At 63.2% G+C, this 41778-nt stretch carries 37 protein-coding genes and 1 pseudogene; 21 read left to right on the top strand and 17 right to left on the bottom strand.

What is annotated here, in order from left to right:
• Positions 1-96: 96 nt before the first annotated feature.
• Positions 97-492: pseudogene (locus NKI59_RS30645) on the bottom strand (DUF2200 family protein).
• Positions 493-1104: 612 nt separating this feature from the next.
• Between NKI59_RS30645 and NKI59_RS30640 the strand changes: the two are divergent.
• The 4 genes from NKI59_RS30640 to NKI59_RS30625 all read left to right on the top strand — a co-directional run bounded on the left by NKI59_RS30640 (position 1105) and on the right by NKI59_RS30625 (position 9724).
• Positions 1105-3711, top strand: coding sequence for a S8 family serine peptidase (locus NKI59_RS30640; RefSeq protein WP_352708368.1), 2607 nt, complete (start codon positions 1105-1107; stop codon positions 3709-3711).
• 149 nt (positions 3712-3860) lie between these two features.
• Complete coding sequence (locus NKI59_RS30635) at positions 3861-4493, top strand: nuclear transport factor 2 family protein (RefSeq protein WP_352708366.1); 633 nt, start codon at positions 3861-3863, stop codon at positions 4491-4493.
• A gap of 8 nt (positions 4494-4501) precedes the next feature.
• Positions 4502-6328: a hypothetical protein gene (locus NKI59_RS30630; RefSeq protein WP_352708364.1), complete on the top strand. Its 1827-nt coding sequence runs from the start codon at positions 4502-4504 to the stop codon at positions 6326-6328.
• Between the two features lie 144 nt (positions 6329-6472).
• On the top strand, positions 6473-9724 hold the full coding sequence (locus NKI59_RS30625) for an adenylate/guanylate cyclase domain-containing protein (RefSeq protein WP_352708363.1): 3252 nt from the start codon (positions 6473-6475) through the stop codon (positions 9722-9724).
• Here the strand turns inward: NKI59_RS30625 and NKI59_RS30620 are convergent.
• The 3 genes from NKI59_RS30620 to NKI59_RS30610 all read right to left on the bottom strand — a co-directional run bounded on the left by NKI59_RS30620 (position 9719) and on the right by NKI59_RS30610 (position 11597).
• Positions 9719-10078: an ATP-binding protein gene (locus tag NKI59_RS30620; protein ID WP_502901127.1), complete on the bottom strand. Its 360-nt coding sequence runs from the start codon at positions 10076-10078 to the stop codon at positions 9719-9721. The two genes, NKI59_RS30625 and NKI59_RS30620, sit on opposite strands and share 6 nt — an antisense overlap.
• Positions 10079-10105: 27 nt before the next feature.
• Entirely contained in the window at positions 10106-11035 is a 930-nt protein-coding gene (locus NKI59_RS30615) for a DnaJ C-terminal domain-containing protein (RefSeq protein ID WP_352456870.1), read from the bottom strand.
• 100 nt (positions 11036-11135) lie between these two features.
• Positions 11136-11597, bottom strand: coding sequence for an RT0821/Lpp0805 family surface protein (locus tag NKI59_RS30610; RefSeq protein ID WP_352708361.1), 462 nt, complete (start codon positions 11595-11597; stop codon positions 11136-11138).
• A gap of 39 nt (positions 11598-11636) precedes the next feature.
• Between NKI59_RS30610 and pdxH the strand changes: the two genes are divergently transcribed.
• Positions 11637-12254 carry a pyridoxamine 5'-phosphate oxidase gene (gene pdxH, locus NKI59_RS30605; RefSeq protein ID WP_352708360.1) on the top strand — a complete coding sequence of 206 codons (618 nt, stop codon included), beginning with the start codon at positions 11637-11639 and terminating at the stop codon, positions 12252-12254.
• Positions 12255-12471: 217 nt separating this feature from the next.
• Positions 12472-12747 (top strand): hypothetical protein, encoded by a 276-nt coding sequence (locus tag NKI59_RS30600; protein WP_023674100.1) that lies wholly within the window; start codon positions 12472-12474, stop codon positions 12745-12747.
• Positions 12748-12819: 72 nt separating this feature from the next.
• Here NKI59_RS30600 and NKI59_RS30595 read toward each other — a convergent pair whose 3' ends face one another.
• The gene (locus tag NKI59_RS30595; RefSeq protein ID WP_352708358.1) at positions 12820-13572 is read right to left on the bottom strand and encodes a crotonase/enoyl-CoA hydratase family protein; all 753 of its coding nucleotides are present in this window, start codon (positions 13570-13572) and stop codon (positions 12820-12822) included.
• A gap of 53 nt (positions 13573-13625) precedes the next feature.
• Positions 13626-15389: an acyl-CoA dehydrogenase family protein gene (locus NKI59_RS30590; RefSeq protein WP_352708357.1), complete on the bottom strand. Its 1764-nt coding sequence runs from the start codon at positions 15387-15389 to the stop codon at positions 13626-13628.
• 158 nt (positions 15390-15547) lie between these two features.
• Between NKI59_RS30590 and NKI59_RS30585 the strand changes: the two genes are divergently transcribed.
• From NKI59_RS30585 to NKI59_RS30575, 3 genes are all read left to right on the top strand, one after another.
• Complete coding sequence (locus tag NKI59_RS30585; RefSeq protein WP_352708355.1) at positions 15548-15928, top strand: type II toxin-antitoxin system TacA family antitoxin; 381 nt, start codon at positions 15548-15550, stop codon at positions 15926-15928.
• Entirely contained in the window at positions 15925-16428 is a 504-nt protein-coding gene (locus NKI59_RS30580) for a GNAT family N-acetyltransferase (protein ID WP_352708354.1), read from the top strand. The genes NKI59_RS30585 and NKI59_RS30580 overlap by 4 nt, the downstream gene beginning before the upstream one ends.
• 138 nt (positions 16429-16566) lie before the next feature.
• Positions 16567-17724 (top strand): glycoside hydrolase family 25 protein, encoded by a 1158-nt coding sequence (locus NKI59_RS30575; protein WP_502901126.1) that lies wholly within the window; start codon positions 16567-16569, stop codon positions 17722-17724.
• A 21-nt stretch (positions 17725-17745) separates the two neighbouring features.
• Here the strand turns inward: NKI59_RS30575 and purD are convergent, their stop codons facing one another.
• The gene (gene purD, locus NKI59_RS30570) at positions 17746-19023 is read right to left on the bottom strand and encodes a phosphoribosylamine--glycine ligase (protein ID WP_352708352.1); all 1278 of its coding nucleotides are present in this window, start codon (positions 19021-19023) and stop codon (positions 17746-17748) included.
• A 157-nt stretch (positions 19024-19180) separates the two neighbouring features.
• Between purD and ubiA the strand changes: the two genes are divergently transcribed.
• The gene (gene ubiA / locus NKI59_RS30565) at positions 19181-20164 is read left to right on the top strand and encodes a 4-hydroxybenzoate octaprenyltransferase (protein ID WP_352708350.1); all 984 of its coding nucleotides are present in this window, start codon (positions 19181-19183) and stop codon (positions 20162-20164) included.
• A 257-nt stretch (positions 20165-20421) separates the two neighbouring features.
• Here the strand turns inward: ubiA and NKI59_RS30560 are convergent, their stop codons facing one another.
• From NKI59_RS30560 to NKI59_RS30550, 3 genes are all read right to left on the bottom strand, one after another.
• Positions 20422-20988 (bottom strand): DUF6101 family protein, encoded by a 567-nt coding sequence (locus NKI59_RS30560; protein WP_352708349.1) that lies wholly within the window; start codon positions 20986-20988, stop codon positions 20422-20424.
• Positions 20989-21173: 185 nt separating this feature from the next.
• Positions 21174-22604 carry an FAD-binding oxidoreductase gene (locus NKI59_RS30555; RefSeq protein ID WP_352708347.1) on the bottom strand — a complete coding sequence of 477 codons (1431 nt, stop codon included), beginning with the start codon at positions 22602-22604 and terminating at the stop codon, positions 21174-21176.
• A gap of 18 nt (positions 22605-22622) precedes the next feature.
• A complete protein-coding gene (locus NKI59_RS30550) occupies positions 22623-23603 on the bottom strand; it encodes an L-threonylcarbamoyladenylate synthase (RefSeq protein ID WP_352708346.1) in 981 nt (326 codons plus the stop codon).
• 159 nt (positions 23604-23762) lie between these two features.
• On the opposite strand from NKI59_RS30550, the gene NKI59_RS30545 reads away from it, so the two are divergent.
• On the top strand, positions 23763-24194 hold the full coding sequence (locus tag NKI59_RS30545; RefSeq protein ID WP_352708344.1) for a hypothetical protein: 432 nt from the start codon (positions 23763-23765) through the stop codon (positions 24192-24194).
• Positions 24195-24249: 55 nt separating this feature from the next.
• Here NKI59_RS30545 and NKI59_RS30540 read toward each other — a convergent pair whose 3' ends face one another.
• Positions 24250-27000 carry a glycine--tRNA ligase subunit beta gene (locus NKI59_RS30540; protein ID WP_352708343.1) on the bottom strand — a complete coding sequence of 917 codons (2751 nt, stop codon included), beginning with the start codon at positions 26998-27000 and terminating at the stop codon, positions 24250-24252.
• Between the two features lie 239 nt (positions 27001-27239).
• Between NKI59_RS30540 and NKI59_RS30535 the strand changes: the two genes are divergently transcribed.
• Positions 27240-27413, top strand: a complete 174-nt coding sequence (locus tag NKI59_RS30535; RefSeq protein WP_352708341.1) for a hypothetical protein — start codon at positions 27240-27242, stop codon at positions 27411-27413.
• On the opposite strand, the gene NKI59_RS30530 is transcribed toward NKI59_RS30535, so the two are convergent.
• The 3 genes from NKI59_RS30530 to NKI59_RS30520 form a co-directional block, all read right to left on the bottom strand.
• Positions 27410-28444, bottom strand: a complete 1035-nt coding sequence (locus NKI59_RS30530; protein ID WP_352708373.1) for a glycine--tRNA ligase subunit alpha — start codon at positions 28442-28444, stop codon at positions 27410-27412. The two genes, NKI59_RS30535 and NKI59_RS30530, sit on opposite strands and share 4 nt — an antisense overlap.
• 267 nt (positions 28445-28711) lie before the next feature.
• Positions 28712-30487 carry a tetratricopeptide repeat protein gene (locus NKI59_RS30525; RefSeq protein ID WP_352708372.1) on the bottom strand — a complete coding sequence of 592 codons (1776 nt, stop codon included), beginning with the start codon at positions 30485-30487 and terminating at the stop codon, positions 28712-28714.
• Positions 30488-30682: 195 nt separating this feature from the next.
• Positions 30683-31288, bottom strand: a complete 606-nt coding sequence (locus NKI59_RS30520; protein WP_352708339.1) for a TetR/AcrR family transcriptional regulator — start codon at positions 31286-31288, stop codon at positions 30683-30685.
• Positions 31289-31392: 104 nt separating this feature from the next.
• On the opposite strand from NKI59_RS30520, the gene NKI59_RS30515 reads away from it, so the two are divergent.
• On the top strand, positions 31393-32826 hold the full coding sequence (locus NKI59_RS30515) for an MFS transporter (RefSeq protein ID WP_352708337.1): 1434 nt from the start codon (positions 31393-31395) through the stop codon (positions 32824-32826).
• 33 nt (positions 32827-32859) lie between these two features.
• On the opposite strand, the gene NKI59_RS30510 is transcribed toward NKI59_RS30515, so the two are convergent.
• Positions 32860-33876, bottom strand: a complete 1017-nt coding sequence (locus NKI59_RS30510) for a polyprenyl synthetase family protein (RefSeq protein WP_292663011.1) — start codon at positions 33874-33876, stop codon at positions 32860-32862.
• Between the two features lie 160 nt (positions 33877-34036).
• Between NKI59_RS30510 and NKI59_RS30505 the strand changes: the two genes are divergently transcribed.
• The 6 genes from NKI59_RS30505 to moaB all read left to right on the top strand — a co-directional run bounded on the left by NKI59_RS30505 (position 34037) and on the right by moaB (position 37731).
• Positions 34037-34261 (top strand): putative signal transducing protein, encoded by a 225-nt coding sequence (locus NKI59_RS30505; protein WP_023674082.1) that lies wholly within the window; start codon positions 34037-34039, stop codon positions 34259-34261.
• Positions 34261-35061: a tRNA1(Val) (adenine(37)-N6)-methyltransferase gene (locus NKI59_RS30500; protein WP_352708336.1), complete on the top strand. Its 801-nt coding sequence runs from the start codon at positions 34261-34263 to the stop codon at positions 35059-35061. The genes NKI59_RS30505 and NKI59_RS30500 overlap by 1 nt, the downstream gene beginning before the upstream one ends.
• 87 nt (positions 35062-35148) lie before the next feature.
• A complete protein-coding gene (locus NKI59_RS30495; protein ID WP_352708334.1) occupies positions 35149-36006 on the top strand; it encodes a S49 family peptidase in 858 nt (285 codons plus the stop codon).
• Positions 36007-36087: 81 nt separating this feature from the next.
• Positions 36088-36273, top strand: coding sequence for a membrane protein (locus NKI59_RS30490; RefSeq protein WP_023674078.1), 186 nt, complete (start codon positions 36088-36090; stop codon positions 36271-36273).
• A 26-nt stretch (positions 36274-36299) separates the two neighbouring features.
• Positions 36300-37202 carry a 4-(cytidine 5'-diphospho)-2-C-methyl-D-erythritol kinase gene (locus tag NKI59_RS30485; protein ID WP_352708371.1) on the top strand — a complete coding sequence of 301 codons (903 nt, stop codon included), beginning with the start codon at positions 36300-36302 and terminating at the stop codon, positions 37200-37202.
• On the top strand, positions 37189-37731 hold the full coding sequence (moaB, locus tag NKI59_RS30480) for a molybdenum cofactor biosynthesis protein B (RefSeq protein ID WP_352489568.1): 543 nt from the start codon (positions 37189-37191) through the stop codon (positions 37729-37731). Before NKI59_RS30485 ends, moaB begins: the two co-directional genes overlap by 14 nt.
• 33 nt (positions 37732-37764) lie before the next feature.
• On the opposite strand, the gene NKI59_RS30475 is transcribed toward moaB, so the two are convergent.
• Positions 37765-38739: a phytanoyl-CoA dioxygenase family protein gene (locus NKI59_RS30475; RefSeq protein WP_352449928.1), complete on the bottom strand. Its 975-nt coding sequence runs from the start codon at positions 38737-38739 to the stop codon at positions 37765-37767.
• A 187-nt stretch (positions 38740-38926) separates the two neighbouring features.
• Positions 38927-39430: a glycosyltransferase gene (locus tag NKI59_RS30470; RefSeq protein ID WP_352708333.1), complete on the bottom strand. Its 504-nt coding sequence runs from the start codon at positions 39428-39430 to the stop codon at positions 38927-38929.
• A 150-nt stretch (positions 39431-39580) separates the two neighbouring features.
• Here NKI59_RS30470 and NKI59_RS30465 point away from each other — a divergent pair, with 150 nt between their 5' ends.
• Positions 39581-40735, top strand: a complete 1155-nt coding sequence (locus NKI59_RS30465) for a PA0069 family radical SAM protein (RefSeq protein ID WP_352708369.1) — start codon at positions 39581-39583, stop codon at positions 40733-40735.
• 165 nt (positions 40736-40900) lie between these two features.
• Positions 40901-41596, top strand: coding sequence for a ribonuclease HII (rnhB, locus tag NKI59_RS30460; protein WP_352708332.1), 696 nt, complete (start codon positions 40901-40903; stop codon positions 41594-41596).
• Positions 41597-41778 lie beyond the last annotated feature (182 nt).

Here is a 41778-nt window from a genome sequence, read left to right as displayed (position 1 = left end):
ACCGAAATCTCCACCCCGCGGGTTCCTTCCCTGGAGGCTTCCGGACGCCGGCCTCGAGCCACGCCATCTCAGTAGACGGCCGGCATCCGAAACCCATCACAGAAGCGGTCGCGCGATGTATGCCTCGCACCAGCGCGGACAATTGGCCCGGCTACCGGCGCAAGATTTTTCAATCGCTTTTCCCTTGGCGAGTTCGTCTACGAGTTTGTCGAAATAGCGGATTTCGCGCGTCGTGCTTTCCTCGATATCCTGCACACGCACGCCACAGATCACGCCGGTGATCATCTGCGGCTGCGCGAAGAAATCCTCGAAGTTGGTTTTCTTCGCCAATTTCTTCTCCAGCGTCTCCTGGCTGTGGCAGGTTAACCAGCGGATGATCTCATCGACCTCAGCCTTCCTGCGCCCCTTCTTCTCCTCTTCTCCGCCTTGGGCACATTAATGTGGATAGACGCTCCCCGCGCTCACCGAATAGATGCGATGGTTGTTGTTCATGCGTCCTCCCTACGTCGCGCGGCTTCTCGGCTCATATCGCATTGCCACCGCACCTGAGGAGGAGAACTCCAGGCGGTCCACCAGCTTCACTTCGAGAGGCCGCCGGGTAGCGTCTTCCCACGTTGTAGCTTGCTAGGGTCGCATATACCTAGGATTCGAGTGGGGCATAAGTCGCTGCTCAGATTGCGGGCAAGTCATTGCGCCTGCTAAATGGGCATCGGCCTAATAAAAGAGCACAAGCCAGGTCGGGCCAGGGTCGTGCCGGCTAGAGGTTTGGGCTGGCCGGCGCGACCTGTTGAAGTATGGGAACTCATATTTTGCAGGATCGAGGATCACCAGTTGGCGATCCGCCGCGGCGCGGCTTCGTGTAGCCTACATCGGCATTGCGCCCCCACTTGCCAGATGTTTCACGGGTTATCGAAATATTGAGAAGCGAAATTAGTGGGTAGAAGTTTTGCAACTTAGGACAGCTATACTTGGGCAGAACAGTGAGCTATTTTGACTCGGTTTGCTGGGCGTCGAAGATCCAGACCCTGTTAACTATCGCAAGTTTCGTCCGAGGTTGGGAGGCTGCTTTGCGCAACCTTTCGCCCGGCGCGCGGAGGGAAAACCATGCGAATCCTCGCTATTTTTGGAGCGATTGCCGTCCTGCTTGCCTGCGGCGCTGCGCGGGCTCAGCAACCGACAGATTTCCTGGACTTACAAGGCGAGAAGGTTCCGCTGACGCTTAGTCTCGACAGGCTGGGCATCCTCGTCAAGGACGGGACGACAGCGGATCAAATCAAGGATTTCGCGGGTCGCCGCGGGTACAAGATCGCGCAAGCGCTGCCGGGCGGCGTGTATCTCCTCGACATTGGCCGCAAGACCGACCGATCCGAACTGGCCCAGCTTCCCCTTGGCATAAAACGTGAAAACGATCCGGTGGTCGCGCAATCGGGATTTGTGGTGACGGGGCCAGGGCTCGACTATCCGCTAATCGTCACGGACGAGATCATCATCCAGTTTAAACCCGGAGTATCGGTCGAGCGGATCAACACGTTGGTCGCCCAGCAGGCGGCCTCGATTGCGAAGGCCAGCGACTATTACCCGAACCAGTTCATCGTGCGGGTGGAGGAGGCCTCGAAGGGCGATGCCTTGCAGCTTAGTTCGCGCTTCCAGTCGATGGCTGATCTCGTCGACTTTGCGCATCCGAACTTCATCATGATTCTCGAGCCCCAACAAATGATCCCGAGCGATCCCCTGTTCGGCGATCAGTGGCATCACCAAAACACGGGGCAAGAGAGCGGTACGCACGATGCTGACATCGACGCCCCGCAGGCATGGGCCATCGAGCGCGGCTCGGCCGCGACGACAATCGCCATCATAGATCTCGGGTTCGACGTGATGCATCCCGATCTGCAGCCCAATCTCGTCAACGGCTGGGATTTTGTTGACAACGACAACGACCCTTCTGACCTGACCCAGCAGGGCAGGCACGGGACTTCGGCCGCCGGGGTAGCGGCAGCAAGGGGTAACAACTCGATCGGTGTCAGTGGCAGCTGCCCGGAATGCAGTCTGATGCTTATCCGCATCCCGCCTAGTACTGCGGCGATTGGCGACGCGATCGGCTATGCGGCGAGTAGCGGGGCCGCCATCATATCGAACAGCTGGGCTGCTACCCCTATTCCGGCAATCGTCAATGCGCTGAACAGCGCCGCAACAACGGGCCGTGGTGGACTTGGCAGCGTTGTTCTAATTGCCATGCGCAACAGCACAGGCAACGACTGCGGCCCTACGCGCCTTCCGTCCCTGGGTAGCCTCATTGCCATCGGCCGTTCGACCAACCTCGATCTCGTCGACGATAGTCCCTCGTTCGGCGATTGCATGGATCTCATGGCCCCGACCGCGTGGACGACGACCATTTCTTCCGGCAAAGGCACCTTGTGGATCACGACGACCGATATGCTGGGGCCTGCTGGGTACAACAGCATGCTCCCCGACCCCGATTGCGCGGAAGATCCTTCCGCGCTCGACTATACGCATTGCTTCATCGGCAGCTCGTCATCGACACCGTTGACGGCCGGAGTAGCTGGACTGGTCCTAACAGCGAGTCCTGCGCTCACTCGTCTACAGGTTCAGCGGTTGCTACAGGACACGGCGGACAAGATTGACGACGCGGCTGGCGCCTATGCTCCCGGCAACGGCTACAGCGCTCCCGTGTCCGGCGATCCGACACACGCCTGGGGGCGCGTCAACGCATTCGAAGCCGTGCGCTTGGTCGCTGTTGCACCAAACGGTCGTGCCGGGGTGGACATCTTCCTGCGCGACAACCGGCTCGATTGGGGCAACACCGAGCAACCAAGCAACACGCTCTTCGGTGCAGGAAGCGGCACCATCGGTCATTGGGAGAGCATGGATATCAAGGTCGACGCTCCTCCGTATCAGCCGGCGCCGGCTGCGGCGACGTTCGAGGTGTTCTCCGATGAGACCCCGAGTGCGGTCAACGGCGACATTAACAGGGTCTATGTTCGCGTGCGCAATCGCGGCCCGCAGACAGCGACGACTACGACGGTCAAGCTGCACTGGGCGCAGTTCGGCACGGCGCTCCCGCCACTGCCAAACGACTTCTGGTCGCTGTTTCCTGTAGACTCGGCGGATACCTCGCAATGGCATCCTCTCAGTTGCGCCGCCACAAATGCTTCGACCTGTGTGGTATCGAACCTTAGTTATTCGGGTGCCTCGGTCGCCATGACGAGTGGCGACGCCGCCCGGATCGCGCAGTTCGACTTTCCGGCGCCCCCTGTTCACCAGGCGCTCTCAAATCATTTCTGCCTACTGGCGATGGTGGATTCGCCGCAGGATCCGATCTCACAGGCTTCGAAGGCGAGCTTCTTCGTTGATGGGATAACGCCGAGCGACAATAACGTGACGCATCGTAACTATGCGAACCTGCGCACGATCCACTCTCTCGTCGAGCGATTTCTCGTGAGGAACCCTTTCGACAGGCCAATACAGACTGAACTTCGCTTGACGGCACCTGCCGGTTGGAAGGTCTCGAGTGAGCCGTATCCTGTTGGAAAGCCGTTCCAGATGAAGCCGCTGGAGGAGGTCCGTGCTGCGTTGACTATCGACAAGGCAACAGCCGGCGATGGCATTGTGACTTTGTCCCAGGAGGAGCTGACAGGCGAGAAGGCTATTCTCATTGGCGGCTTGAGCCTGCGGTTCCAGGCGGAGAAGTGAATTTTGTCCATGCGCCGATAATGCGAAGATCGAATCTACCACAGGTTGACTCGGTCGGCGACTTTCAACCATGTACTTTTCTGTCTGGCGTTATGCTTGGTTAGGTCTAGACTGGGTTGTCGGCAACTTATTGAGCTGAGGGGATCACCATGAACGACCGCAAGGGATTCTTCGTCCGCCGGTCGCGGGCGGTGGTGAGTTTTGCCGTTGGGATCATTCTGACATGTGCCGGCTCGGCGTGGGCTGCGGACTGCACCATAAAGCAACCGGAGCCCGGATTGGACGCGCCGGCGGAGAGTCAATGGGGCGGCGCGACCGTAGCTGCCGATGATCGGCAAAAGATTGACGACCTGTTCAGCCGCTACGCATGGGCCCTCGACCAGCGCGATGCCGACAGGTTCGAGAATTTGTTCACGGGCGCCGGAAGCTATGAGGTTTGCACCGGCGAGGGTAACATTCAGATATACATCGCACCCAAAGCGGTAATCAAAATGAAACTCCAGCAGCAGTTCGACGAGACGAAGGAGGTATTCCAGCCTCGACATGTTGTCGTCAACACTCTTCTGCGCAGCAGGAAAGATCACGACAAGACATTCTTGGATTCAAAGAGTACCATGGCGGTCACCGTCCAACGAGCAGAGGGAGATCGCGTGTTGCCCGAACCGGACTACACCGCGGACGTGCGGGCCACGCTCGACAAGGACAAGGATACGGGCGTCTGGAGGTTTGCAACGGTCACGGTCTACGCGGACACGCCGGAGTTCGAGCCCATGGGGCGGTGAGTTGGTGCGTGCGCGGATCGCTTGTCGCTCGCCTGGTTCTCGTTACAACGGTCGTGATCGTCAGTCCGGCGAGCAGTTTTGACGGTTCGGGCGGGTCTGAGTCGCTCTCGGGCGCTGGCCTTGCCGCCATCATGTTGCGGTGGAACGGTGACATATTCTGGCCGCCGGCTTCCGAAAACAACGAGCCTGTAACACGGTTCGGCGATGAGGCTCGCGCGGTTTTCGGCCCAATTCCTGACGCGGATTGCGGCAACGCGAATGCGAGGGTTCTTCCGCTCGAGGTCGACGGCAACATGGTTGACCTCGTGCCCAATCCCGCCAAGCCCGGTCATCCCCTCGAATTCCAGCACAGGGACTTTGCGGGCAATGTGGTAAAATGGACGGGCCGCATCGAGAAATGCGACAAGCCTTCGCTGGCCGGGACTGTTGCATACTGTGGCTTAAACTCGCGTCTACACCGCGTTGTCCGCGGGAATGTGGAATGGCTGTTCTTGTGTCGGAAGTCGAACAGCAGCCTCGAGGTAGCGAGCGATCCCTACTGGCGGCGCTCCGATCCGCGCTTCGCGCTCCTAGGAACGATCGGCTTTAACAAAAGCACCGGCGAAATCGTGTTCTTCGACGGGAGAAAGGATCGGGCAGAGTTTGACTGGTCAAAACCTTTCGTTCCACCTGGCGGCCGCTCCTACACCGACGCCGCTGCGCGCGCCGAGGCCGCAGCCCTGTATGATACGACGTTCCAGATTCGATGCCATGCGTGCCACGATAACAAGAGCCCCTACGTGGTCGATCCTCACGCAGGGCAGTCCAGGGTAGGCTATCTCCTGGGCGAGAGCGACGACCGGGCGCTCGCCTTTAGCCTTGGCGACTATTTGCCCGAAAGGCCCCGTCTTGAAGGCACATCTTTCCGCATAATCGGATCCGGATACACTGACAGATACCAGGGCGACATCGCGCGCGCCATGACGGTGCGAGACCCGACTGGGAATTGCACGAACTGCCATACGCTGACAACCCAGATGACTGGCCGGCGTCTAGCGGCAGATGCCGTTGGGCGCGAGCCGTTCATATCCAACCCGCGCTGGGGGCAAGTCTTGGTGCTGAGGGACGAGAAGCTCACGCTCAGGCGGATTGACAGGCACAGGACGGATTGGGCGCGCCGCACCGGTGGCGGCAAAATCCACCCATGGATGATACCCGGCAGCGGAAACGATTTGTCCGCAACCACCCCGGAAATAGGTGGCTCAGATTGGCGCAGGTTGAGCACGTGCCTATGGGGAGCGGGCGGTGCTGAGTGCGGCTACAAGCCCCTCTACACGCCTTGTCCAGCCCCTGAGTCTCAAGAGGATGGGTCCCTGCTCTCTGGCGCGACGGTCGAGGTTCTTCCGCAGCAAACCGAGGCAAACGGCGGTCGTATTCTCCGACTCCGCTGGAAGTATCTCAACAACTATGGCGGCGTTCCCGAACGCGACGACATCCGATTCAACATCGCGGTCCGCCAACGGGCGCTCACAACGGCTGCGGTGCCTTCGTTGGTTAACGACTATCCGAGCCTCGATGAGACCCAGGACACAGAAGCGACCGCTTTCGACACCCCCATCGGCATCTCTGGTTCGGTCATGCTCATCCGCAACACGTCATATTCGGGTCATATACGGTGGACTGAACCCGCCCCATCTACCTCGCCCAGGTTCTTCGAGCTACTTTTGCCCGCCGCCTGCAATCAGCGGCACCTCATCCGTATCGTCCCGAAGCGGTTCTGTTTCGATAGAAGCAACATAGCGTATAGCTCAAAACACCACCTCCTCTACGCGGACATCCGTTGCCGTCGAGAGTAGTGTCGTGGTTGGACCACCCCTCACCTGCAAGCGGCGGTCGGTTGACAGACGATCTAAGCAGTTACATCGTTTCCAGGTTTATTGTTCGACTGTCAGAGCGACTCGATAGGGCCCAAGCATACGCTTCACGTTGGAGTTCATCCGATGGACGATGTAGCGAGATGGCTCCGCAGCTTGGGGCTTCAGCAATATGCTGAGACCTTTGACGCGAACAAGATCGACTTCGATAGCCTGTGCCTTCTGTCGGATCAGGACTTGCAGCAGATGCAGGTCCCGTTGGGACCACGTAGGAAATTGTTGGCCGCCATTAGGGCGTTGACAGAGCCCGACAGGCCCATCGTCCAGTCCCAAGGGCATACCGAGCGGCGACACGTTACAGTCCTGTTTTGTGATCTTGTCGCATCAACTGAGTATTCGGTTCGGCTGGATCCCGAAGATTTTCTCGACTTGACGAACAGGTACATCGAACGCTGCGGCAGCGTCGTTCGGGATCATAGCGGCACAGTGGTGAGCGTCACCGGCGATGCCTTTCTAGCATTGTTCGGATATCCGACAGCAGACGAAGACGATGCTGACCGCGCCCTTAGGGCGGCCTTGGACGTTGTTAGGATAGCACCGAATATCGAGGTACCCGACGGGCTGCCGGTGCGGGTGCGTATTGGAATTGCAACTGGGCTCGTAGTCGCCGGCGGAGTGGACAGCGGCCGAATTTCTGCTTCCGGCCCCATTCCCAATCTCGCTCAGAGGTTGCAGACAGCAGCTGCGCCGCAAACGATCCTCATCGACCAACGCACATACGATGCGACCGCAGGGGCGTTTGAGTTTACCGACGTAGGGCTACATACTCTGAAAGGCTTCGCCGAACCGGTCCAAGCCTGGCGCGTGGAACAGTCTCGCTTTCTCGAGAGTCGGTTTGCCAAGAGGACGAGGCTGTTCAAGCTAGTCGGTCGCCTTCCGCAGTTGCACAGCATCGTCGAGCTTTGGGACGGCGTGATTCAAGGGCAGGGTCGAATTGTTGTCCTGTCCGGAGAGCCGGGCATCGGAAAATCACGGCTGGCATTCGAGGTTCGCCAGCAGATTCCACAATGCATGCATTTGGCCATTCAGTGCTCCGCGAATTTTAGCAACAGCGCCTTGTTCCCTTTTCTCACTCTGCTCAAACGCAATTCCGGCATTCGCACCGAAGATCCCTCTCGCATCAAGTTAGACAAGCTCGAAGCAATTCTTGCGCCGAGCGAAGCGCCTAAGGCCATATCGCTATCCATCTTTGCCAGACTCCTTGCGATCGACCAAACGGAGTATCCACCCACCGAGTTGAGTTCTTTACGCCAACAGGAAATTTGCAGACGTGTCCTGTTGGACTGGCTGCATCATCTGTGCGCGATCAATCCCGTCCTCATCTTGTTCGAGGATGTGCAGTGGATCGACCCATCGTCTCGCGACGTCCTGGATGCCTTCATCGAGGAGGCGCCGGCACATCGGATGCTCATGCTGATCACCAGCCGCACCAGCGTATCGATACCCGAGGCCAGCACCGAACATGTGCTCGAAATCCCGCTTGCGCGCCTGTCTCGTCGCGAGGCCGAAAAGCTGGCGGATAACGCGGCTGCCGGGGCAGATCTGTCCGGCGAGCTTCGCGAGCACGTTCTGAACAGGGGTGAAGGCGTGCCCTTGTTTATCGAGGAACTCACCCGTGCTGCGGTTGAGACTGGGCTGCCGGCTGAACATTGGGAGCAAGAGGCGCGGAAGCCCGTCGCCGGCGTTCCCAGGCTGCTGCGATCGTCTCTCGTGTCCCGTCTGGACAAGTTGGGATCGGCCAAGGCGATCGCCCAGATCGCCTCCGTCATCGGCCGCGAATTCGACCTGAAGCTCTTGTCCCACCTTTGTGGTCTTTCCTCGTCGGCGCTCGAAGCAGCGATGGAGAGCTTAGCTAATTCCGGGCTGGTGGCGCCGCAGCTTTCGCATGACCGATTGCGCTACGCGTTCACTCACTCCTTGCTGCAGGAGGCGGCCCGCAGCACGCTGTTGCGAGAGCGTCGGCAGGAGCTGCACGGACTGGTTGCGCACGCCATCGAAACTCTCGAGCCGAAGACTGCTGCGGAACATCCCGAACTACTAGCCCAGCACTTTGCCGAGGCAGGCATGTTCGGACGCGCGGCCGACTGCTGGCTCGCCGCCGGCCTGAACGTCGCCAAGACCTGGGCGAAGGTCGAAGCAGCGAACATGTTTGCCATGGGACTGGCCTGTCTTGAACGACTACCGCCATCCCGGGACCGCAGTGAAAAGGCTGAGCGGCTTGAGCTGGAGCGTGGGGATGTCCTGTATGCCACGTTCGGATACGTAACGCCTGAGGGAAGTGCAGCGTACCGGAATGCAATGCGTCTTGGCCAGGAACTCGGCGATGCGGAGGCCCTGATCCGGGCGCTCGACGGTCTGTTCGGCACCGCTTTCAACTCCGCGCGCTTTCTCGATGCCGAATGGGCGAGTGATAGGTTGATCGACATAGGCCGGAAGAGCGGAAGCGTAAAGGCGCTCGTTCTGGGGCTACAGTTCAAGGGTATGAGCCTGTTTTGCGGCGGCTCATTCCGGCGTGCTCGCAACTACCTCGAACGGTCGCTGGAATACGAGGCAAAGGCCGACCTAGTGGGCAGCGATTTCCCAAGCATGGCGATGCTCTATCTGTCGTGGACGTTTCACATGCTCGGCTACCCTCAGCGTGCGCGCGATCTATGCGGCAGGGCCGAGGTCATCACTCGCCAGCAATCCGCCTATCGCCGAGCCGCTTGTCTCGGCAATGGGTGTGTCTTGCTCGCGCTCCAGGGCGACCTACACAAGATTGGGGAATTCACTGCCGAACTGCTGCCTCTGGCACAAGCCAACGGTCTGAATCTCTGGCTGAATATGGCGTCCTTTTTCTTTGGTTGGGTGATGGTCAATTCGAGCCGTGACCTGTCCGGCTTAGGGCGGATGCAGAAGGTGTGCGATGACCTTGGAGAGCAAGAGATCGACAAGTCGTGCTACCTTGCGCTGCTTTCCGAATCATACCTTCAGGCAAATCAGCTCGAAATGGCGGCGGCGACCGTGGAGCAAGGGCTGGAGCACGTGAGGACGACAGGTGAAAGATACCTCGCGGCCGAACTCATCCGGCTTCGCGGGGACGTCGAGTTGCGCCTCAAGAACGACCCAGAGCATGCAGAGGCGCTCTTTCGCGAGGCCATAGCGTTATCCCGCAAGCAGGGTGCGCAAACCTGGGAAATTAAGGCTACCCGAAGCCTGAAGGCCTTGTTGGCTTCACTAGGACGCCAGCGGGAAGTCGAGGACGAGTTGGCCCCGATACTTGCAAGGTTCGAGCGGAGCTCGAGGGCTCGGAGGTCTTCGTATCCCGGGCTGTCATGACAACCCGCAAACGGCCGCCGTGACGAACTGGACGCTATGGTTCTGCCGGATCGCCTCGCGCCGGAGAGCCATCGCCCGATGTGTCTTGCCCGTACCCGGAGGTCCAAGCAACAGGACCGTGCCGCCATGAGCAATCCAGCGGCAGGTCGCCAGCTCCCGGATTTGGCGCTGATCCAGCGACGGCTGCGCGTCGAAGTCGAAGCCGTCGAGTTCGTGCACAAACGGGAACTGCGCGATCTTGCCTGCCATGGAGATGCGCCGCTCGTCGCGCCTCCAGTTCGGCGACAACGCTCCTGGCCCAATCAAGACGTTCGGTGTATAGCAGAGGCGTCCGCAACCCCGCTTTTCACACACGGTATCAAGCGCCGGCCTTTTCGACCGTCAGCCCTTTCGCCGCCGCATCAGCGCCTCGAGCTCGGCGTCGCCGCCTTCCGGCAGCATCAGCCGCACGTGTGCGTAGAGGTCGCCGTGACCGCCGGCCTTTTCCGGTAGGCCCCTGCCCTTCAGCCGCAGAACCTTGTCCGAGCTCGACCAAGGGGGGACGTTGACCGCAATCCTGCCGGTCGGGGTTTCGACCGCCACCTTGGCGCCATGCACCGCATCGGCCAGTTCCACCGGCAGGTCGACATGCAGGTCGCGGCCCTCGACGCGGTAGCGCGGGTGCCGGCGGAAACGGATTTTAACCAGCGCATCGCCCGGCTGCCCCGGTCCTTGCTCACCCTGGCCTTTCAACCGGATGGTCTGACCGTCCTCGACATAGGCCGGCAACTTGACCGCCATCTTGCGGCCGTCGGGGAACATCGCCGTCACCTTCTCCGCGGTGGCGGCTTCCTCGATGGTGACGTCCAGCGTCACGTTGAGATCGGCGGCGGTCGGGGCCTGACGGCGGCCGCCGGTGCCGGCGCCGCGCTGCTGGGTGAAAGCATCGCCGAAGATCTGGCTGAAGATGTCGCTGTTGCCGTCGAACGGATCGCCGCCGGGACGGCCCGTGCGGAATTCGAAATGCGCGCCGCCCGGCCCTTGCTGCCGGCGGAAACCGGCGAAAGGATCGGCGCCGCCAGCCGCGCCTTCGAAACCTTGGAAACGCTGTTTGCCATCGGCGTCGATCTCGCCGCGATCGAATGCCGCCCGGTTCTTCTCGTCGCCGACGATCTCGTAAGCCTGGTTGGCGGCGGCAAAACGGTCCTTCGCCTTGGGATCATCCGGATTCTGGTCCGGATGATACTTCTTGGCGAGCTTCCGGTATGCGGATTTTATGTCCTTGGCCGATGCGTTCTTGGCAACGCCCAGCACCTCATAGGGGTCGCGCATGCTTACTGCCCTGGAGAAGGAGTGAGTCCATAATCGCCTCCTATATGCGCTCGCATAGGAAGGAATTCCAGTGGCTTACCACCATGTCGCCGGCGGAAAATCAGAGCGCCTTGAAGTCCTGTATGCGCCAGATGCTGCCGCCGGCCAGGCATATTTCGCCTTTGAACAGCGCGACGCCGTCGAAGCTTTCGCGCGATGCGGTGAAGCGACGACATGTCTCGCCGTTAGCCCTGAATTCCGCCAGCTCGGTGATGGAGCCGCGCGAGCCGGTGTCGGCATTCGCCCAGCGAACGGCCTGCCCAGCCAGTTGCTCCACGTCGGCGGAGGACACGGCATTGCGGATCGTGGCCTGGTCGGAGGCGCGGTCCTGATCGAGCGGCGTGACTGAGGCCGGCGTGCTCGAGGTCAGTATCGAGCGGTCGACCTCCGCCTGCTCCAGGCTGAAGCCGCCGCCGCCACACGCGGCAAGCGGCAGGACGATTATCACGATCATGGCTTTGGCGCTGGCCGAAGCAATAACGCTCCATTGCCCACTGTCAAAAGCTTGCGCGATACGCGACAATCGGCAATCTCCCCAGCCGGCGACAAATTTGGGAAAACTATGAGCGAAACCGGGTTAACAAGCGGTGACTTTACCGAGGTGGCGGAGCCGTTCCGGCTCTTTGCCGCGTGGCTCGACGACGCGACGAAGAGCGAGATCAACGACCCCAACAGCGTGGCGCTGGCGACCGTTGATGCCGAAGGCATGCCGAATGTGCGTATGGTGCTGCTTAAGGGCTTCGACGAGGGCGGCTTTGTCTTCTACACGAACTTCGAGAGCGCCAAGGGCCGTGAGATTCTTGGCAGCATGAAAGCGGCGATGTGCTTCCACTGGAAATCGCTGCGCCGGCAGGTGCGAGCGCGCGGCCAGGTGGAGATCGTCACCGACGCCGAAGCCGACGCCTATTACGCGACGCGTCCGCGCGGCAGCCGCATCGGCGCCTGGGCATCCAAACAGTCGCGGCCGCTGGAGAGCCGCTTCGCGCTGGAAAAGGCGGTCGCCGAATACACGGCGCGCCATGCGATCGGCGACATCCCGCGGCCAAAACACTGGTCGGGCTTCCGCATCGTGCCGCAGACCATCGAGTTCTGGCACGACCGTCCGTTCCGGCTGCACGACCGTGTGGTGTTTTCGCGCAACGCCGAGGGCGGTTGGGACAAGGTGAGGCTTTATCCGTAGGGCACGACGGTGGAGCACCGGCGCCCATTTTTTCAGCCCTTCTTCCTGGTCATGAAGGCGGCCAAGGCCGGGCCGCTTCTGCCGGATTTCCAATTCCCACTATCACGATCTCGTGTGCGTGAAACGTTCCAGCTTGCCGGAGCGAACCAGGAAAGGGCTCAACGCGCCGCCGGCGCAAATTCAGGAGGAAGCAATGCATTCACTCAGGTTGGTCACGATGGCCGGTCTTGCCTGCCTTTTCGCTTCGCAAGCCTTTGCGGAGGACGCGATGGGGACAATGACGGTGATGAAGGGTGGGGAGGTCATGGCGATCATGCCCGATGGGCATATGGGCACCATGATGCCCGACGCGAAGATGAGCGCCGAAATGATGAAAATGGCGAAACCGATCAAGCATTGCATGATGTTGATGACCGACGCCAAAGGCAAGACATTCATGATCGACACGTCTTCGGCAAAGGCCCAGGCCGAATGTAAAAAAATGGCGATGTGACAAAGAGATCATAGCAAGAAAACCCGCCGGTTGCTGCCGGCGGGTCCACGATGCGAGACAAGGCCAGAAGGTCTAGGCCTTTTTCCTGGTCATGAAGGCCGTCAAGGCTGCGCGGGCCTCGTCGGATTTGAGCCGCTCGCGGAAATGCTGGCTTTCCTGGCCGATGCGCTCGACAAGGGCGTCGCGCGAGCCGCGCATCAGGTCGCGCGCGATCTTCAGCGCTTGCGGCGGCTTGGCGGCGATCTGGCCCGCCGCCGCCAATACCGATGTTTCGAGTTCCCTCTCCTCGACCACCTCGTAGATCAGCCCGGCGACCTTCGCCCTCTCGGCCGAAAGGCCCTCGCCGAGGCCAAGCAGCGCGAAGGCGCCTTGCCGGCCGAGGATCTGCGGTGCGAGCAGGCTCGATCCTGCCTCCGGCACAAGGCCGAGATCGACGAAGGGCGTTCGGAATATTGTGGGCGGCGTGGCGAAGGTCAGGTCGCAATGCAGGTTGAGCGTGGTGCCGATACCGACCGCAATGCCGTCGACGCCGGAAACCATCGGCTTTTCCACCCTGGCCAGCGCCATCAGGAAATCCCAGACCTCGGTACCGCCTTCGCCGCCCGAGGCGACGATCATGAAATCGCCAAGGTCGTTGCCGGACGAGAAGGCACCGGGCACGCCGAAAAAGACATGGACGCGGATCGCCGGATCGGCGTCGCCGCCGGCAAGAGCCGCCGACATGGTCGCGTACATGGCGCGGGTCAGGGCGTTCTTCTTGTCCGGACGGTTGATGCGGATGATCTGGATGGCGCCCTGGCGTTCGACGAGGATGTGGTCTGTCACGGATTGGTCCTTTGTGAATCTCGGGCCTTGGTGAATTTCGGGCGTTGCGAACGTCAGGCTGAAATCAGCGCCTTGCCGGCAACGGCAAGGCTGTCCGCGCCGCCGACGACGCGCTCCTTCAGCGCGCCCACTTCGCCAAGCAGGTTCTCGGCGAAGAACCGGCAAAGCGCGATGCGGTTTTGGTCGGCAAGCGCGCCGCGCGCCAGATAGGCGCCGCCTGCGGCAAGCGAGATCAGCCTGAGATAGGGTGTGGCGCCGGCCAGCACCTCGTCCGATCGGCCTTCGGCTTGCAGGTCTTGCAGGAATCGGCTCGCCTGTGACACGTCATCGAGCGCCTGGTCGAGGCGATCGGCGGTGCGGCCGAAGCCTTCAAGGTTCGACGCTCGCACCGCATCGGCGACGGCCTTGAGTTCGGCGATGTAGCCATGCACATGCCGGCCGCCGCCGAGCGGCAGCTTGCGTGTCACCAGATCGATCGCCTGGATGCCATTGGTGCCTTCGTAAATGGGCGCGATGCGCGCGTCGCGATAAAGTGCTGCGGCGCCTGTCTCCTCGATGAACCCCATGCCGCCATGCACCTGCAGCCCAAGCGAGGCGACCTCGACGCCAACATCGGTCGAAAAGGCCTTGGCCAGCGGCGTCAACAGATTGGCGCGCTCCTGCCAGTGCTTTGCATCTTCGCTCTGTGACGCGAGATCGATGGCGTGGGCGCAGGAATAGCAGATGGCACGGGCAATCTGGGTCAGCGCCTTCATGGTCAGAAGACTGCGCTGGATGTCGGGGTGATGCACGATCGGCGCCATGCCGGCACCGCGATGGCTCGCCGCTTTGCCTTGCCGGCGGTCGTTTGCATAGGCGAGCGCCTTCTGCGTCGCCGCCTCGGCGACCGCGACGCCCTGCATGCCGACGGCAAGGCGCGCATTGTTCATCATGGTGAACATGCAGGCGAGGCCCTTGTTCTCCTCGCCGACCAGCCAGCCGATCGCGCCGGGCCTGCTGCCTTCGAAGCCATCGCCATAAATCATCGTGCAGGTCGGCGAAGCGTGGATGCCCAGTTTGTGCTCCAGCCCGGAGCAGAAGACGTCGTTGCGCCTGCCCAGCGCGCCATCGTCGCCGACGAGGAATTTCGGCACCAGGAACAAAGACAGGCCGCGCGTGCCGGCCGGCGCGTCCGGCTGCCGCGCCAGCACCAGATGGATGATGTTGTCGGTGAAATCGTGCTCGCCATAGGTGATGAATATCTTTTGCCCGAAGATGCGGTAGGTGCCGTCGCCGGCCGGTTCGGCGCGGGTTCGCAAGGCATTCAGGTCCGAGCCTGCCTGCGGCTCGGTCAGGTTCATGGTGCCCATCCATTCGCCGGAGACCAGTTTTTCCAAATATTTGACCTTGAGTGCCTGCGAGCCATGGTTGTCGAGTGCTTCGACCGCGGCCATGGTCAGCGTCGGGGCGATGCCGAACGCCATCGAGGCGGAGTTCCACATTTCGAGCGCGGCGACGCCGAGCATGGCCGGCAGCGCCTGGCCGCCATACGCTTCCGGCGCGGACAGCGCATTCCAGCCGCCGCCGATCCAGCGGCGATAAAGTTCCTTCCAGCCGGGCGGGGTAGTGACGGCAGCGCCGTCGAGCACCGCGCCGTGCTGGTCGCCGACCGTGTAGAGCGGAGCCACCTCCTCGCTGGCGAAGCGGCCGGCCTCGGCCAGAATGGCGTCGACGAGGTCCTCACCGAGTTCGCCAAAGGTGCCGGCATCGAGCGCCGGCTTCAAGCCGGCGACATGCTTCAGGGTGAAGGCGATCTCCTCGACCGGTGCCCGATACATGGCGTTCGCTCCTCCTCAGCCCGGCTCTCCCCAGTCTGGCCCTCCCCAGTCTGGCAGGTCTACTTAAGACCTGTGCCGATGCAAAATCATCTGCTTTCGGAGTTCCCTGTCCATCTTCTTTTTACGTAAACGTCAAACTTGTCACGCGAATTTTGCAATTGCTGGCTCGTATGCAAAATTACTTAGAGCCGGACGACGCACTTGATTTGTACGGCTATTTCCCGTACAAGGCAGCATCAGGGGTGACGATAATGCCAAACCAACAGACCCGCACCGCCCGTCTCGAAGCCCGTATTTCGCCGGATATGCTGGACGTGGTGAAACGTGCCGCCGAAATCCAGGGCCGCAGCGTCAGCGACTTCGTGGTCGCCGCCGCTCAAGAGGCGGCGCAGCGTACAATCGAGAACACCACCATCATGCGTATTTCCGTCGAGGATCAGCGCGCCATGATGGAGGCGATTCTCAATCCGCCCGAGCCCAATGAAGCACTGCGCAAGGCCGCCGACGCCCACAAACGGCTTGTCGTCGAATCCCGGTGAATTTCACCATCATCATCGAACCGCTCGGCGGATCGCATGATCGCAAGGCGTTCAGCTGCGGGGTGTCGGCGCTCGACCGCTATATACGGGAGCAAGCCAGCCAGGATGTCAAACGCCGAGTCGGCAATTGCTTCGTTGCCGTGGATCGCGATGTCGGCGCGATCGCCGGATATTACACTTTGGCGGCGTCGAGCATACCGATCGCGTCCTTGCCTGACGAACAGACAAAACATCTGCCACGCTACCCGGTTCTGCCCGCGATATTGGTCGGCAGGCTGGCCGTCGATGCCCGATACCAGCGGCGGCGGGTCGGGTCGGCGCTGATCGTGGATGCGCTACGACGTAGCGTCAGCGCTGCCCCAGCAGCCTTCGCGTTGATTGTCGATGCCAAGGATGACCAGGCGGTCGCGTATTATCGCAGGCATGGCTTCACCTCGTTTCAGAGCCGCCCCCTATCACTGTTCCTGCCCATGGCAACAGCGTTGAAGCTATTTGGCTGACAATCGCAACCATCGCTTTGCTCTTGAGGAGCACCAAGGGTCGTTTCGCCAGCGCTCCAACTCGCCCACTCGGCACCCGAAGCATTTCCTTAACCATGGCGGTTCAGGATTTGGCTTTGGCCAGCAAGGATCTGCTGTTTGAAAACGCCGGCGCGCCCCCTTGTCCGCTCAGCGCTTCTCCTTGTCGCGGCCGCGATGACCCTGGCGCTGACGCCGGCAAAGGCCTCGGATTTCTCCGAACCTTGGAAGGATGCCGACCGGGCGCTGGTCGTCGACGCCTACGAATACAATTCCATCGACTGGACCCGGCTAGCCGCCGACAAGCGTCTTGTCGGCTTCATCAACAAGGCATCCGACGGAATGCCGCCACCATATTTCTGTTTCGGCGACGAGACCGAGACGCGGCTGTGCAAGACGCTTTGGAAACGCCATGCGGTGACGCGCGAGCTGTTCCAGACGCGCAAGGTCGTGGCCAAGGCGCTTGGTTTGAAATGGGGCGCCTATCACCTCGCCCGCCCCGGCAACCCGGTCGGCCAGGCCAATCATTTCATCGATTTCGCCGAACCCGGGCCGGACGACCTGCTTGCCCTCGACATCGAGGACGACGACCCGACGCAGTGGATGTCGCTGGACGACGCCGAAGAATTCGTCCGCCAGGTGCATCGGCGGCTCGGCCGCTTTCCGGTGCTCTACACCAACGGCACGACCGCCCGGCATATCGCCGACAACAGATACAAATACCAGCTGCTATCGCGGCTGCCGCTGTGGTATGCGCGCTACAAGCCAGACATCGGCGTGCATTTTCCGATGGGCAACTGGCAGGGTTATGCGCTCTGGCAGTTTTCGGCGCGAGCAAATTGCGGCCGGTTCCGCTGCCCTTACAGGGTCGCGGGCACACCCAACGATATCGACGTCAGCGTCGCGCCGATGAACGCCACGGAATTGCGCGCGCAGTGGCCGTTCGGCGGCCTGATCGACGTGCAGCCGGATTACCTCGCCTCGATACCTGTGCCGCTCTCACGCGAGGCGGGGCTCGCCGGCGGCACCGTCACTTACGCCAGCGTGACGCCAGCAAGCTTCGAGGAGATGGTCGCGGTATTCAGGGAGCGCCTGGCCAGGTTCAGCAGCGGCTTCCAAATGCCTGCGGCGAAAGCGGCGCCGGGCCTTCCACGCGGGATTGCCGAATATGTCGCCTGGACGCGAAACGAAAAGCGTGCGGCATCGGTGCCAGGATTTGTCTCCACCGCCGATGCGGTCAGCAGCGTCTCGACCGAATTCGACCACGGCTTGCGCTGAGGCCGAAGGCCGCCCGAAGCATCAGTTCGCCTGCTCGCGCGCCACCGCCAGCCAGCCAATGTCGCGGCGGCAAAAGCCCTGCGGCCAGTCGATCCGGTCGAGCGCGGCGTAGGCCTTCTTCTGCGCCTCGCCGACGGTGCGGCCGGTCGCCGTGATGTTGAGCACGCGACCGCCATTGGCGACGAGTGCGCCGCCGTTGATGGCGGTGCCGGCGTGAAATATCTCGACGCCCTCACCTGCCGCCGCCTCGACGCCGCGAATGACCGAGCCCTTTTCCGGCGCGCCGGGATAGCCCCTGGCTGCCATCACCACGGTGAGCGCCGCCTCGTCGCGCCAGCGCACCGAAGTATGCGCCAGCTGGCCGTCGGCGGCTGCGTTGAGCAGGACCAGGAGATCGTCCTTCAGCCGCATCATCAGCACCTGGCATTCCGGGTCGCCGAAACGGGTGTTGTATTCGATCAGCTTCGGCCCGCTGTCAGTGATCATCAGCCCGGCAAACAGCACGCCGGAAAACGGGGCGCCTGTTTCAGCCATGCCGCGCATGGTCGGCTCGACGATCTCGCGCATGGTTCGGTCGATCATTTCCGGCGTCATCACCGGCGCCGGCGAATAGGCGCCCATGCCGCCGGTGTTCGGGCCGGTGTCGCCGTCACTGAGGCGCTTATGGTCCTGCGCGGTACCGAAGGGCAGCGCGGTGGTGCCGTCGCACAGGCAGAAGAAGCTTGCTTCTTCGCCGACGAGAAACTCCTCGACCACCACTTCCGCGCCGGCCTGGCCGAAGGAGCCGTCAAAACAGGCGTCGAGCGCGGCCAGCGCCTCGTCAAGCGTCATGGCGACGGTGACGCCCTTGCCGGCAGCGAGGCCGTCGGCCTTGATGACGATCGGCGCACCCGTCTTCTCGACATAGGCCCTGGCCGAAACCAGATCGTCGAAGCGGCCATAGGCGGCGGTCGGGATGCCGTATTTGGCGCAGAGGTCTTTGGTGAAACCCTTTGATCCTTCCAGCCGTGCCGCCGCCTTTGACGGGCCGAAGACGCGGATGCCCTCGGCGCGCAGGTCGTCGGCAATGCCGGCGACCAGCGGCCCTTCCGGCCCGACCACGACGAGGCCTATTTCATTCTCGCGGCAAAACCGGGCCACCACCGTGTGATCCGCAATATCGAGCCGCACCAACTCGGCTTCTCGGCAGATGCCCGGATTGCCGGGCGCCGCGTAGAGTTTGGTCAGCAGCGGCGACGCCGCGATCTTCCAGGCAAGCGCATGCTCTCGTCCGCCGGAGCCGATCAGCAAAACACGCATGCCCAGATTCCTTGCCATTTCACGACCAGGACTGCGCTATTGCGCCGCGCGCGACGGGTCAAGACATTTGGCTGCCCAAGCGCCGATTGCGCGTGGCGAGCGTGCGGGGGGCTGCTTGACGCTTGACGGCATTCGCCTCTGCTGCCACTTCAGCAAAATGGAAACCGTTCAGTCGAAAGCGGCCCAGGGCCGCGTCGCCGATGCGCCGAGCGGCCACTGGGTCTATCGTGCGCTGCCGCGGCGGTTGTGGCCCTATGCGCAGCTTGCCCGGTGGGACCGGCCGATCGGCTGGCAATTGCTGCTGTGGCCATGCTGGTGGTCGGCTGCGCTTGCCGCGAGCGCCTATCCGCGTCCGACGGATCCGCTGCTCACGCTGCTGCCGTCGCCGTGGTACCTGCTGCTGTTTTTTGTCGGTGCGTTCGCCATGCGCGGCGCCGGCTGCACCTACAATGATTTGGTCGACGAGGACATCGACAACCAGGTGGAACGCACGCGCTCGCGGCCGCTGCCGGCCGGCAAGGTCACGCGCCGGCAGGCCTGGATGTTTGTTGTCCTGCAGGCACTGGTCGGCCTCGTCGTGCTTTTGCAGTTCAACAGCTTCGCCATCTTGCTCGGCATCGGCTCGCTGGTCATCGTCGCCGTCTACCCGTTCATGAAGCGATACACCAACTGGCCGCAACTCGTTCTCGGCCTTGCCTTTTCCTGGGGTGCGCTGATGGGATGGGCGGTCGAGTTCGGCGATCTCGATGGGCCGGCAATCATGCTCTATATCGGCTCGATCCTCTGGGTGATCGGCTACGACACGATCTATGCGCATCAGGACAAGGAAGACGACGCCATCGTCGGCGTGCGCTCGACGGCGCGCCTGTTCGGCGATAACACCAAAGCCTGGTTGGCCGGGCTTTATGGCGGAGCGCTGGTCTGCTTCGCCATTGCTTTCGCCTCGGCACAGGCACCGGTACCGGCGCTCGCCGGGCTGATCGCCGCCGGCGCGCATATGGCGCGGCAGATCGGCGTGCTCGACATCGACGACCCGGACCAGTGCCTGAGGCTGTTCAGATCGAACAACCAGGTCGGCTGGCTGATCTTCCTCGGCCTGATCGGCGGCGCGGTCTGGGTGGCGCTGAAGCCGCTGGTTTAGAGCCAGCGGTATCGATTCGGCAGCTGCGGAATCGACCTTTCTCCAACTGCTTATGCCGCCCCTCATCGCCCTGCCGGGCACTTCTCCCCGTATAGTGACGGGGAGAAGGATGCCTTCGCAACGGATTTCGCCAATCTCAAGCGTTTGCAGAAAGAGTGCCGAAATTGCGGCCAGTGTCCCTTCTCCCCGTCACTATACGGGGAGAAGGTGGCGGCAGCCGGATGAGGGGCAGCGCCAACTTGCATGCTGATTTCAATCTACTCCCGCGAAATAAGCTCCTCGCCGCCGATGACCAGCCTGAGGCCGAGGTCGCCGGCGCGGCGGCGGGCGAGGAAGCGCGGGCGGCGCATGGTCGAGACGCGACCTTTGCGGCGGTCCTGCGCCGGCAGCGCCTTGATGGCGGCACCGAGCGATTCTTCCAGCGTGCGGGCGATGCCGTCGGCCTCGATCAGAAGCATCGGCAGGCGGTAGGCGTCGGCCCAGGCGCGCCAGTCGGCGGCGACGTCGTCGAGATCGTCGGCGACCAGCAGCGGCACCGACAGCATCGGGTCGTTGTGCAGAAGCTCGAGCGTCACTGTGACATTGCCCTCCGGATCCTCCATGGCGCGGGCGGCGACGCCGCGAAACGCGTTGGCGGGCAGAGCGATGATCGCCGGCACGCCGCTCATCTCCAGCGTGCGGCGGATAACCGCGCCGCGCTGGTCGATGGTGAAGGTGACGTCGCCATAGTCGTCGCGCGTGGCGTAGCTCACCACCTGCGGCAGGCGGAATGGGTCGAGGCGCATATTGCGCCCGGCCCAGACTGGCTTCAGTCCAGTGTTCATATCGTGCCTTTCCTGTTTCTCCTGAGAGCCGGTGTTTCCGGTTCTCCGGGCCGGTTTTCCCAGCCTCGTTGTGGAGAAACATTAGCGCGGGCTTCTTATCCTCGCGCTTAAGAAAGTCGGTTAAATTTTGCTGATCCGGGGCGGATGGTTATCGGAATGCCAACCGGCGCAGGCCGGCGAAAGGATCAGATAACCTTACCCGGATTCATGATGCCGGCCGGGTCGAACGCGGCCTTCACCCTGCGCATCAGCTCGATCGCCATCGGCGGCGCCGTCGCGATCAATTCGTCCCGCTTCAACTGGCCGATGCCGTGCTCGGCCGAGATCGAGCCATGAAACGAGCGCACGACGTCATGCACGGCCTTGTTCATGACGTGGTAAAGGCCGAGAAACGCCTCGTCATCGCCGTCGACCGGCCGGGAGATGTTATAGTGCAGGTTGCCGTCGCCCATGTGGCCGAAGCAGACGACGCGCGCGCCGGGACTGACCGATTGCACGGCGCCGGCGGCCTTTTCAATGAAGGGCGGGATTGACGCCACCGGCACCGAGATGTCGTGTTTGATCGAGGCACCTTCCGGCTTCTGCGCCTCGGGCAGCACCTCGCGAAAATTCCAGAACGCATCGCCCTGGGCCATGCTTGCCGCGATCACCGCATCGCCGACGATGCCTTGCTCGAGGCCTGCCTCCAGCACCTCCTCGATCAGCGCCCTGGCATCGTCGGCCGAACGGCCCGACGAGATCTGCATCAGCACATACCACGGCCAATCGCCGGCCAGCGGCCGCACCACGCCTTGCGCGTGGGCAAGCGTAAAGTCGTAGGGCCTCTGGCCGATCAGTTCGAAGGCGGTGAGCGCTGCCCCTGCACGATCCATCGCCAGGCTGAACAGCGACAGTGCCGCCTCCGGCGATGACAGGCCGGCAAACGCCACCTCGCGGCCCTTGGACTTGGGGAACAGCTTGAGCACGGAGGCGGTGATGATGCCGAGCGTGCCTTCCGCGCCGACGAACAGGTTCTTCAGATCGTAGCCGGTATTGTCCTTTTTCAGCTTGCGCAGATCGTCGAACACTTCGCCGGTCGGCAGCACCACTTCGACGCCGAGGCAGAGCTCGCGCGCATTGCCGTAGGCAAGCACGCCGGTGCCGCCGGCGTTGGAGGAGAGATTGCCGCCGATCTGGCAGGAGCCTTGCGCGGCAAGCGACAGCGGAAACAGTCGGTCGGCGGCATCGGCCGCTTCCTGCAGCGTCTGCAGGATGACGCCGGTTTCGACCGTGACCGTGTTGGACAGCGTATCGATTTCGCGGATGCGGTTCAGCCGCGACAGCGACAGCACGATCTCGCGGCCGGATGCGTCCGGCACCTGGGCGCCGACCAGCCCGGTGTTGCCGCTTTGCGGCACGATGGGCGTGCCGGTTTCGGTCGCCAGCCGCATGATGCTGCTGACCTCCTCGACGTTCCCCGGCCTCAGCACCAAAGCCGTCCTGCCGTGCCAAAGTCCGCGCCGCTCGGCTAGGTAAGGCGCGATGTCCTGCTGATCGCGCAGCGCATATTTGTCGCCGACGATTGCCGCAAAGCGCGCGACGACGGCGGGGTCGAGATCGGGGGAAATGTCGTTCATGGGTGGAAACTATGGTGCTCAATCCATCTTGTCACGCGGGGCGATCTTGTCACGCGGGGCGGCGGCGCGCGAAAGCCGGTCATTGATCGCCTCGCCCAGCCCTTCGAACGGGATCGGCTCGACGGCGATGGTTTTGGCGCCACTGCCATCGAGATCCTGCAGATGGGCGAAGAGATTGCTTGCCGCCTCGCGCAGGTCGCCAGTCTCCGACAAGTTGCGCAGGGCGGCTGCATCGCGCCAGCCTTCGGCACGGCGGCGGCCGAAGGCCAGCAAGGCTTCGCCCGGTGCGACCTCCGCAGCATTGAGCCGCACTGCCGCACCTGGCGCATAGTGCGAGGCGAGCATGCCGGGCGCCTCGATGCCCGAAGCGCCGCGCAGCAACTTTGACCCGGCCACCGCTTCGATCTCTTCGGCGGCAATGCCGCCCGGCCGCAGCAGCCGCAGCTTTCCAGCTTCGACCTTGACGATGGTCGATTCCAGCCCGACCGGCGTCGCGCCGTCGTCGACCACAAGCTTGATCCGGGGACCGAGATCGGCAGCCACGGCTTCGGCCGTCGTGGCGCTGATCCTGCCCGAGGAATTGGCGCTGGGCGCCGCCAGCGCGCGGCCGAACCTGGCGATCAGCTCGCCGCCAAAGCCTTTCGGCATGCGCAGCGCGATCGTTTCCAGGCCGGCGGTGACCAGCGGATGAATGCCGTTGCCGGGCCGTTGCGGCAGCACCAACGTCAGCGGCCCCGGCCAGAATGCCTGCGCCAATCTTTCCGACAGCGGGTCGAACAGCGCGATGCGCTCGGCCATCGCCGGATCGGCTATATGGGCGATCAGCGGGTTGAAGCGAGGTCGGCCCTTGGCTTCGAAGATACGAGCCACGGCAACGCCGTTGGTCGCGTCGCCGGCCAGCCCATAGACGGTCTCGGTCGGGATGGCGACGACATCGCCGCTCTCGAGCAGCGCCAACGCCCTTTCCATCGCCTCGCCGACGGCACGAATTTCAGCCACTGTCGTCACCTCACGGATGCGGGTGCCTAATACGCTGACGCCGGGCGAGCAAGCCCAGGCATTGGCGAATCGCAAATCGCTAAAATGCTATGTTTTCCCGCAAGCCGGCATCAACTGCCCTTGGCTAGGGTGCGGTCTTGTTGGGCAAGGGGAATTATCATGCTTTCGATGCGTATCCTTGGAGCGCTTGGTTTGGCGTTTATGGCCGGCACGGCACAGGCCTCGTCGCTGGTTTTTCTCGGGCAAACGACGGCGACGCCTTCGGTTGTAAGTAGCAGCGCGGTCGAGGGGGCGAAGACACTGTCGATCGTCGCGCTTGGCGAGAAGTTGCCCAACGTCAATGAAAACGTCACCGAGGAAAAGATCGCGGCAATCCCGAGCCAGCCGAGTCATGGCTTCGCCGGAAGCCCGATGATCATTCGCGGCGGTATCGTCGGCGATGCCTTGGCAACGCCCGCGCCCAAAGCCGCGCCGGCCACCGCTGCCGCGCCCGCCGCGGACGGCAAAGCCGACGCAAAGGTCGCCAGCAAAACCCCTGAGCCGGCAGCGCCGCAGCCTGCGCCGCTAGCAGCTCCCGACCAGCCCAAATAGCGTCTGAAGCAGCGCCGGAACCCAGGGCCGCGCGAGAGCGCCTTTTTCGCGGATGTCAGCCGGCTATCTTGGAGAAATCCGCGACCCGGTCGGTCGCCGCGCGGATGCGGGCGAGCAACGCCAGGCGATTGGCACGCACCGCCTGGTCCTCATCGTTTACGAGGACTTTCTCAAAGAACGAATCAACCGGCTCGCGCAACACGCTAAGCGCCAGCATGGCGGCGGAAAAGTCTTCGTTTTGAATTGCTTCGCCGGCTTGCCTCTCGGCCTGATTGACCGCCGCAAACAAGGTTTTTTCGGCGTCCTCCCGGAACAGCGCCGGCGAAACGCTGCTTGCGATCGCCGTCGCCTTCTTCTCTTCGGCAGCCACGATGTTGGCAGCGCGCTTGGTGCCGGCAAGCAGGTTCATGCCGTCCTGGGTGTCGAGGAAGGAACCGAGCGCCTCGACGCGGCGGACGATTTGCAGAAGGTCGTCGTTCTGGCCAATCTCCCCCCTTGAGGGGGAGATGCCCGGCAGGGCAGAGGGGGGTGCCTCGCGCCGAGAGGCCGGCGGGACAGCGCCCCCCTCTGTCGGCTGCGCCGACATCTCCCCCTCAAGGGGGGAGATTGGCGCGCTTCCACCACTCGCCAGGACGGCGTCGATCAAATCGTGCCGTGCACCCTGGTCGCGGAGATAGACCTTTAGGCGGTCCTGGAAAAAGGAGAGGAGGTCGTTTTGGCCAGCGTCAAAGGTACGCAACCAAACTGCTATCTGCTTACGGAGGAGCGAGTCGACGCTTGCAGCAATTGCGGCAAAACGCACTTCATCAAACTCCAAACCAGTGAATGTTTCAGCATCCGCAAACCGAATAGCCGCCTCGCCCAGTTCCCTATTCCAGCGCTGATCGGCAAAAAGTAGCCACGCCGTTCTCCAGCTTGTTTTAAGACGAATTCTGATCCCATTCTCGACCAAAATCCTGACCACCCCCAGCGCCGCTCTTCTGAGCGCATAGGGGTCCTTCGATCCGGTCGGCTTTTCATCAATCGCCCAGAAGCCGACCAGCGTATCGAGCTTGTCTGAGAGCGCCACGGCGACCGATACCGGATCGGTCGGCACGCGATCGGACGGGCCCTGCGGCTTGTAGTGCTCCTCGATCGCGGCGGCGACCGAAGGATGCTCGCCCTGCAGCAGCGCGTATTTGCGGCCCATGGCGCCTTGCAGTTCCGGGAACTCGCCGACCACCTCGGTGGTGAGGTCGGCCTTGGCGAGGACGGCAGCACGACGTGCGAGCGCGGTAATCTCCCCCCTCGAGGGGGAGATGTCGCCGAAGGCGACAGAGGGGGTCGGCACGTCCTGACGCGACGCCCTATCGCGGACAGAGGATGCCGGCGATTCACGCGAAGCGACCCCCTCTGGCCTGCCGGCCATCTCCCCCTCAAGGGGGGAGATCGACTGCGCCACGATTGGTGCCAGTTCTTCGGCCAACCTGGCAATCCGCTCCACTCGCTCGCCTTGCGTGCCGAGCTTGGCATGAAACGTTACATTGAGGTGGTCGAGGCGGGCCATGCGCTGGTCGAGCGGCTTGTTCAGATCGAGCCCGAATTTTTCCGCCGAAGCCTGCAACTGGTCGAGGTCAGGCAGATCGCCCTGATCGGTCTTCCAGAAATAGAGCGCGTCGGACAGGCGCGCGCGCACCACCTTGCCGTTGCCATGGGCGATCTCCTTGCCTCCATCCTTGGCCTCGATATTGGCGGTCAGGATGAAGCGGTTGGAGAGCGGCGATTGGCTGATCTCCCCCCTTGAGGGGGAGATGGCTGGTAGGCCAGAGGGGGTCGGCACGATCTGACGCGACTCTCTATCGCGGACAGGGGATGCCGCCGATCCACGCGAGGCGACCCCCTCTGTCGCCTTCGGCGACATCTCCCCCTCGAGGGGGGAGATTTGGCGCGTCGTGACAAAACACTTCTGGTTTGCGCGGATGGTGAGCCGGATCACCTCGGCCGGTATGGCGAGAAAATCCTGCTCGAATTCGCCCATCAGCACGACAGGCCATTCGACCAGGCCCGACACTTCCTCCAGCAGCCCCTCGTCCTCGACAAGGTCGAGTCCGCTGGCGAAGGCGAGGTTCCTGGCATCGGCAAGAATGATCTCCTTGCGCCTGTCGGCATCGAGCACGACCTTGGCCGCCTCAAGCTTGGCGACATAATCGTCGAAGCGGCGCACCGTGATGGCGCCCGGCGCATGGAAACGGTGGCCGTAGGTGACGTTGCCGGAGCGGATGCCGTCGATCTCGAAATCGACGACCGCCGGCTCCTCGGTTTCGGGGCCGAAGGTGCACAGGATCGATTGCAATGGCCGCACCCAGCGCAGCGAGCCGGGCTTGGCCGAAGCCGGCCCCCAGCGCATCGACTTCGGCCAGGGGAAGTTGCGGATGATGCCCGGCACCAGTTCGGCGATGATTTGCTCCGCCGGTCTGCCCGGCCTGGAAATATGGGCGACGTAGAAGTCGCCCTTCTTCGGATCGGAATGAACATGCGCCTCGGCAATCGAGGCAAGGCCGGCCTTGCGCAGAAAACCCTGCACCGCCGGCTCGGGCGCCTTGGTCGAGGGCCCCTTGATCTCCTCGCTGATGTCCTTCGAGCGCGCGGTCAGGCCGCGGATGTCGAGCGTCAACCGGCGCGGCGTCCAATATTCGCGCGCCGCCTCATAGGTCAGCCCGGCGTCGACCAGCCCATCGGTAAGCAGCTTCCTGAGATCGCCGGCAGCCTTGCGCTGCATGCGGGCGGGAATCTCTTCCGAGCGAAGTTCTAGAAGCAGGTCGGGCATTGATTGTGCTCACGCGGCAAAATGGTCCGGGCGGGGCATAGCAACTCGGCTGGCCGCTGTCACCCTTCCCGGCAAGATCGGGCCTGCGCGATCGGGACATCCAACGGCGAATTCCGAAAAAAATCAGCTGCCTGTCGGATACGGGCCGGCCCGCCCGTCCTTGGATCAAAGATTTCCCTGAACCGAACGCAGCGCTGAAGCGACCCACGCTCAGGCAGAGAACTATTGGCTGAACGACCATGAAAACGGCATCGACATTCCTGCAGATCCTCGCACTCAGCGCCTGTTTTACAGCGCAGGTGCACGGTGCGTTCACGATGCCCGGCGTCAGACAAGCGCTGCGAACAATGGCCGGTGCAAGCGGCCAGGGTGCGTTACAAATCAGCACTCCCGTCGAAATCGCCTGGAGCTAAGCCGCCAGCCCGCCCGCCTGAGTCAGCAGAAAAGCCTCGCCGCAGGCTTTGGCCAGGTTACGCACCCGCAGAATGTAACTCTGGCGCTCGGTGACGGAAATCACACCGCGTGCGTCGAGCAGATTGAAGACGTGGCTGGCCTTGATGCACTGGTCGTAAGCTGGGAAGACCATGCGGTGATATCCCTCCCCCTTGAGGGGACCAGACAAGGTCTGGCCGGGAGGGGTCGCTCGTGCAGTGCTCGACGCCTGACCTGCGGTGCCTTCTGAGGCGACCCCCTCTGCCCGCTTCGCGGGCGTCTCCCCCTCAAGGAAGATGGGCGCGCCGGCTTGTAGCAACGCCTTGCACTCGGCTTCGGCGTCTTCGAAATGGCGCAGCAACATCGCGGTGTTGGCAAATTCGAAATTATGGCGCGAATATTCCTGCTCGGCCTGCAGGAAGACGTCGCCATAGGTCACCTTGTCGGCGCCTTCACGACCGTTGAAGTTGAGGTCGTAGACATTGTCGACGCCCTGCACATACATGGCCAGCCGTTCCAGCCCGTAAGTGAGCTCGCCCGCCACCGGTGCGCATTCGATGCCGCAGACCTGCTGGAAATAGGTGAACTGCGAGACCTCCATGCCGTCGCACCAGCACTCCCAGCCCAGCCCCCAGGCGCCCAGCGTCGGGCTTTCCCAGTCGTCCTCGACGAAGCGGATGTCATGCAGCAGCGGATCGATGCCGATCGCGGCCAGCGAGCCGAGATAAAGCTCCTGCAGATTGGGCGGATTGGGCTTCAGGATCACCTGGTATTGGTAATAGTGCTGCAGCCGGTTCGGGTTCTCGCCATAGCGGCCGTCCTTGGGGCGGCGCGAGGGCTGGACATAAGCCGCGTTCCAGCGTTTTGGGCCGAGCGCGCGCAATGTCGTTGCCGGATGGAAGGTGCCGGCGCCGACTTCCATGTCGTAAGGCTGGAGGACGACGCAGCCATAGTCCGCCCAGTAATTATGCAAGGTCAGGATCAGCCCCTGGAACGAGCGGCTTGGGTGCATATGGGCAGGAATGGTCACGGCGGCCTCGGCGGGAAAGGCGGGATGCCGGCACGTCCTAGATGCCTGGCCAGCAAGCGTCAAGGCAGAGGGGTCAGGCCTTTGAAGGTGTTCCCTTCTCCCCTTGTGGGAGAAGGTGGCCGAGCGAAGCTCGGTCGGATGAGGGGTGTTCCAGCTTGGCACCGACGGCAATCCGTCCGACACCCCTCAACTGTCTCGGCGCTGCGCACCGATCCACCTTCTCCCACAAGGGGAGAAGGAAAGAAGGGGTCACCCCTTCGGCGCGGGCGCCGGCACGGGCTTTACGTTCGGGGTTTCCTGCGCTGTGTTGGATTCGATCGGCGGCAGGCCTTTCATCAGCTTTTGCTGCAAGGCGGCAAGCACGTCCGGGTCCGGCTTCAGGTCGCGGGCCTGATTCCACTGGAAGGTGGCTTCCAGCTTGCGGCCGACGCGCCAGTAGACGTCGCCGAGGTGATCGTTGAGCACCGGATCCTCCGGCTTCAACGAAACGGCGCGTTCCATTTCGCGCACCGCATCGTCGAACTGGCCAAGGCGGTAATAGGCCCAGCCCAGCGAATCGACGATGTAGCCGTCGCTCGGCCTCAGGTCGACGGCCTTCTGGATCATCGCGAGGCCTTCCTTGAGGTTCATGTTCTTGTCGACCCAGGAATAGCCGAGATAGTTCAGAACCTGCGGCTGGTCGGGGTAGAGCTCCAGCGCCTTGCGGAAATTCGGCTCGGCCTTCGGCCATTCCTTCAGTCGCTCATAGGCGATGCCGCGCTGGTAGAAAATGTTCCAGTTGGCGGCAGTCGGCGTCTTCAGCACCTCGACCGCCTTGTCGTAAAGATTGGCGGCGGAGCGGAAATCCTCCTTCGAGGAATAGACGCCGCCGAGCGCCAGATAGGCGCGCATGTCGTCTGGATGCGCATCGACGATGGCCTTGAGGTGAGTGATCGCCTCGTCGTTGCGGTCGAGATCGGCAAGGTTCAGGCCAAGCTGCAGGTCCGAAAGCTCCTTCAGCGGCGAGCCGGCGGGAATGCGGCGATAGAGCGCGATGGCGCCCTCGCCATCTTTCAACTGCTCGGCAACGGCGGCAAGCTGAACGAGCGCCGCGTCGTTGTCGGGCCGCAGCGCCAGGGCATATTGCAGATAAAGCCGCACGAACGGCTCGCCGCCGCCGCGGTTGAGCGCGGTGGCGAGATCGAGCAGGATTTCCGAGGCGCCGTCCGACGGACCGGCAACGAAGGGCTCGATCTTTTCGCCCTTGTTGATCTTGTCGCGAAGGGCCGCAATCTCGACCTTGCCGGGCGCAAACGCCTCGGCCTTGTCGAGCACCGACAGCGCCTTGGCCTTGTCGCCTTTGCGGGCGAGGAAAGAGGCGTAGGCCTGCGCGTTGCGCATCCATGTTTCGGGGGCCGCACCGCCTGCCGCCGTGTCCTGTACGGTGGCGGTGTAGAGCGCATCCGCCCTGTCGGGCAGGCCGGAGGCGTCGGCAATCAAGGCGCGGTGGAAGGACTTGAACAGGCTGAACCAGTCGGGGCCCTGCAGCTTGTCGATGGAAGCCATGGCCTCGCCGGCGTCACCCGCACCCTGCTTGGCCCAGCCGGTCATGACGCCGGAGACCAGGCGGTCGAGATCGGATTCGAGCGACAGCTTGAGCCAGTATTCGGCCTTGGAGAAATCCTTCTTGTGGAAGGAATCGATGGCCAGAGCCAGGCGCGAGAAGCGCTCGACGTCGGGAACCGCCTTGAGCTTGTCGGCATAGACCAGGGATTCATCGAAGCGCCCCTGCGCGATCAGCGACAGCATCAGGCTCTGCTGCAGTCCCGTATCGTTCGGATCGAAGGCAAGCGCCTGCTTGTAATAGGAAATGGCGCTGTCGAGGTCGTTGTCGCCGTCGGCGATCCTGGCGGCGAGATAGGCCCCCGAGAAGGATGTGATCCTGACCGGCTCGGCGGTCTGTTTGGCATGCGCCGGCAAAGCCGAGATCGCCATGCCCGTCGCGATTGCCAGCCCCGTCAGCCAGCGCGCATATCCTTGCCGCATCATATCCCTTTCAGCCAAACGCCATCTCCGCGTCAGCGGGATCGCCGTAGACTCGATCCTTACAGGTAAAGCATGGCCTTTTTGGGGTCGTGCTTCAACCCGGCCCGAATTCACAATCGGGTCAAGCAATTAATAAACCATGCCGAAAGAGGTCGCACGACCGCATTGCGACACTCCGGCAATGGGAAACCGGCGTCAGGACGGTTGCGAAAGGCTTGCGTCCAGCGCCTGCATGGCGACGGTGACAAGATCGTGCAGCCGCTTTTTCGGCACGCCGTCGCGTGCCTGGACCGAAAGGCCGTGCATCAGCGTGGCGTAATAGTCACCCAGCGCCTCGGCATCGGTATCCGGCTTCAATTCGCCATCGCGCACGGCCTTTTTCAATCGCTCGACGATCGACGCGGTACGCGCCAGCCGATGCTCCGCCAGCCATTGCAGCACGGCGTCATTTTCGACCGCGCAATTGGTCGCGGCCGTCACCACCATGCAGCCCTGCGGCTGCCCCGGCCGCGTATAGATTTCGACGGCGTCGCGAAGCATGCGCTCGATGACGCGCCGGACATTTGGTTCTTCCTGCAGCGCGCGTGTGGCGAAGCCGCCCTCATTGGCCTCGTAAAGTGCCACCGCTTCGCGAAACAGATCCTCCTTCGAGCCGAAGGCGGCATAGATGCGCGCCGATGCGAGACCAAGCGCCGATACGAGATCGGCCATCGAGGTGCCCTCGTAGCCGCGCCTCCAGAAAGTGTCCCGGGCTTTCTCCAGCGCCTGGTCGCGGTCGAATTCCCTTGGCCTGCCTGCCATGGCGGTCTCCAATTTTTGTCGATCAACAAATAATCTGCTTGACTTCGGATTGCAAACCTCAATTCTTTGTCGATCATTAAACAATTGTCGACAAGGAGTCCGACATGAGTTCACTCGATCAAGGCGCGCCGCTCGGGGCGATAACGCAGGGAGCAAGCAGGGCGAAACATGGCGCAACGCTGGCGCTGCTCGCCTTCGCGCAGCTCATCATCTCGCTCGACCTCAACATCGTCTTCGTGGCGCTGCCGGAGATCGGCGCCGGCCTCGGATTTTCAGGCCAGACCCTGCAGTGGGTGGTCAGCGCCTACACCGTGTTCACCGGCGGCTTCCTGCTGTTCGGCGGCCGGGCCGCCGACCTGATCGGCCAGCGCCGCGTCTTCATCTTCGCGCTCTGGCTCTACGCGCTTTCGTCCCTCGTCGGTGGCCTGGCCTGGTCGCCGGAAATCATTATCGCGGCACGCGCCGTGCAAGGCATCGGCGCCGCGTTCCTGTTTCCGGCGACGCTGTCGCTGATCAACCGCCTGTTCGCCGAAGGACCGGAACGCAACCGGGCGCTCGCCGTCTGGGGCGGCGCAGGCGCCAGCGGCCTGACGCTCGGTTCGCTTGCCGGCGGGTTTCTGACCAGCGCCTTCGGCTGGCCGTCGGTCTTCTATGTCAACGTGCTGCTGGCCGGGGTCGCCATCATCGCGGCTTTCGCCATCATCCCGCGCGATCGCAAGTGGCACGAGCAACGCAGCTTCGATCTGCCGGGCGCACTGACCGTCACCGCCGGCGCGACGCTGCTTGTCTTCACACTGGTTCAGGGGCCCGAATATGGCTGGGGATCGACCGCAATCATTGTCAGCGCGGCACTGGCGGCATTCTTCCTGATCGCCTTCACCGTGATCGAGGCCAACAGCGCCGATCCGCTGATGCCGCTGCGCCTGTTCCACAACCGCAGCCTTGTCGCCGGCATGACGATAACCTTCCTCTACATGGCCACTTTCGGCGCGCTGCCCTACTTCCTCACCGTGCTGCTGCAGAACGTGCACGGCTTCACTGCCTTGCAGACGGGCCTCGCCTTTCTCGTGCCGTCGGTCGCCATCGCCACCGGTACGCAACTCGGCGAGCGTCTGGCAACGCGCTTTTCGACGCGCAGCACCCTGGTCGGCGGCATGATGGTCGGCGCGGTCGGCACAGCATTGATGGTATCAGGCGCGACTGCCGACAGCAGCTATCTGTCCCTCGTACCCGGCCTGATCGTCTCCGGCGTCGGACAAGGCATCGTCTGGACCGCAATGTGGATTGCCGCCGCTTCCGGCGTTGCCCATGACCAGCAAGGCGTCGCCTTGGGGATGGCTTCGACGACGCTCAATGTCGGCAACGCCATCGGCATGGCCGTGCTGATTGCGATTGCGAACAGCCAAATCGGCGAATTGTCCGGCAATGCGTTGAAAATTGCCGTCGCCGACGGCATCCAGGTCGCCTTCTGGCTTGCGGCGGCGGGCATCGTCGTCAGTCTGCTGGCAGCAATAGTGCTTCCGGCAAAGGCGCGATGAGAACAGGCGGCGTCCCGCGCGCCGCGACGCCTGTCAATTCACCCGGCTGATGCAGAAATCGATGACGTCGATCAGCGCCGATTTCTGCGGCGTCGCCTCGAGCGGCGCCAGCGCGTCACGGGCGATTTCGCCGAAATGGCGCGCGCGCCCGATGGTGTCGGCAATCGCGCCGTGGCGGAGCATCAGGCCGATGGCCTTCTCCAGCCCGGCATCGTCGGCGGCATTGTCCTCGATGGCGCGTTTCCAGAAGCTGCGCTCGGCCTTGGTGCCGCGCCGATAGGCGAGGATCACCGGCAGCGTCACCTTGCCCTCGCGAAAATCGTCGCCGACATTCTTGCCGAGATCCTTGCTGGTGCCGCCGTAATCCAGCGCGTCATCGATCAGCTGGAAGGCAAGGCCGAGATTCATGCCGTAGGAGCGGAGTGCTGCGCGATCATTGCGCGTCGCCTGAGCGATGACGGGGCCGACCTCGGCGGCGGCCGAAAACAGCGCCGCGGTCTTGGCCTTGATCACCGCGAAATGCTCATCCTCGGTGGTCTCGAGGTTTTTTGCGGCAGCGAGCTGCATCACCTCGCCTTCGGCGATAACCGAGGCCGCGCTCGACAGGATATCGAGCGCTTCAAGCGAGCCGACATCGACCATCATGCGAAAGGCCTGGCCGAGCAGGAAATCACCGACCAGAACACTGGCCTGGTTGCCCCAGATCATACGCGCCGTCTTCTTGCCGCGCCGCATGCCGCTTTCGTCGACGACGTCGTCGTGGAGAAGTGTCGCGGTATGCATGAATTCGACCGATGTGGCGAGCTTGACATGGCCGTCGCCGGAATAGCCGAACATCTGGGCGGCGGCGAGCGTCAGCATCGGCCGCAGCCGTTTGCCGCCGGACGAGATCAGATGGTTGGCTATCTCCGGAATCATCTCGACATCGGAGCCGGCCTTCGACAGGATCAATTTGTTGACGCGCCCCATGTCGGCCGCGGTCAGGTCGATGAGGTCCTTTATCGAGGCGGCTTCGCGCTTCCCGTTTTCAATGTTGAGAACGACACCCACGGCAAAACTCCCAACCTCGATATGCACGACGGCAACATGGTCCCTGGACAGACTCTAGGGTGTCACCCACCGGCGCGGCAAGAGGCGAATTGGCGCGCCGGCTCTGGTACATGATCACGCCTACGTTTACATCAACGCCGCAAACTGCGAGTTTCATCCGATGATAGAGCTCATCCGCACCAACGACGCCGTCATCATTTCGTTTGTCGAATCGCTGATGCGCGATGCCGGCATCGGCTGTTTCGTCGCCGACCAGAATATGAGCGTCCTCGACGGCTCGATCGGCATCCTGCCCCGCCGTGTCATGGTCGACGCCGACAAGGCCGATGCGGCGCGGCGCATCCTGACGGATGCTGGCATCGCCAACGAGATCCGCCAAAAATAATGTCCGCGTCGCCCGCTGCCCTTGTCCCGGACATGCCGGCTCATACGGTCGACGCCTTCCATCGCGGTCGCTTCTGGCTGGTGCAGCCGAGAAAGGCGGGCCACCGCGCCGGCATGGATGCGATGATGCTGGCGGCTGCCGTGCCGTCCTCGTTCGCCGGGCGGCTTGCCGACTTTGGCGCGGGCGCTGGTGCGGCCGGCCTGGCGGTACTGTCGCGCTGCCCCGCTGCAGAGGCCGTGCTTGTCGAGCGTTCCCCGGAAATGGCGGCCTTCGCCACCACCACGCTTGCCCATCCCGGCAATGCGCATCTCAGCGACCGCGCCTCGGTGCTCGTCGCCGATGTCGCGCTGTCGGGCCGGGCGCGAACGGCCGCCGGCCTCGAGGACAACAGCTTCGATTTCGTCATCATGAACCCACCGTTCAATGCCGCCGAGGATCGCGCGACGCCCGATCCGCTGAGAAAGGCCGCGCATGTCTCGGAGGACGGGCTTTTCGACAGCTGGATCCGCAGCGCGGCCGCGGTGGTCAGACCGGGCGGCGGGCTGGCCGTCATCGCCCGGCCGGAACAGCTCGGCGCCATCCTCGATGCCATCGCCGGCCGCTTCGGCGATGCCGAGATGCTGGCCGTCCACCCTCGCCCCGAAGCGGCGGCGATCCGCATAGTTGTCCGGGCAGCACTCGGCGCACGCGGCAAACTGTCGATCCGGCCGCCGCTGATGCTGCATGCCTACTCAGGCAATGGCCCCTCGGAACGGGCAGAGCTGATCAATAACGGGCTGGCGTCGCTGTTCGGAGACTGATCCATTTTGATTGCCGTGATGACGGCATTGCCGTTGGCCGACGAATTCCTACATGCCTCAAGCAAATCGACCGGAGACCGCCCCCTCGTGAAACGCCTTTTCAACCGCCTGCTGCCGAAATCCTGGCGCTCCACCGTCGTCACCATTCCGGTCATCCGGCTGCACGGCACCATCATGCCCGGCGGCGGCCAGTTCCGGCCGAGCCTGTCGCTCGCTTCCACCGCCGGTCTTCTCGAAAAGCTGTTTTCCTTCGACGCGCCGGCGGTCGCCATCTCGATCAATTCGCCCGGCGGCTCGCCGGTGCAGTCGAGGCTGATCTTCAGGCGCATCCGCGACCTGGCGGGCGAGAAGAACAAGAAAGTCCTGGTTTTCGTCGAGGACGTGGCGGCATCGGGCGGCTACATGATCGCGGTCGCCGGCGACGAGATCTTTGCCGACCCGTCCTCCATCGTCGGCTCGATCGGCGTGGTCTCGGCCTCGTTCGGCTTTCCGGAGCTGTTGAAGAAGATCGGCGTCGAGCGCCGCGTCCACACCGCCGGCCAGAACAAGGCGGTGCTCGACCCGTTCAAGCCGGAAAAGAAGGAAGACGTCGAGCGCCTGAAGGCGCTGCAGCTCGAGGTGCACGAGACCTTCATCGATCTCGTCAAGGACAGGCGCGGCAGCAAGCTCAAGGACGATCCCGACCTGTTCACCGGCCTGTTCTGGACGGCCAAAAAAGGGCTGGAGCTCGGGCTGGTCGATGCGCTCGGCGACATGCGCAGCGTGCTGAAGAGCCGTTTCGGGCCGAAAACCCAGCTCAAGCTGATCACCGCGCCGCGCGGCCTGTTCGGCCGCTTCGGCCTGTTCGGCTCGAGCTTTTCGGCGCCCGACATAGCCGCCGCCGCGGCAAGCGGCGTTATCGATGCGGCGGAAGAGCGCGCGCTGTGGGCGCGCTTCGGGCTTTGAAAAGCCGGTGAAAGCGTCTAGCATAAATCATCAACCGACCCGACCGGCCGCCTTGCCGGCCTTGCGAGGGAGGAGTTTGACATGCCGCAGATCATTTTCTTCGCCGTCGTCGGCATTGCCGCCTATTTCGGCTACCGCTCCTTCGTCAGGGAAGCCGAGCGAGTGACCGCCAAGGTGCGGCGTACCGAAAAGCAGGCCGCCAACGGCACGATGGGAACATTGGTCAAGGACCCGAAGACCGGCGAATACCGTCTGGCCAAGGATTGACCGTCGTCCCCCACGCGGCCGAGCCAGTGAACTCCGAGGCCAGCATCCGGGCGTCGCATGCGCACGCCAAGATAAATCTCGCGCTGCACGTCACCGGCCAGCGCGCCGACGGTTATCACACGATCGAAAGCCTGGCTGTGTTCACGCGCTTCGGCGACCGCATCGAGACGGAACTTGCGGACAGCGATGGGTTTTCCGTGTCCGGCAAATACGCCTCCGCGGTGCCGGTCGACGACAATAATCTGGTGGTGAGAGCGCGCGATGCACTGCGGCGCGAGGCCGGTCCCCAGCACGCACCGGCTGTCGCCATCAGGCTCGAAAAGAACCTGCCCGTCGCGTCCGGTGTCGGCGGCGGGTCGAGCGATGCGGCGGCTGTGCTGCGTGCCCTGGTCCAGACCTGGGGACTTGATGTCGGCGATGCCGAACTGGCGCGGATCGGCCTGTCGCTCGGCGCCGACGTGCCGATGTGCCTCGCTGCCAAGCCGCTGATCGCCCGCGGCATCGGCGACGAGCTGACGCTCGTGCCAGGTTTCCCGGCGCTGGGTCTGGTGCTCGTCAATCCCGGCACTGCCGTCTCGACGGCCGACGTGTTCGAGGCGCTTGGCCGCCGCGACAATGCGGGGCTGCCGCCGCTGCCGCGCAACCTCGACTTCCACAGCATCCGCAACTGGCTGGAGATCACCCGCAACGACCTCGAGCCTGCGGCGCGCGCAATCCAGCCCGCCATCGGCAAGGCGCTTTCCGTGCTCAACAAGTCCGGAGCCGGTTTTGCCAGGATGTCCGGTTCCGGCGCCACCTGCTTCGGGCTGTTCGAGACCGGCAATGTGGCCAAGCGCGCGGCCGTCGATATCCGCGGCCGCCATCCCGACTGGTTTGTCGCGGCGACGCGAAGCGTGACATCGGAGGTTGATGCCCATGGCCAGGATTGACGAGAGCCGCCCCTTCGTTCCCGTGCGCATCGCGGTACTGACCGTTTCCGATACGCGCAGCCTCGCCGACGACAAATCCGGGCAGACGCTGGCCGACCGCATTGCCGAGGCCGGCCATGTCCTGGCCGCCCGCGACATCGTCACCGACGACCGCGACAAGATCCGCGACAAGGTCCTGGGTTGGTCAAGGGACGAAGCGATTGATGTCGTCATCACCACCGGCGGCACCGGCTTCACCGGCCGCGACGTGACGCCGGAAGCGCTGGAGCCGATCTTCGAAAAGCGCATGGACGGCTTTTCCGAAGTGTTCCACCGCATCTCCTACGACAAGATCGGCACTTCGACGATCCAGAGCCGGGCAACCGGCGGCGTCGTCAACGCCACCTTCGTTTTCGTGCTGCCGGGCTCGCCCGGCGCCTGCAAGGACGCCTGGGACGGCATCTTGAAGCCGCAGCTCGACTATCGGCACATGCCCTGCAACTTCGTCGAGATAATGCCGCGGCTGGACGAGCATTTGCGGCGCGGCTGAGGCGAACCGAGGTATCAGCCAAGCGACCTCGGTTTAGCGAATGACCGGCTCGCCGTGAAAACGCCGGCGCGAGGGCGGCGAGACGCCGAAGCCAACTTCCATCATCAGCCGCGGCGTGCGCGTCGGCACGGTGCCCATATGGAAGCCGAACGGATCCTCGACAAAGCCGAGGCCGGCCGGCCCGGTCAGCGTGACCGGGCTCTGCTCGCCGTAGACGCCCAGCACCTCTTCCGCCGAATGGCCGACCAGCAGCGTCAGCTGATGCTTCAGGATGCGGCGGTTGTGGGAGCCGCGGACATAGACATGCGGCCCGGTGTCGGCGTCGACCGGCACTAGGTAGAAAAAGAACTTCAGCATGCGCCAGTCGTCGAGATCGAAATGGTATTTGCCGAGCGAGGCCATGTTCTTGTCGGCGTCCGAGACGCCACCGGTCGGAAAGCTCCACCAGACGCGGGTCGTGATCAGCTTGGCCTGGCTGCCGAGATAGTGCGCTGCGATATCGAGAAGCAGCGGATCGCGCTGCACGGCGACCGCAGCGTTGCAATCGAGGACCCGTTCGAAATAGTGACCGCTGAGCAGCGGGCGGCCGAAATGCTTTTCGGCATCGGCGTGTTTTTCGGGCAGGAATTCCAGCCGGCGGTCGAAATTGCCGAAGCATGGCGTGCGCTCGGCGAAGCGGGCGATCTCCTCATGGATGGCGGCCGGCAGCATCAGGCCCGAATAGAGCCCCTCGGTGCGCAGCGCGCCGACGACGGCATCGCGGTCGACGCCGGCGAACATCGTTTCACCGACATTGCGCGCCGGCGGAACGGGCTTTGCACCGCGCCAGTGCAGCCGCCGCGCCGGCATGGTGCGGGCCAGCATGAACATCGGCAGCCATGCCGGATTCTCGCGAAGGTCGGAAAGATAGGTCGGGATGCGGGCGGCGATGCGGCGCAGCGTGCCGCCGTTGCGTGCGATCGCCTCGAGGCTTGCAGCGCCGGACTTGTCAGGGCTTGAAAGGGTCATCGGGGTCCTCAAAATGTCGATGGAACAGCATCGACGTTAGTCGTCGCCGCTCCGGCACACCCCAAACCCTATTCGCCCATATCGCCGGGAATGGTAACCCCGGGCCAGATTTTGTGCAATGCACAATAAACCACGACCCGCCAGAAATTTGCTTGGGCGGGGTTCCCTGAACCGGCACGGTAAGCCGTCACTTCCGCGGCGCGACCCAGATCTCGGCGTGGAGCCTCCTGGTCGCCAGGCCGCGGGCGATCGCTTCGGCGCTGCGGGCATTCTTCGACAGCGCGGCGGCCTGACGCTTGCTGATCACCAGGCCTTCGGCGAGAGCGCGATTTCCGGCAAAAACGCGCGACAGGAACGGCGCGCGGCTGCCGCGTGCCCGCGAGAACCGCGCCGCAATGGTTTGCCTGGCCGTATGAGCGACGACCTCGTCGATCCAGCCCTCTCCCAGCCGCGCGCCCGGTTCCAGCAAAAGCAGCCAGTCGCCCTTGGCCTGCCTGATGCCGGCGGCGATGCCGCCGCTGACATAGTGGCACCCGGCATGTTCGGCGACGCGGTGCGTCTGATCGGTCGAGCCGGTGTCGCAGACGAGAACGTCGCGCACCACGCCTTCGACCGCGCCGCCGATCAGCGAGGCGAGCGTGCGGGCAAGGCCCTCCTCGTCATTCAGGGTTTCGATCAGGACGCTGAGCATGTTTAGCCGAATAGCGGAAAGCGGTGGGCAGCGCCAGTTTTTGCGGCGCGCCGCGAGAAAGTTCTTGCTTTGTTCTCATTACGCGATAGGAATACATTCATGAGCAGAGCGATTCGACAGCGGGTGGACAGTCACTGGGAAAGGGCCAAAATGGAACAGATCGTGCGTGCCGATATTGCAGCCTTCGGCGCTGGCAGGGCCGAGATGGCGAATGCGATGATCGAGCAGAGCGGCATGCGCGTCCGTCCCGACCGCAATCGCGGCAGGTCGGCGGGCATCAATCCGTCCGGCCGTTTCGAGCCGGTCAGCCGGCACGTGTTCGACGACGGCTGGAATTCGCTGGAGGAGCTGCCGCCCTTCAAGACCGAGGTACAGGTCGAGAAGCCGCGCACCATCATCACCCGCAACGAATCGCCCGACATCTCCTTCGACCGCTCGATCAACCCCTATCGTGGCTGCGAACATGGCTGCGTATATTGCTTCGCGCGGCCGACGCACAGCTACATGGGCCTGTCGCCGGGGCTGGATTTCGAATCGAAGCTGTTTGCCAAGCCGGATGCGGCGCGGCTGCTCGACAAGGAATTGTCCAGGGATAATTACCAGCCGCGCACCATCGCCATCGGCACCAACACCGATCCTTATCAGCCGATCGAGAAGCAATACCGGATCATGCGCGAGATCCTCGAAGTGCTGGAGGCGCGCGGGCATCCGGTCGGCATCGTCACCAAATCGGCGCTGGTGACACGCGATATCGACATTCTGTCACGCATGGCCGAACGCGGGCTGGCCAAGGTGGCATTGTCGGTGACGACATTGGACAGGATGCTGGCCAGAACGATGGAGCCGCGAGCGTCGACGCCGACCAAGCGGCTGGAGGCGATCAGGCAGCTTTCGGACGCCGGCATACCGGCCTCGGTGATGGTCGCGCCGATTATCCCCGGACTGACCGACCCGGAAATGGAGCGCATCCTCGATTCGGCGCAGGCAGCGGGCGCGCGTGAAGCCGGCTATGTGCTGCTGCGCCTGCCGCTGGAGGTCGCGCCTATCTTCAAGGACTGGCTGCTGCGCCACTATCCCGACCGCTATCGCCACGTCATGTCGCTGATCCGTTCGATGCGCGACGGCAAGGACTACGATTCGGAATGGGGCAAGCGCATGAAGGGCTCCGGCCCCTATGCCTGGCAGATCGGCCGGCGCTTCGAGATCGCTGCCAAACGGCTCGGCCTCAATGCCGAGCGGCGCTCGCTCAGGACCGACCAGTTCGTCCCCGCCGCCAAGGCAACCGAGCAGTTGATGCTGCTGTGACAAAGCGTCTCGCGCCAGCCGGTTGAAACGGCCGGCAACAGGCAAAAATCCCGTCCGGCCTGTCCTGTCCCCGGGCTTGCAGACGGTAGCCCCTCCTGGTCCGGTGCCCCGCCCGACCCGGAGGGACTTGCGGAGAATCGGAGCCGATGCGAACCTCGCCGCACCATGGCTCGCCCGCGTTCCGATTCTCCGCTTCTCTTCGAAATTGTCGAGAAACCCGACTTCTCGTTCGAGACGAAGGCGATGGCCGAAGGCCTGTGGCCGGTGGCGGGGATGGACGAGGCCGGCCGCGGCCCGGTCGCCGGGCCGGTGGTGGCTGCAGCGGTGGTGCTCGATCCCGCCAACATCCCCGATGGCCTCGACGATTCCAAGCGGCTGACGCATTTGCAGCGTGAGGCGCTGTTCCTGAAAATCCTCGGCTCCGCACTCGCCGTATCGATGGCGTCGGTCAGCGCCGAGGGCATCGATGCCAGCAACATCCTCAAGGCCAGCCTGGAGGCGATGCGCCGTGCCGTGGCCGGCCTGTCAATCCGGCCGAAGCTGGCGCTTGCCGATGGCCGCGACGTGCCGCCCGGCCTGCCCTGCGAGGGCAAAGCACTGATCAAGGGCGACCAGCGCTCGCAGTCGATCGCCGCAGCCTCGATCGTCGCCAAGGTGATGCGCGACCGTATGATGTGTGGCTGCGGCAGCCATCATGCGCGTTACGGCTTCGAACTGCATATGGGCTACGCCACTGTGCGCCATCGCACGGCGATCGATCTGCACGGGCCGGTGGCGCGGCTGCACCGCGCCTCCTTCGCGCCGTTCCGGTTCGGCGGCACCGAGGTGCTGGAGGAAGAGGGTTTTTCGGGTTTGGATTGAGCGATTCGGCTAGGTGTGATCTCCCCCCTCGACGGGGAGATGTCGCCAAAGGCGACAGAGGGGGTCGGTACGTCCTGGCGAGTTGTGTGCGTCAAGTTCTGCAAAATGGCGTGGCATTGCGGTGACGTCGGCGTGTCCGCCGCGCAGCCCCCGTGTTTAGCGGAGCGGCGGACACATGACGG

Source organism: Mesorhizobium sp. M0598 (genome assembly GCF_040320865.1).
Lineage (GTDB): Bacteria > Pseudomonadota > Alphaproteobacteria > Rhizobiales > Rhizobiaceae > Mesorhizobium.
This window is presented reverse-complemented; position numbering and strand designations above follow the sequence as displayed.

Excerpts from the sequence above, each read along its gene's own strand:
- NKI59_RS30590 (WP_352708357.1), bottom strand. The coding sequence starts at position 15,389 with ATGTATCGGGCACCGGTCGAGGAGATCGCCTTCACCCTGAAGCATGTC.
- NKI59_RS30540 (WP_352708343.1), bottom strand. The coding sequence starts at position 27,000 with ATGCCCGACCTGCTTCTAGAACTTCGCTCGGAAGAGATTCCCGCCCGC.
- NKI59_RS30615 (WP_352456870.1), bottom strand. The coding sequence starts at position 11,035 with ATGCGCGACCCCTATGAGGTGCTGGGCGTTGCCAAGAACGCATCGGCC.
- NKI59_RS30545 (WP_352708344.1), top strand. The coding sequence starts at position 23,763 with ATGCTTTCGATGCGTATCCTTGGAGCGCTTGGTTTGGCGTTTATGGCC.
- ubiA (WP_352708350.1), top strand. The coding sequence starts at position 19,181 with ATGGAAACCGTTCAGTCGAAAGCGGCCCAGGGCCGCGTCGCCGATGCG.
- NKI59_RS30475 (WP_352449928.1), bottom strand. The coding sequence starts at position 38,739 with ATGACCCTTTCAAGCCCTGACAAGTCCGGCGCTGCAAGCCTCGAGGCG.
- NKI59_RS30600 (WP_023674100.1), top strand. The coding sequence starts at position 12,472 with ATGGCCGGTCTTGCCTGCCTTTTCGCTTCGCAAGCCTTTGCGGAGGAC.
- NKI59_RS30470 (WP_352708333.1), bottom strand. The coding sequence starts at position 39,430 with ATGCTCAGCGTCCTGATCGAAACCCTGAATGACGAGGAGGGCCTTGCC.
- NKI59_RS30530 (WP_352708373.1), bottom strand. The coding sequence starts at position 28,444 with ATGCACCCAAGCCGCTCGTTCCAGGGGCTGATCCTGACCTTGCATAAT.
- NKI59_RS30520 (WP_352708339.1), bottom strand. The coding sequence starts at position 31,288 with ATGGCAGGCAGGCCAAGGGAATTCGACCGCGACCAGGCGCTGGAGAAA.
- NKI59_RS30500 (WP_352708336.1), top strand. The coding sequence starts at position 34,261 with ATGTCCGCGTCGCCCGCTGCCCTTGTCCCGGACATGCCGGCTCATACG.
- NKI59_RS30465 (WP_352708369.1), top strand. The coding sequence starts at position 39,581 with ATGGAACAGATCGTGCGTGCCGATATTGCAGCCTTCGGCGCTGGCAGG.
- NKI59_RS30490 (WP_023674078.1), top strand. The coding sequence starts at position 36,088 with ATGCCGCAGATCATTTTCTTCGCCGTCGTCGGCATTGCCGCCTATTTC.
- pdxH (WP_352708360.1), top strand. The coding sequence starts at position 11,637 with ATGAGCGAAACCGGGTTAACAAGCGGTGACTTTACCGAGGTGGCGGAG.
- rnhB (WP_352708332.1), top strand. The coding sequence starts at position 40,901 with ATGGCTCGCCCGCGTTCCGATTCTCCGCTTCTCTTCGAAATTGTCGAG.
- NKI59_RS30635 (WP_352708366.1), top strand. The coding sequence starts at position 3,861 with ATGAACGACCGCAAGGGATTCTTCGTCCGCCGGTCGCGGGCGGTGGTG.
- purD (WP_352708352.1), bottom strand. The coding sequence starts at position 19,023 with ATGCGTGTTTTGCTGATCGGCTCCGGCGGACGAGAGCATGCGCTTGCC.
- NKI59_RS30555 (WP_352708347.1), bottom strand. The coding sequence starts at position 22,604 with ATGAACGACATTTCCCCCGATCTCGACCCCGCCGTCGTCGCGCGCTTT.
- NKI59_RS30560 (WP_352708349.1), bottom strand. The coding sequence starts at position 20,988 with ATGAACACTGGACTGAAGCCAGTCTGGGCCGGGCGCAATATGCGCCTC.
- NKI59_RS30640 (WP_352708368.1), top strand. The coding sequence starts at position 1,105 with ATGCGAATCCTCGCTATTTTTGGAGCGATTGCCGTCCTGCTTGCCTGC.
- NKI59_RS30525 (WP_352708372.1), bottom strand. The coding sequence starts at position 30,487 with ATGCGGCAAGGATATGCGCGCTGGCTGACGGGGCTGGCAATCGCGACG.
- moaB (WP_352489568.1), top strand. The coding sequence starts at position 37,189 with ATGGCCAGGATTGACGAGAGCCGCCCCTTCGTTCCCGTGCGCATCGCG.
- NKI59_RS30505 (WP_023674082.1), top strand. The coding sequence starts at position 34,037 with ATGATAGAGCTCATCCGCACCAACGACGCCGTCATCATTTCGTTTGTC.
- NKI59_RS30625 (WP_352708363.1), top strand. The coding sequence starts at position 6,473 with ATGGACGATGTAGCGAGATGGCTCCGCAGCTTGGGGCTTCAGCAATAT.
- NKI59_RS30515 (WP_352708337.1), top strand. The coding sequence starts at position 31,393 with ATGAGTTCACTCGATCAAGGCGCGCCGCTCGGGGCGATAACGCAGGGA.
- NKI59_RS30535 (WP_352708341.1), top strand. The coding sequence starts at position 27,240 with ATGAAAACGGCATCGACATTCCTGCAGATCCTCGCACTCAGCGCCTGT.